This window comes from Pseudomonas cyclaminis (genome assembly GCF_015163715.1).
Taxonomy (GTDB): Bacteria; Pseudomonadota; Gammaproteobacteria; order Pseudomonadales; family Pseudomonadaceae; genus Aquipseudomonas; species Aquipseudomonas cyclaminis.
The window spans coordinates 1-41,397 of the sequence record NZ_JADDUM010000101.1; the positions used below are offsets into that span (position 1 = coordinate 1).

34 protein-coding genes and 7 pseudogenes are annotated in these 41,397 nt (G+C 61.9%); 21 read left to right on the forward strand and 20 right to left on the reverse strand.

Translation table 11 applies throughout. The features are described from left to right. Positions 1 to 127 precede the first annotated feature (127 nt). Together IQK56_RS14155 and IQK56_RS14160 are read right to left on the reverse strand one after the other, a co-directional pair. A pseudogene (locus tag IQK56_RS14155) lies at positions 128 to 667 on the reverse strand (putative natural product biosynthesis protein); the annotation flags it as partial. Positions 668 to 729: 62 nt separating this feature from the next. After that, positions 730 to 1,112 (reverse strand): annotated as a pseudogene (locus IQK56_RS14160) (DUF2946 domain-containing protein). Between the two features lie 180 nt (positions 1,113 to 1,292). Here IQK56_RS14160 and IQK56_RS14165 point away from each other — a divergent pair. Together IQK56_RS14165 and IQK56_RS14170 are read left to right on the forward strand one after the other, a co-directional pair. Then, complete coding sequence (locus tag IQK56_RS14165; protein ID WP_032889449.1) at positions 1,293 to 1,898, forward strand: SCO family protein; 606 nt, start codon at positions 1,293 to 1,295, stop codon at positions 1,896 to 1,898. Next, positions 1,898 to 2,365: a copper chaperone PCu(A)C gene (locus tag IQK56_RS14170; RefSeq protein WP_150760750.1), complete on the forward strand. Its 468-nt coding sequence runs from the start codon at positions 1,898 to 1,900 to the stop codon at positions 2,363 to 2,365. The genes IQK56_RS14165 and IQK56_RS14170 overlap by 1 nt, the downstream gene beginning before the upstream one ends. A gap of 83 nt (positions 2,366 to 2,448) precedes the next feature. On the opposite strand, the pseudogene IQK56_RS14175 reads toward IQK56_RS14170, so the two are convergent. Next, positions 2,449 to 2,777 (reverse strand): annotated as a pseudogene (locus IQK56_RS14175) (DHCW motif cupin fold protein). 140 nt (positions 2,778 to 2,917) lie between these two features. Here IQK56_RS14175 and IQK56_RS14180 point away from each other — a divergent pair. Together IQK56_RS14180 and IQK56_RS14185 are read left to right on the forward strand one after the other, a co-directional pair. Further along, positions 2,918 to 3,406, forward strand: coding sequence for an HIT family protein (locus IQK56_RS14180; protein ID WP_193862101.1), 489 nt, complete (start codon positions 2,918 to 2,920; stop codon positions 3,404 to 3,406). A gap of 99 nt (positions 3,407 to 3,505) precedes the next feature. Then, entirely contained in the window at positions 3,506 to 4,327 is an 822-nt protein-coding gene (locus IQK56_RS14185) for a hypothetical protein (RefSeq protein WP_193862100.1), read from the forward strand. Here IQK56_RS14185 and IQK56_RS14190 read toward each other — a convergent pair. Both IQK56_RS14190 and IQK56_RS14195 read right to left on the reverse strand, forming a co-directional pair. After that, positions 4,284 to 4,760: a DUF488 domain-containing protein gene (locus tag IQK56_RS14190; RefSeq protein ID WP_193862099.1), complete on the reverse strand. Its 477-nt coding sequence runs from the start codon at positions 4,758 to 4,760 to the stop codon at positions 4,284 to 4,286. The two genes, IQK56_RS14185 and IQK56_RS14190, sit on opposite strands and share 44 nt — an antisense overlap. Before the next feature lie 68 nt (positions 4,761 to 4,828). Further along, positions 4,829 to 5,329 (reverse strand): GNAT family N-acetyltransferase, encoded by a 501-nt coding sequence (locus tag IQK56_RS14195; RefSeq protein WP_193862098.1) that lies wholly within the window; start codon positions 5,327 to 5,329, stop codon positions 4,829 to 4,831. Positions 5,330 to 5,517: 188 nt separating this feature from the next. On the opposite strand from IQK56_RS14195, the gene IQK56_RS14200 reads away from it, so the two are divergent. Both IQK56_RS14200 and IQK56_RS14205 read left to right on the forward strand, forming a co-directional pair. Continuing rightward, on the forward strand, positions 5,518 to 6,009 hold the full coding sequence (locus IQK56_RS14200) for a GNAT family N-acetyltransferase (RefSeq protein ID WP_150677164.1): 492 nt from the start codon (positions 5,518 to 5,520) through the stop codon (positions 6,007 to 6,009). Between the two features lie 17 nt (positions 6,010 to 6,026). Then, positions 6,027 to 6,452: a GNAT family N-acetyltransferase gene (locus tag IQK56_RS14205; RefSeq protein ID WP_122305152.1), complete on the forward strand. Its 426-nt coding sequence runs from the start codon at positions 6,027 to 6,029 to the stop codon at positions 6,450 to 6,452. A 46-nt stretch (positions 6,453 to 6,498) separates the two neighbouring features. On the opposite strand, the gene IQK56_RS14210 is transcribed toward IQK56_RS14205, so the two are convergent. Continuing rightward, positions 6,499 to 7,704 (reverse strand): TPM domain-containing protein, encoded by a 1,206-nt coding sequence (locus IQK56_RS14210; RefSeq protein WP_193862097.1) that lies wholly within the window; start codon positions 7,702 to 7,704, stop codon positions 6,499 to 6,501. A gap of 128 nt (positions 7,705 to 7,832) precedes the next feature. Here IQK56_RS14210 and IQK56_RS14215 point away from each other — a divergent pair. Next, positions 7,833 to 8,647 (forward strand): annotated as a pseudogene (locus tag IQK56_RS14215) (alpha/beta fold hydrolase). Next, a complete protein-coding gene (locus tag IQK56_RS14220; protein WP_193862095.1) occupies positions 8,637 to 9,779 on the forward strand; it encodes an ATP-binding protein in 1,143 nt (380 codons plus the stop codon). Before IQK56_RS14215 ends, IQK56_RS14220 begins: the two are co-directional and overlap by 11 nt. 4 nt (positions 9,780 to 9,783) lie before the next feature. Here IQK56_RS14220 and dapF read toward each other — a convergent pair. Next, positions 9,784 to 10,585, reverse strand: a pseudogene (gene dapF, locus IQK56_RS14225) (diaminopimelate epimerase). 79 nt (positions 10,586 to 10,664) lie between these two features. Here dapF and IQK56_RS14230 point away from each other — a divergent pair. The 6 genes from IQK56_RS14230 (at position 10,665) to IQK56_RS14255 (ending at position 20,337) form a co-directional block, all read left to right on the forward strand. Further along, positions 10,665 to 11,156 carry a P-loop nucleotide/nucleoside kinase family protein gene (locus tag IQK56_RS14230; RefSeq protein ID WP_122305147.1) on the forward strand — a complete coding sequence of 164 codons (492 nt, stop codon included), beginning with the start codon at positions 10,665 to 10,667 and terminating at the stop codon, positions 11,154 to 11,156. 121 nt (positions 11,157 to 11,277) lie between these two features. Next, a complete protein-coding gene (locus tag IQK56_RS14235; RefSeq protein ID WP_150760759.1) occupies positions 11,278 to 11,781 on the forward strand; it encodes a sigma-70 family RNA polymerase sigma factor in 504 nt (167 codons plus the stop codon). A gap of 109 nt (positions 11,782 to 11,890) precedes the next feature. Further along, positions 11,891 to 12,844, forward strand: coding sequence for a FecR family protein (locus tag IQK56_RS14240; protein ID WP_206691842.1), 954 nt, complete (start codon positions 11,891 to 11,893; stop codon positions 12,842 to 12,844). 138 nt (positions 12,845 to 12,982) lie between these two features. Then, complete coding sequence (locus tag IQK56_RS14245; RefSeq protein WP_193862091.1) at positions 12,983 to 15,802, forward strand: TonB-dependent receptor; 2,820 nt, start codon at positions 12,983 to 12,985, stop codon at positions 15,800 to 15,802. 30 nt (positions 15,803 to 15,832) lie between these two features. Further along, positions 15,833 to 18,589 carry a M16 family metallopeptidase gene (locus tag IQK56_RS14250; RefSeq protein WP_193862090.1) on the forward strand — a complete coding sequence of 919 codons (2,757 nt, stop codon included), beginning with the start codon at positions 15,833 to 15,835 and terminating at the stop codon, positions 18,587 to 18,589. Next, positions 18,586 to 20,337 (forward strand): ABC transporter ATP-binding protein/permease, encoded by a 1,752-nt coding sequence (locus IQK56_RS14255; RefSeq protein WP_150760762.1) that lies wholly within the window; start codon positions 18,586 to 18,588, stop codon positions 20,335 to 20,337. The genes IQK56_RS14250 and IQK56_RS14255 overlap by 4 nt, the downstream gene beginning before the upstream one ends. Positions 20,338 to 20,345: 8 nt before the next feature. On the opposite strand, the gene IQK56_RS14260 is transcribed toward IQK56_RS14255, so the two are convergent. Then, positions 20,346 to 21,947 carry a L,D-transpeptidase family protein gene (locus tag IQK56_RS14260; RefSeq protein ID WP_193862089.1) on the reverse strand — a complete coding sequence of 534 codons (1,602 nt, stop codon included), beginning with the start codon at positions 21,945 to 21,947 and terminating at the stop codon, positions 20,346 to 20,348. A 40-nt stretch (positions 21,948 to 21,987) separates the two neighbouring features. Here IQK56_RS14260 and IQK56_RS14265 point away from each other — a divergent pair, with 40 nt between their 5' ends. Beyond that, positions 21,988 to 22,698 carry a murein L,D-transpeptidase catalytic domain family protein gene (locus tag IQK56_RS14265; protein WP_122307310.1) on the forward strand — a complete coding sequence of 237 codons (711 nt, stop codon included), beginning with the start codon at positions 21,988 to 21,990 and terminating at the stop codon, positions 22,696 to 22,698. A 30-nt stretch (positions 22,699 to 22,728) separates the two neighbouring features. Further along, complete coding sequence (locus IQK56_RS14270) at positions 22,729 to 23,475, forward strand: creatininase family protein (RefSeq protein WP_122307309.1); 747 nt, start codon at positions 22,729 to 22,731, stop codon at positions 23,473 to 23,475. 98 nt (positions 23,476 to 23,573) lie between these two features. Here the strand turns inward: IQK56_RS14270 and IQK56_RS14275 are convergent, their stop codons facing one another. After that, positions 23,574 to 23,906, reverse strand: coding sequence for a hypothetical protein (locus IQK56_RS14275; protein ID WP_099586920.1), 333 nt, complete (start codon positions 23,904 to 23,906; stop codon positions 23,574 to 23,576). A 33-nt stretch (positions 23,907 to 23,939) separates the two neighbouring features. Next, positions 23,940 to 24,584 carry an ATPase gene (locus IQK56_RS14280; protein WP_193862088.1) on the reverse strand — a complete coding sequence of 215 codons (645 nt, stop codon included), beginning with the start codon at positions 24,582 to 24,584 and terminating at the stop codon, positions 23,940 to 23,942. 130 nt (positions 24,585 to 24,714) lie between these two features. Between IQK56_RS14280 and IQK56_RS14285 the strand changes: the two genes are divergently transcribed. Next, positions 24,715 to 24,987, forward strand: coding sequence for a hypothetical protein (locus IQK56_RS14285; protein ID WP_122307307.1), 273 nt, complete (start codon positions 24,715 to 24,717; stop codon positions 24,985 to 24,987). On the opposite strand, the gene yfcF is transcribed toward IQK56_RS14285, so the two are convergent. Further along, positions 24,962 to 25,594, reverse strand: coding sequence for a glutathione transferase (gene yfcF / locus IQK56_RS14290; protein ID WP_150760767.1), 633 nt, complete (start codon positions 25,592 to 25,594; stop codon positions 24,962 to 24,964). The genes IQK56_RS14285 and yfcF overlap by 26 nt on opposite strands. Positions 25,595 to 25,769: 175 nt before the next feature. On the opposite strand from yfcF, the gene IQK56_RS14295 reads away from it, so the two are divergent. Then, on the forward strand, positions 25,770 to 27,209 hold the full coding sequence (locus IQK56_RS14295) for an alpha/beta hydrolase family protein (RefSeq protein ID WP_193862087.1): 1,440 nt from the start codon (positions 25,770 to 25,772) through the stop codon (positions 27,207 to 27,209). On the opposite strand, the gene IQK56_RS14300 is transcribed toward IQK56_RS14295, so the two are convergent. After that, complete coding sequence (locus tag IQK56_RS14300; RefSeq protein ID WP_193862086.1) at positions 27,206 to 27,742, reverse strand: DUF924 family protein; 537 nt, start codon at positions 27,740 to 27,742, stop codon at positions 27,206 to 27,208. The two genes, IQK56_RS14295 and IQK56_RS14300, sit on opposite strands and share 4 nt — an antisense overlap. 132 nt (positions 27,743 to 27,874) lie before the next feature. Between IQK56_RS14300 and IQK56_RS14305 the strand changes: the two genes are divergently transcribed. Next, positions 27,875 to 29,029, forward strand: a complete 1,155-nt coding sequence (locus IQK56_RS14305; RefSeq protein ID WP_193862085.1) for an acetyltransferase domain-containing protein — start codon at positions 27,875 to 27,877, stop codon at positions 29,027 to 29,029. Between the two features lie 56 nt (positions 29,030 to 29,085). Here the strand turns inward: IQK56_RS14305 and metE are convergent, their stop codons facing one another. The 8 genes and pseudogenes from metE to IQK56_RS14345 all read right to left on the reverse strand — a co-directional run bounded on the left by metE (position 29,086) and on the right by IQK56_RS14345 (position 38,553). Further along, the gene (gene metE / locus IQK56_RS14310; RefSeq protein WP_193862084.1) at positions 29,086 to 31,374 is read right to left on the reverse strand and encodes a 5-methyltetrahydropteroyltriglutamate--homocysteine S-methyltransferase; all 2,289 of its coding nucleotides are present in this window, start codon (positions 31,372 to 31,374) and stop codon (positions 29,086 to 29,088) included. 223 nt (positions 31,375 to 31,597) lie between these two features. After that, positions 31,598 to 32,917, reverse strand: a complete 1,320-nt coding sequence (locus IQK56_RS14315; protein WP_193901739.1) for an OprD family porin — start codon at positions 32,915 to 32,917, stop codon at positions 31,598 to 31,600. Positions 32,918 to 33,065: 148 nt separating this feature from the next. Further along, on the reverse strand, positions 33,066 to 33,899 hold the full coding sequence (locus IQK56_RS14320; RefSeq protein WP_122307316.1) for a phosphodiesterase: 834 nt from the start codon (positions 33,897 to 33,899) through the stop codon (positions 33,066 to 33,068). 10 nt (positions 33,900 to 33,909) lie between these two features. Continuing rightward, positions 33,910 to 34,941: an ABC transporter ATP-binding protein gene (locus IQK56_RS14325; RefSeq protein WP_150762532.1), complete on the reverse strand. Its 1,032-nt coding sequence runs from the start codon at positions 34,939 to 34,941 to the stop codon at positions 33,910 to 33,912. Continuing rightward, positions 34,938 to 35,732, reverse strand: coding sequence for an ABC transporter permease subunit (locus tag IQK56_RS14330; RefSeq protein ID WP_193864029.1), 795 nt, complete (start codon positions 35,730 to 35,732; stop codon positions 34,938 to 34,940). Before IQK56_RS14330 ends, IQK56_RS14325 begins: the two co-directional genes overlap by 4 nt. Continuing rightward, positions 35,729 to 36,546: pseudogene (locus IQK56_RS14335) on the reverse strand (ABC transporter permease). The gene IQK56_RS14330 and the pseudogene IQK56_RS14335 overlap by 4 nt, the downstream one beginning before the upstream one ends. Next, positions 36,547 to 37,551: an ABC transporter substrate-binding protein gene (locus tag IQK56_RS14340; protein ID WP_193864028.1), complete on the reverse strand. Its 1,005-nt coding sequence runs from the start codon at positions 37,549 to 37,551 to the stop codon at positions 36,547 to 36,549. Continuing rightward, positions 37,535 to 38,553 (reverse strand): annotated as a pseudogene (locus IQK56_RS14345) (LacI family DNA-binding transcriptional regulator). The gene IQK56_RS14340 and the pseudogene IQK56_RS14345 overlap by 17 nt, the downstream one beginning before the upstream one ends. A 354-nt stretch (positions 38,554 to 38,907) precedes the next feature. On the opposite strand from IQK56_RS14345, the gene IQK56_RS14350 reads away from it, so the two are divergent. Together IQK56_RS14350 and IQK56_RS14355 are read left to right on the forward strand one after the other, a co-directional pair. Further along, a complete protein-coding gene (locus IQK56_RS14350; protein ID WP_122307297.1) occupies positions 38,908 to 40,005 on the forward strand; it encodes a carboxynorspermidine decarboxylase in 1,098 nt (365 codons plus the stop codon). Between the two features lie 28 nt (positions 40,006 to 40,033). Beyond that, positions 40,034 to 41,278: a saccharopine dehydrogenase family protein gene (locus IQK56_RS14355; RefSeq protein ID WP_122307296.1), complete on the forward strand. Its 1,245-nt coding sequence runs from the start codon at positions 40,034 to 40,036 to the stop codon at positions 41,276 to 41,278. Positions 41,279 to 41,397 lie beyond the last annotated feature (119 nt).

A 41,397-nucleotide genomic window follows, 5' to 3' on the forward strand; every position in this document is an offset into this window, starting at 1 on the left:
CACCAAGCCCGATGCGGGCGGTAAAGACAAAGACCGGCAGCAACCACCACGCACAGGCAGCTGACGTGACCGGCAGCGCCCGATTAGAGGCCCGCGCTTGGTTGCCCGCGCCTTGATGTCGATCAAGCACGGGCAACCAAGCGCTGAAGCCTGCTTCGGCGGTCATTGGGCACCAGGCGAAATCCCATGGCGCGGGTGGCAAGGCTGGCTGCTCGGCTTCGAAGCGCACCGCGCTCTTGCAATCGAACACCGTCATGGCTTGCCAGGCCAGGACCACGCCCTGGGCCTGGCTGGTGTCGCTGTTGACCCAACACGCAGCGGCCGCCGCCATGAATGCTTCGATGGGTTCATCGTCGATTTGCGTGCGATACGGCGAGCCGAGCAGCCAGCGACACACATTCAGGTGGTAGGTCCAATCCTGTGCGGGCTGGTTGCGATAGGCCCAGGTCATAAAGCTGCGGAACAGGTTCAAGCCCTCGGGCGGGTCAAGCTTGAGCAGCGCCGGGCAGATGTCGAACAGGGTGTGCCAGTAGGGCAACAGGCGTGCATCCAGGTGTACGAAACAGCGGGAGTTGCTCGGGTATTCAGCTCGCGTCGGTTCCGCACGCAGGCGACGGGACGCCTTGCTGACCAGGCGACTGGCGCCTGCAGGCAATTGATGGTTCATGAAACGCACTCACAGTCGTGACGATCAAACGCCTCCTGGTCACAGGAAGCCCAAGGCACACGTCAGAATGCGGGGGAAGCGCGGGGGTTGGCCGAGGGCCAGGCATGGCGCGGCGGCGCCTTGTTGCGCGTTCGTGGGCCGGGCGCGGAGGTTGCCCGAGCCCCAGCAGCCAGGCCAGACCGATCAGGAACACCAGGGCGACGGTCAAAGCGGCGCACACCGGGCAGGCAAAGTAGTTCGAGATGTTGCTGGAAGACGGACTGCCCAACCCTTTGTCGGAAAGTGGCGCCTGCTTGCCGTCCACCGAACAGAACGCGCCGCCGATCCCGTTGAGCTGCTGGCCCATCATCTGGCCATGGCCCAAACCGCACACGAACAGGTTCATCAGCACGCAGAAGTACAGGGTCCAGACGATCAGTGAACGGTCAGGGTGGCTCGATTTCATGGCGGCGACTCTACCACCGAAGCCGCAAAGGGATGAAATACCGCGGCCCCTGTGGCAGAACGTCGCAGATTACGTGCCATCGCCAGGGTTGGTAGACTTGGCGCCCTCCTCGTTTACTCCTTTTCAAAGCCTGATGTGTAGATCCAGAGCAATGCAGGCGTTTCACAGGATGCACCGTTGATGAGTACGTTATTCACCCGCCGCAAGGTCCTGACCGGCATGGGCCTGTTGGGTCTGGGCCTGCTGACCGGTTGTGACAACAGCCCCAGGTTGAACTTCAAGTACGGCAAGGACTTGAGCGACAAGATCATGGGCCGCACCTTCAAGCTCAAGAACACCGAGGGCGACACTGTCACCCTCAGTTCCTACCGTGGCCTGATGCCGGTGGTGTTCTTCGGCTTTACCCAATGCCCGGCCGTGTGCCCGACCACCCTCGCCCGTGCCGCCCAGGCCAAGAAGCTGATGGGTCGCGACGGCGAGATCATGCAGGTGATCTTTATCACCCTCGACCCGGAGCGGGACACGCCGGAGATTCTCGACAAGTACGTCAAGGCCTTCGACCCGAGCTTCGAAGCGCTGTACGGCACCCCGGAAGAAATCGCCGTGGCCGCCAAGGAATTCGGGATCTTTTATGAAAAGATCCCCGCCGGCGACACCTACACCCTGTCCCACACGGCTACCAGCTTTGTCTTCGACACGCGCGGCAACCTGCGCCTGGGCCTGCAGGCGTCCCTTACCGCAAAAGAGTGCGCAGAAGACCTGCTCACCGTCATGGAGGTCTGCTAATGACTGCCGTTCAACACCTCAAGCACTTCACCTTCGGCCTCGCCCTGCTGGGTTGCGCCGCCCACGCCAGCGCCCAGGTGCAAGTAACCGACGCCTGGGTGCGTGCCTCGGTGCCGGGCCAGCCGTCCAGCGGCGCGTTCATGACCGTCACGGCCGACACCGACAGCAAGTTGCTGCGGGTAGCCTCGCCGGTGGCCAAGGACGTACAGATCCATGAAATGAGCATGAAGGACGACGTCATGCGCATGGGCCCGGTGGACGCAGTGGCCCTGCCCGCAGGCGTGGCCGTCAAGCTCGATCCGAACGGCTACCACGTGATGCTGATGGGCCTGACCGGGCAGATCAAGGAAGGCGACCAGGTGCCGCTGACCCTGACGGTGCAGGACGCCAAGGGCGAGAAGCACAGCGTTGAGGTCGAGGCCAAGGCCCGTGGGCTGGATGGCATGGACCATAGCAAGATGCACTGATGCACTAAATTTGTGTGGTTGTTCCTGTGCCTGTGGTGAGGGAGCTTGCAACAACAAGCCCGCTCTCCACTAAGGTCAGCCCTTCAATCCACAATAAACAGCTGCGCCCCGACGCTCGTCGATGAGCGATGCGCTTGCATGTCATTGCCCACCTGGTAACTCATCCCGCCGTTAGCGTGAACTGACGGCCGTCTTCCAACTCCGTATGCAACTCGCCTTCCAGGCACAACAGCACGTGCCCGCGCTTGCACCAGTGATCGGCAAGATAGCCGGGGGTGTATTGCACCATGCGCACGCGGGTGGTGCCGAAATGGCAGGTGCGCCACAGGGCATTGCCGGTAACGCCGGGGTAGACAACGGGTTCGAGCGTAGCCCAGTCGGTGGTGCCAAAAGGGACAGCGGTAAGGTCCATGGGAAGCACGTTCGTGAGTGGTCGTGGTACGAGGCTATCGGCCTGCGGAAGTGGGCGATAGACACAGATCCCATGGTTTTGTGGGATACAGGTGACGGCGCTTGTTATCCTGCCAGCCTTGTCTCCATGGATGCGCGCTGATGCAGATCGACCCTGCTTACCTCCTGCTTGAAACCGAGCACTGGCGGCTCAACCATCACCTGGCTTCCAAACTGCCGGGGTACCTGATGCTGGGCGCCAAAGCGCCTATCCACTCCCTGGCGGACATGCCGCAAGCCGCACTGGCCGAACTCGGCGGGCTGCTGGCCAAGACCCAGCGAGTCATGGAAGCGCAACTCAAACCCAAGTGGTTGTACATCAGCCGTTATGGGCATATGCCAGGGTTCCCGCTGCATTTTCATTTCATCCCGGTGTATGACTGGGTGGAAGATGCGTTCTGGCGGGATGAGCGATATCGAGTGCTGCAAGACTTCGCCGCGCCTGGCGTTGCGCAGACACAGACTGACGGCGCCGAGCTGACGCTGTTTGTGTGGCGCGAATTTGGAGAGAGCCAGAGGCCTCCGGCGGTTCAGGGGGATTCGGTCGAGCAGGTTATCAAGCTGTTGCGCACTGAGTTCGCCGCTCGATAACGACACTTGGCTTGATGCATCAATGCGTGGTTACAAGTCTTTCTGGCAACTCTCCGATGTCTGGATACAGTTCAGAAAAGACCTTTGGATGTGGCCCGTATGAAACGCAAGGTTCGAATCCTGATTCTGTGTAAGACCTACCCTTCTCCCAGTGCCAAATACGCCGAGACTTCCTGTGTTGCCGGTATTGACGAGGCGGGCAATCTGATACGGCTTTACCCGGTCCCGTTCCGTTTGGTCAACGGGGACCAGCAATTCGCAAAGTGGCAATGGATTGATGCGCTGATTGAGAAAAACCCAGGCGATCACAGGCCAGAAAGCCACAAAATTGCCGTAGACAGCATCTGCGCGGGAAACGTATTGCCCTCTGGTGACTGGCTCGAACGGCGCGTATGGCTGGATAAATTGCCGGTGTATGAAAGCTTTGAAGCACTGGAAATAGCCAGAATTGATAGCAACGTGACGCTTGGTCTGATCAAGCCCCTACGCATCCGCACATTACGCATTCAAAAGTCAGCATCGGAAACATGGACGCCTGAAGAAATTGAAAAACTGGAAGCCATGCAGCGCCAACCCAGCCTGTTTGAAGACCAGGAGCGCGCCAGCATCAAGCGGTTGGAAAAGGTGCCTTTTGACTTTCATTACATCTACGAATGCCTGGTGGACGGCGAAGTTAAGTCCTACACCCATAAAATCGTGGACTGGGAGGCCAGCCAGCTCTATCGAAATGTACGCCGCAAGCACGGCGCGCTCGGATGGGAATACCCGTTCAGGCACAAATTGGAGACCGAACTACCCACGAAGGATTTGATGCTCTTGATGGGAACCCTCCACCGATTCCCAGGGCAATGGCTGATTGTCAGCCTGATTTATCCGCCTAAGCGACAGAAAGAAGACGGTCAACAAATCGCTCTGTTTTGATCGGCAAATGCTGGGTTTGCAGCGAGCTGTGCAGCGCTTGGGCCGATTCCGCGATCAGGCTGCGATGGCAAAAATTGGCGTCTGCTTCATAACAGACCATGCAGATGCGCTGTTCAGCCGCGCTGGACACCAGCTCCTTCAGCACACTGTCCTGTGTGCGGATGTAAGCTCGGAAGCCGCGAGCGTACGCAACCCAATCCCCGTCTTCCTTGTACTGCTTGCGTATGGGTTTCGGGCAGCCCAACGGCCGACTGTGTTCATAGGCGATGCCTTCAACAGCGAGGCACTGGGCAAAGGCTTTTTTGGAGAAGCCCTTCTTACGCGAGAGTGGGTACTCACGCACATCGAGTACCTTGTCGATGCCGGCCTGCTTCAGGCGGGCGATAAACGCATCGATGGTGAGGCCCTCATAGCCTGCGGTATAGAGGTTCATGCGAATTCTCCTCGAGCCTCCCGGCGCGATCAAAACGTAAAAAAGCGCCGGGACTATACCATCGGCAACTATTGGTCAGGCCCCGAGGGTGACGGGCGGAGCGGGTAGATCCGCTTCTTCATCGGGATACACGCCAACGCCAGCCCCGACGGCGAATGGTAGATTGCCTGCTGCTCGCCCACATACCCGCACGCCCGATAGAAACTCGCCGCATTCAACGTGGCATCCAGCACCACTTCGCCTAACGCCAGTTCTCGCGCCAGCGCCTCAAGATGATCCAGCAATGCCTTGCCGTACCCTCGCCCAGTGAACTGGGGCAGTACAAACAGTGCGCCGACTTCATTGTTGTCGAGGTCGAGCATGCCGGTGGCGACCGGTTTATCGTCTACCCAGCCAAGGTAAAACGGTTTGTCCATTAACCTGTTGTAACCATCGTCGGCACTGCCGCGGGTCCAGAGCGCCATTTGTTCTGCCGTGTAGGCGCCGATGCATTGGCTGCGGATGGCTTCGCGGCGGATGTCGAAAGCGGCGTTGGCGTCTTCGCGGGTGGCGCGTTTTATTTCCAGCATTGGGTCCTTCCTTCATGCGGGTTGGTGACCTCACGGCCTGGTCGGTGCCTTGGGGCAACGCGTGGGATTTTATACTAACGCGATCCCGAGGCTGGATGCTGGGGCACGCCCACTCGCCACAAGAGGCCGTGTCACTCGGGGAGTTTGTATCTATCATGTGGCCTTTCACCCAATACCCAGGAACCCGCATGCCCGCCCTCACCTTCCGCAACGCCCTGCCCGCCGACGCCGCACGTTGCTATGAAATCGAAATCACTGCCTACGAAGGCGACGAAGCCGCGACCCTGGAGAAGATCGCCACGCGCATAGCGCAGTACCCACAAGGCTTTTTGATCCTTGAAGCCGATGGCGACGTGGTGGGGTTTATCAACAGTGGCTGTGCCCATGACGTGGTGATGTCGGACGAGGCATTCAAGGAATTGGTGGGGCATGCGCCCGAGGCGCCGAATGTGGTGATCATGTCGGTGGTGGTCGATCCGGCACATCAGGGCAACGGCTATTCCACGGTATTGATGAGCGAGTTTGTGCGGCGCATGAAGACGCTGGACAAGCAGACGATTCACCTGATGTGCAAGCAACAGCATGTAGCGTTGTACGAGCGCATGGGCTACACCTACGTTCGGCCTTCGCCCTCGGATCATGGCGGGATGGCGTGGCATGAGATGGTGATGTCGCTCTGACAAATCGAGGTTTTGAGATGACCGCAGCGCTTATTGAAACCAGTGACCAGCCCCACCCCGATGCCGAGCGTCTGCTCGGCAGCGGCCTCGCGGCATTCAACGAAGGCATCACCGGCTATAACGACCGCCGGCCGCTCACTGTGCTGATCAAAGACGCCGAAACCCGGCAGATCCTCGGGGGCATCACCGGCAAAACCACCTTGGGCACGGCCTTCCTCGATCTGTTTCACTTGCCCGATTCGCTGCGCGGCACGGGCCTGGGCAGCCAGTTACTGCGAGCCTTCGAAGACGAAGCCCGGCGCCGGGGTTGCCTGAACGCCGTGCTGTACACCATCAGCTTTCAGGCACCAGGCTTTTACGAGAAAAATGGGTGGGTGCGGTTTGGCGAAATACCCTGCGCGCCGCAAGGCAGCAGCCGCATCTTTCTGACTAAGCAACTGTAGTTTCCACGAATGGGGAGTCCCCCGCCTGTGGCGAGAGCACTCGCTCTTACCAGCTACCCGACGCCCCGCCGCCGCCACTGGACCCACCGCCGCCCGACGAACTGCTGCCGGAGCTGGAGCTGGAGCTGGAGCGGCTGGAGCTTGAACCTGAACCACCACCCGAGCCGCCTCCGGAGATACTCTGCACAAACAGCAGAAACGCCGCGAAGGACGCCACCGGTATCGCGATGATCCAGCCCTGGTAACCGTGCCCAAGCAGCAAGCCTGCCGCGACATAGAGCGTGGCCACCGCCAGCGCCCGCACGAAGAAGAAACGCGGACGGGTTTTCCACGACTCCTTGATGACAAAAAACAACCCCACGTAGAGGCCCAGGATCAACGCCCCACCGAACGGCCACACCAGCCAGTGGACAAAGCTGACCTCTACAAACCGGTCCGCCACCACAACCCCCACCACATAGGCCAGCACGGCCATCACGCAGTAGAACGCCGTGCGCGCCAGCCATAACGCGCCGAAGGTGGCGCCGCCGATCAACATCGTCAGCGGCAATACGAACAGGAACATCGGCCATTCGCGGCCGCCGCTGAAAGTCGTCAACAGTGCGGTGACCGCCAGCACGGCGATCAATGCTCGGCGCCAACCCAGTTTGCCGGCGGCGACCAGCACACCGCCAACGGCGCCGAAGATAAACGCCAGCAACACCGCCATCGCCTGGGGATTGACGCCAGGCCCTGCCACGGCGGGCAGCTCGCCGCCGTCCACCAGCACGACCAAATCATTCACCCCCTGGCTGATACCTGCCGCGTAATCGCCCTGACGAAACGCAGGCGTGATGTGCTCCTCGATGATGCGGTGGGCCAACAGGTCGGTGACGGTGCCTTCCAGGCCATAGCCCACTTCGATGCGCACCTTGCGATCATCCTTGGCCACCAGCAACAGGATGCCGTCGTTGACGTCTTTGCGCCCCAGCTTCCAGGCGCGGAACAGTTGGTTGGCGTAATCCTCGATGCTTGCCGCGCCAATGGAGGGCACCAGCAGCACGGCCACCTGGGCGCCCTTGCGCTGTTCGAGGGCGGCAAGCTGTTCTTTCAGACGAGTGGTGGTGCTGGCGTCGAGGGTGTTGGTGAGGTCGATGACCCGCTGGTCAAGGGCGACGCCGATGGGCGAAGTGTCAGCCTGGGCGGTGATTGCCAGGCTGGCGAGCACCAGTACCAGCAGAACCGAGAGAGAGTGCCGCAACCACCGCATCATGTTTGTTACCTGAAGTTTCTTCCTGAAGGCGCCGACTTTACCTTATCAGCGCTATAACACGTGACCCCACGGCGTTGACTATTTAAACTGCCGCACACATAGCAATACGCCATAACTTTGAGACCCTCATGGACCTACGCCACCGCAACAACGTCACTGTGATGGGCTGTGGGACTTCGACTCTGGTGTTTTCCCATGGGTTCGGGTGCAACCAGGCCATGTGGAACTACCTCGCGCCGCAATTCAAAGCGCGCTTTCGTGTGGTGATGTATGACTTGGTAGGCGCCGGGCTCTCCGACCTCAACGCCTTCGACAAGACCAAGTACAACTCGCTGGAAGGCTACGCCCACGATCTCAATGAAATCATCGACGCCTACGCCGAAGGCCCGGTGATTCTGGTGGGGCATTCGGTCAGCGCAATGATCGGCACCCTCGCCGATCGCCTGGTGCCGGGACGGATCGCCGCCCATGTGATGATCGGCCCCTCACCGCGCTATATCGATACCGATGACTACGTCGGCGGCTTCAAGCGCAGTGATATCGACGACCTGCTCGATACCCTCGACAGCAACTACCTCGGCTGGTCCAGCGCCATGGCCCCGGTGATCATGGGAACGCCAGGGCAACCTGCGCTGAGTGACGAGCTGACCGACAGTTTCTGCCGCACGAGCCGGACATCGCCAAGCAATTTGCGCGGGTGACCTTCACGTCCGACAACCGCCAGGACGTGATCGGCCTGACCACCCCGGTGTTGATCCTGCAATCGAGCGACGACCTGATCGCCCCGGTGGCCGTGGGCGAATACCTGCACAGCGTGTTGCCCAACAGTACCTATTGCCTGGTCGACAACGTCGGCCACTGCCCGCACATGAGCGCGCCGCAAGCCTGCGCCGCGGCCATGGACACGTTCCTCGCGCCGTGGGCGGTTGCCCGTGCCCACTGAGCTGTTCGACAGCGCCGCCTGCGCCCTGGCCGTCACCACGCAAGACGGCACGATCCTGCAGGCCAACGCGCGCTTCAGTGATTGGCTGGGGTTCAGCAACGCCGAGCTGTGCGGCCAACGCTTCCAGGACCTGCTGACCATCGGCGGGCGGATCTTCCACCAGACCCACCTGGCGCCGATGCTGCGCATGCACGGCAGCGTCACCGAAGTGAAACTGGACATGTTGCACCACGACGGCCACAAGGTGACCGTGCTGCTCAACGGCAACAAACGTGAACAGGCCGGCGCGGTAGTGCACGACCTGGCGCTGTTCGGCACCACCGACCGTGACAAGTACGAACGCGAGCTGCTCAACGCACGCAACCTGGCCGAAGCGCTGCTGCAGGAAAAGACCGCCACCGAACTGGCGCTGCAACGCGCCCAGGCTGAACTGAGCGAGGCCTACGCCATCGCCCAGCGCCGTGCGCTGTTTGCCGAACAGATGGTCGCGATTGTCAGCCATGACCTGAAAAACCCGCTCACGGCGATCCGCATGGCGTCGGACTTTCTCCACCGTGGCGAGCGCACCGCCAAGGAACGCCAGCTGCTCGGGCATATCGGCCAATCGTCCGAACGTGCCCAGCGCATGATTGCCGACCTGTTGGACTTCACCCAGGCCCGGGTCGGCCAGGGCATCAGCATCAAGGCGGCGCCACTGGACCTGCATGACGTGATTCATCGCACGGTGGACGAGCTGCGCGTGGCGTTCCCCAAGGCCACGCTGAAGCATCACGCCCAAGGCGCCGGCGACGCCTGCCTGGACGCCGACCGCGTGCATCAGATCATCGGCAACCTGGTGGCCAACAGCGTGGCCTATGGCGACCTGCAACGACCGATCACCATCACCTCGCAATTGGATAACGGCGCATGCGAAGTGGCCGTGCATAATTACGGCGCGGTCATTCCCGAGGCCTTGCTGGCGGTGCTGTTCGAGCCCATGACCCGTGGCACCGACCAGGGCAGCGACGTGCGCAGCGTGGGCCTGGGCCTGTATATCGTGCGCGAGTTGGCCAAGGTGCATGGCGGCGACGTGGCGGTGCGTTCCTGCGCCACCGACGGCACCACGTTTACGGTGAAGTTTCAGAACAGGTAGCCCTTCAAAACAGATAGACACTGCCCTGCATCACCGGCTCGACACTGCCGGTCAACACCACGCCGCCCTCGCCCGTCCAGTGCACGGTGACCGTGCCGCCATCGCACTGCACCTGCACCGTGGCATCCAGCAAGCCACGCCGGATGCCATTGCACCGCTGCGCAACAGCACGAACCAGACCCCAGCGGCACGCCACCGCCACGCTCCCAGATGCGCAGGCGGATATGCCCACGGTCGAGCACCTGCACAAAATGCACATTGGTCCCGGCCGGGAACAGCGGATGAATTTCCAGGGCCGGGCCCACTGCGGCCACTTCAACGGCGTTGATGTCGTCGACAAAAAACGTGCAATGGGGATTGCCCATGCTGCACGCTGCCGGGCGCCCCTCGATCGGCAAGGTACACGTGTCCATGGCCTCGGCCAGCGGTACAGAGGCCCAGTCCAGCGACGGCTCGCCCATGTTCACCGACACCCGTCGCCCCGCCTCCCGCACGCAGGTCAGCAGGCCACGGTCCGTGCGCAGCACCACCGAATCGCTGCCGGTTTCATGCATCAAACGGTCGGCCACGCCGCGGGTGGCGCTGCCGCAGGTTTGCAGCGGTGTGCCGTTGGGGTTCCAGAACTTGATACGCGCCACGGCGTCTTCGCAATCAAGCACCACGGCCAGTTGATTGAAGCCAATGCCGGTGTGGCGATTGCCCAGGCGCCGGGCGACCTGCGCGGTGATCGGGTCATCCAGGCCACGGCGGTCGACGATGATGAAGTCGTCGCCATGGGCGTGCATTTTTACGAACTGCAAGGGCATGGAGTGTCCTGGGGTCGACCTGTGGGGGAACTGGAGGATACCCTGAACCCGCCCCACTGACCTATCGAAGGACCGAACCATGCTTATCGTCTTCAGCGGCTTGCCCGGCACCGGCAAAACCACGATTGCCCGTGAACTGGCAGGCCGGATCGCTGCGGTTTACCTGCGCATCGATGTAATCGAGCAAACCCTTCGCGATGCGGGCATGGCGCCGGGCGCCTGCGGCTACGGCGTGGCGAATGCCCTGGCGCTGAGCAACCTGCAATTGGGGCGCACGGTGGTCGCCGACTGCGTGAACCCGGTGCAGGAAAGCCGCGTAGCGTGGCAAGAAACTGCCGCAAAAGCGGGTGTGGCGTTGGTCGATATCCAGCTTGTCTGCTCGGATACGCGTGAACACCAACGCCGCGTCGACAGCCGTGAGGGCGATATTCCTGGGCTGAGGCCACCGAGCTGGCAATCGGTATCGACTCACGAATACGAGCCTTGGGATGAAGTACCCTTGACGCTCGACACCGCCAGGATCAGTGCGACGCAGGCTGTTGAAGCGCTCCTCACCCACCTGCGGCGTTGATGACTGCGCCACAAAAACCATCCAGTTGTTGATAACCATTATCAACCACAGCTAAACTCCGCGCCCTCCCACTTCCCAGTCTGTGCCACGCGGCACGGTCGCGCGCAGGCAGCTGACTCTCTTGGCGGATGAAAAACTCCAGCTTTACCTGACCCACCGGGCCGCGCTGCTGGACTATGCTGCGCCCATCGTGGGCTGCCGCGCCCGCGCCGAGGACGTGGTGCAGGAAGCCTGGTTGCGTTTCAGCGGCCAGGATGAACACACCGATATCCGCCACCCGGCCAGCTACCTGTACCGCATCGTGCGCAACCTCGCCCTGGACCTGACGCGCCGCACCGCCACCGAACGGGTGCAGCCCGGTGGCGACGAACTGCTCAACGAGTTGCCCTCCAGCAGCGCCTCTCCCGAACGTGAAGTAAGCAGCCAGAACGAACTGCAAGCCGTCTCCCGCGCGCTGGCCCAATTGCCGCAGCGCACCCGTCGTGCGTTTGAAATGCATCGCCTGGGCGGCTTGACCTTGCAGCAGGTCGCGGTAGAGCTGGGGGTGTCGACGGCGCTGGTACATCAGTTGGTTCACGACGCGTTGCGCCATTGCATGGACTGCCTGGGAGCGGACGATGACTGATCGCACCGAGACGTTTCTGAAAAAAACCGCGGCTGATGCGTCTTTTGCGGTGAAGGGTGAATCCATGGGATCCTGCCCGCCTTTTTTTGCCTGCGGAGATGCTCCATTCATGCCCACTGAGGATAGTGCCAACACCCGCCGCGACCAGGCCCTGGACTGGCTGATGCGCGTGCAACAGGCCCCGTTGGACGCGGACCTGCGTGGGCAAGTGGCCGATTGGTGCGCCGCCAGCGAGGCCAATGCCAAGGCCTATCGCAAGGCTGAACGTGTGTGGCAGTTGACGGGGCAAGTAGCGCCCGTTGAACACGTTCCACAACCCGCCCCCCCCTACGCAGCGCCCCGCCGCCCGCCCGCGCCGGATTCGACGCTGGGTCGCCGCCGCCATCGCGGCCTGTCTGGTAGTCGCGCTGGCACCAAACCTGCTGCTGCGCTGGCAAGCCGATTACCGTACCGGCGCCGTGAAACCCGAGACATCACCCTCAGTGACGGCAGCGTGGTGCAACTCGACAGCCAAACGGCGATTGCGGTAGATATCGCCGGCAATCACCGCGATGTGCGACTGCTGACCGGCCAGGCGTTTTTCAAGGTAATGCCGGACAAGCGCAAACCCTTTCATGTATTGACCAAGACATTGCGCGTGACCGTGACCGGCACTGCGTTCAACGTCGATGCCTCACCGGATGAGCCGAGCGTCGCCGTGGAACAAGGCTCGGTCAATGTCGACGATGCACAAGCCCGCCGCCCGCTCGCCAGCCTGGTGCCGGGGCAGCGCCTCACCTTGCGCGCCGGGCGTGCCGAACTCGGCGGTTTTGCTCCCAGCCAGGCCGCGTCCTGGCGTCAGGGCCAGTTGATTGCCGATGACCTGCCGATCAGCGAGGTGCTGGAGCAACTGCGCCGCTACACCCCGGCTATCATTGTACTGCGCGATAAGCAACTGGGTGCGCAGCGGGTCACTGGCGTCTACGACCTGCGCAAACCCCAGGCGGCGCTTCAGGCCGTGCTGCAACCCTACGGCGCAAAAGTCAGCGCCTACAGCCCGTGGCTGCTGGTGTTGAGCAAGTAATTTTCCGTGTTTTAAAAATATTTCAGTTTTTTTCTGAAAATCCCCCGCGCTGTCCCGTCTTCTGTCCCGCGCGCAGCAATTGAGATTTATTCGTATTCATTGACTGGCCGGTTTTTATGCCGGCGCGGGGATCTTTGCATGACACACACCCTTCACCCGTTCGGTACGCCGGGCACGTGGCCGCTGCGCCTGAAGAAAGGGGCCGCCGCCGGCCTGCTCGGGCTGTGCTGCGCGTTTGGTCCGCTGCCGCTGGCCCTGGCGCAACCCGATACGCCCGCCTCGACCCACGGCTTCAACATCCCGCCACAGGCCCTGGCCGGCGCGTTGATTGCCTTCGGCCAACAGAGCGGCAAGCAAGTGAGCGTCGATCCGCAACTGCTCAAGGGTGTGAGTTCCCCCGGTGTGAACGGCGACATGAGCAACGACGCAGCCCTCGCGTACCTGCTGCAAGGCACCGGCATCGGCTGGGGCTATCAGGACGGTGCTCTGGTGTTTCACCGCTTGCCCAGTGCCGATGCTGGCGGCCCGACGATGTTGGACAGTACGGTCGTGCTGGGTTTCACCGAAGAAAACTCGTTCCAGGGCGCCACGGTGATCGATCAAAAGGCGATCCAGGCCTTCCCCGGCGCCAACGGCGACATCACCACCTTGCTGCAAATGCACCCCAGCGTGCAGTTCAGCGGGGCCCAGCAAAATTCCAATGCGCCAGGTGAAATCGACCCCGCGGACATCAGCATCAACGGCGCCAAGTTCTACCAGAATAACTTCATGATCGATGGCATCTCGATCAATAACGACCTCGACCCCGGCGCACACGGCTATGGCGAAACCCGCCAGTTCGATGCTTCGCCCAGTCGCTCCCATGGCATTGCCCTGGACGCCGACCTGTTGCAGGAAGTGAAGGTCTACGACAGCAACGTGCCTGCTGAGTACGGTGGATTCAACGGCGGCGTGGTCGATGCGATCACCCGTCGCCCCAGCCAGGACCTGCACGGCAAACTGTCCTATTCCATGAGCCGTTCGGCGTGGACGAGTTACCACACCACCGAAAAGGACCAGGCCAATTTCGACAATGCGTCCAACGAGCAGTACCAGCCCGAGTTCGAAAAAACCACCGTGCGCGGCATGCTCGAAGGCCACCTCACCGACGACTTCGGCGCCATCGTGAGCTTCTCGCAAAAGCGCTCGGTGATCCCCCTCAACAAGTATGCAGACGGCTACAACAGCCCGAATGGCGACAATCGCGAAGACCAGACGCGGCAGCTGGACAACTACATGTTCAAGGCGTATTGGAACGTCAACGAGCGCTTGAGCCTGGACGGCTCGTTCATAAAGGCGCCACAGGAAAACACCTATTTTCGCGAGAACTACAAAAACTCCGGTTTCACCAATATCAACGGCGGCTGGCAAGGGGCGTTCAAGGCGGTGTGGGAAGGCGATTCAGCGCGCTGGTCGCACACCCTGGCCTTAACCGACCTCAACAGTTCCCGGGAGTCGGAGTCCAACGATGCCATCGCCTGGTATTACTCCAGCACCAAGAACTGGGGCCTGCCCACCACAGCGACCTCACGCAGCGGCGAAGGCGCCTACGGCAACCTCACGCAAACCCAGCGAGGCATCAACTACAAACTCAAGGCCGACTGGCAAGGGTTCCGCTGGGCAGGCGCCGAACATGCCGTGGTGACCGGCATGGAGCTGACCCGCAACCAGGCCACCTGGGAGCGTGAAACCGAAGCGACCTCGGTCAACATCACCCGACGCGACAACATAGCCACCTGCCTGAATGATGACCCGTTGTGCTCCATCGGCTTGCTGCGCAATGGCAACACCCGTCAATGGGCCAATGCACGCAACGTCTATGGCGCCGGCAAGCTGGACCTGACCGAAAACAAGTATGCATTTTTCATCCACGACAACCTGCAGATCGGCAAACTCGGCCTGCGCCCAGGCTTGCGTCTGGAGGGCGATGACTACATGCAGAAGCAGAACCTGGCACCGCGTTTTTCCGGTGACTACGACTTCTTCGGCGACCGCAGCACCGTGCTGGTGTTCGGCGCCAACCGCTACTACGGGCGCAACCTGTTCAAGTACCGCCTGGCCGAAGGTCGCCAAGGCTTCAATACCCGCTACACCCGCACCACTCAAGGCGGTGCATGGACGGCCACGCAGGTCGAGAACCTGAACAAGTTCTCCGACCTCAAGGTGCCCTACGACGATGAATGGACCCTTGGGCTTGACCAGGTGTGGCTCGACACCGATTTTCGTCTCAAATACGTACACCGCGACGGCAAGGACAAGATCGGCCGGGCCTCCTCCCGCGTGCTTGGGCTGGGCCCTGCCGCCGGTTTCGACAGCATCTATTACACCTACACCAACGACGCGTCGAGCGAGAGTGACAACGTCACGCTGAGTATTACCCCACGGCACGAATTCCAATGGCTGGGATCACGTACCAGCGTACAGGCGGCGTTTGACTGGTCGCGCACCAAGGACGCCTACGGCACCTATGAATCAGGCATCACCGCCGATCAATACGCCAATGAGGACGTGCTTTACGACGGTAAGCGCATGGCCTACAGCGAGTTGCCCGCCAGCGACTTCAACCGCCCCTGGACTGCCCGCCTGACGACCATCACCGAGATCCCGCAATGGAACCTCACCCTGAGTAACTTCCTGCGTTATCGCGGGGCCTACGAACAGATCATCGATAGCAGCGAAATCGTTACCGTCAATGGCGAGGACCTCGCCGTGTACGAGGCCGCCAAGGTCAAGGCGGCCCCCACCTGGGATATGCGTGTCAGCTGGGAAATCCCCACCGGCAAGGAACAAGCGCTGTTCGCCGCCGTGGACATCACCAACGTCACCGACCACGTCAACGAGATCGTCGGCAGTGGCAGCTCCACCGTCACCTATGAAGTCGGCCGCCAATACTGGCTCGAAGTCGGCTACCGCTTCTAACGCTGCCACCTGATAAGCCTGGAACCCCTGATGAATAAATTACTTGCAGGCCTGCTCGGCCCGCTGCTGCTGTGCGCCTGCGCATCGCCCGTCACCCAGGCACCGCTGCCGTGGGCGCCGCAGGTGGTGCGCGGCCAATTGGCCAACGGCCTGGAATACCGCCTGGTACAGGACAGCACTCAAACCGGCCGCCTCGACCTGCGCCTGACCGTGCGCGCAGGCTCGGTGGATGAAGACGACGACCAGGTGGGCGTGGCCCATATGCTCGAACACCTGACCTTCCGCAGCCGCGCCGGCCAAACCACCGACCTGCGTGCGCAGATGACCGCGCTGGGCTGGGTGCAGGGCCGCAACTTCAACGCCATGACCAGCTACGACCGCACCCAGTACCTGCTCAGCCCCATGGCAGGCACCACGCAAACCCCCGTGGCCCTTGAAAAGCTCGCGCAACTGGTGTTCGCGGGTGATTACAACGCGGCTGACCTTGAGCGCGAACGACCCATCGTGATCGAAGAATGGCGCGGCGGCCTGGGCGTGGCCCAGCGCATGAATGACCAGCGCGCAGCCACCCAACGGGTCGGGTCGCGTTACCCGCAACATCGCACCATTGGCAATGAAACGGCGATCCGCGAAGCCTCGCTGGGTGCCTTGCAGCGTTTTCAACAGCGCTGGTACGTGCCCAATAACATGGTGTTGTCGGTGGTCGGCGACTTCGAACCGCAGCAGTTGGCGCAGCAGATCCAGCAAGCCTTCGGCGCGCCCGCCGCCCAGGCATTGCCAGAGCGTGAACACCGCGAACTGCCCCTCGACAACCAGTTGAAAATCTTCCGCCTGCAAGACCCGCAGACCGGAAGCAACCAGGTGTCGCTGCTGTTTCGCCTGCATGAACCGGACAGCCGTGGCGTCACGGCCGAGGCCACCCGCGAGCGCTTGATCGACCGCATGGCGCTGTCGGCCCTGTTGACCCAATTGCGCCGCCAGCCTCTGCAAGCCGGCGTGCGCAGCCTGACCGCACAGAAAACCTTGATCGGCGAATACTCCAGCGTGCTGGGGGTCGCGGCGGCGGTTGACGGCGCTCATCATGATGAAGCCTTGAAGCAACTACTGACCGAGTTGGAGCGTTTACGCCAACACGGTTTCACTGCGCAGGACCTGGACCGGGAGAAGCGCAAAATCCGCCAATTGGCAGACGGCATGCTGGCCAAGGACGAGTCACGCACCTTCGAGCAATGGGTGACCTCGCTCAACGATGCCGCCGTGCAGAACCGCCCTGTCGTCGCGTCCCATCAGATTGCCCGGCGTACGCTCCAATCGCTGGACACCATCGACCTTGCGGCCCTGGATGCCCGCCTGCAACGTTGGCTCGACAGCCCCGACCAAGTGCTGCAATTCACTGCGCCAGGCAACCGCGTGGTGCGCCTGCCGACGGTGGACGATGTGCAGCAGCTGCGTGGGTCCATTGCCCACTCATCGCTGGTTGCGCCGCAGTCAGCCGCGCCGGTGGAACCGCCCATTGCCACCTTCACACCGCCATCGGCGGGCGCGCCGGGCGCGGTGATCGGCAAGCGCAGCTTTAGCGCTGAACAGGTCGAGCACTGGCAACTGAGTAACGGTGATCGGCTGGTCTGGCTACGCCGTAATGCCGAAGACGGCCAATGGCGCCTGCAAACCGAATCGGCCGCCGGTTACGAGCGCCGCGACGTACCCGCCTGGCGCCTGCAAATGGCTGCACAACTGGGCAACCAGAGCGGCGCGCCAGGCCTTGAGGCGTGGCGCAAACAGCACAAGGCAACCTTGAGCCTTGAACAAAGCGCCACACGCCTGCAACTGAGCGCCACGTCAAAAGCCTCGATGGGTGCGCTGGCCACGCTGCTGCAAAGCTATCGCCAGAGCCAGGTGGGCGCAGTGATCGATGACGAGCTGTTCAGTGCTGCCCGCGATGATTTGCTGACCCGCGTGAGCACCCGCCCGGATGCCATCGCCGCCGCCCGACGCGAACTGCGCTACGGCGCCGACACCTGGCAAGCGCCGGATCAACAGGCGTTGGAGGCGTTGCAAGCCAGCACCCTGACCGAGGACTGGCAGCAGCTCACCCAGGCCCCGGTCACCTACTACCTGATGGCGGACGTGGACCCTGCGCAACTGGCAAACGCCGTGGGCGAACACCTGGCCAATATCCCCCGTGGCGTTGCCCAACCCGGCCGCCCGGCCCTGCAAAAACCCGGTCAACGGCGCACCGACGTCGCCGTGGCCCTGGAGCCACGGGTGGTGCTCGAAGCCAGCAGCTTCAGCGAACAACCCTGGACGCCCGAAGCGGCGGCCCGTGTCGCCGCCCTGCGTGAGTTGGCCAACCAGCAGCTCAAGCAACGCCTGCGCGGTGAAGCGTCTGGCGTGTATCGCCTGCGCTTTGACAGCGAACTGAACCCCGACACCCAGCGTATCGAAAGCCAATTGAGCTTCACCTGCGACCCCCAACGCGCCGAAGAACTGTGGGCGCTTGCCCAGCAAACCCTGGCGCAACTGGGGCGTTCGGTGGATGCCAACTGGGTCGCCGGCGAACGCATGGAACTGCGCCGCCAGGAACACAAACGCCTGCTTGATCCCACCACCCAATGGCGCCGCCTGCTGCTCAGTGAACGCCAATGGCAAGACCCGCGCTACCTGAGCCGCCAGGCACGCTTGCCCGACGGCCTGCGCCTGGAGTTGCTCAAACCCTTGGCCAGCCAGATGTTCCCGCCTAATAACCAAGTGCTGCTGCGCGTGCTGCCCAAGGCGGATGCGCCGTGAAGAGCCTGCGTACGTTCTATCGCCTGGCCGCGCCGTTCTGGCGCCAGGGCTCGCAGTGGCTGGGCTGGCTGATGTTGGCCAGCATCATCGGCATGGGGCTGTTGATCGTGCAGATCAACGTGCTGATCAACGCCTGGAGCAAGAGTTTCTACGACACCCTCGGCGCCTTCGACACGCCTGCGCTGTACGCGCTGATGGGCCGCTATGTGATTTACCTGGGCGCCTACGTGCTGATCGTTGTCGCCCTGGACTGGGTGCGTAAAGCCCTGGTGCTGCGTTGGCGCCAGGCCATGACCGAGCAGTTCACCCACGCGTGGCTAGCCGACCAGGCCTTCTACCGCCTGGGCCTGAACGGCGAGCCGGACAACCCCGACCAGCGCATCAGCGAGGACGTGGATATCGTCGCCGACCTGAGCGTGGAGCTGGTGGCGTCGTTCATTATCAACATGGCCCAGGTCGGTGCGTTCATGAGCATTCTGTGGCAGTTGTCCGGGGTGCAGACCTTCAGCGTCGGCGAGTACAGCATCACGTTGTCGGGTTACCTGGTGTGGATTGTGGTGCTCTACACCCTGGCCGGCAGCCTGGTCACCCATTGGGTCGGTCGCCCGCTGCACCGCCTGAACGTCGACCGCCAGCACTATGAGGCCGACTTTCGCGCCAGCCTGTTGCGCAAGCGCGAGCATGCCGAACAGATCGCCCTGTACCGGGGCGAAGCGGTGGAGCGTGCGCACCTGGCCGAGCGGTTCCAGGCAATTGCGCACAACTGGCGTCAGTTGATGGGCCGCGAGCGCAACCTCAGCCTGTTTACCGTCAGCTATGAACGGGTCAGCCTGATCATTCCGGTGTTCGCCGCCCTGCCCGCGTTTCTCGCCAAGACCATCACGTTGGGCGGCCTGATGCAGATCCGCAGTGCGTTCGGCGCGGTGCAAGGTTCCCTCAGTTGGTTTATCAAGCTGTACCCGAAGCTGATGCGCTGGAGTTCGGCGGTGGAACGCCTGGGGCAGTTTGAACAGGCCATCGCCGCCAGCCGCTGCCAGGCCCAGGCGCCGGTGATTGGCGACTGCCTGTGTATCAGCGGCCTGGATGTACTGCGCCCGGACGCGAGCCTGCTGCTGGGTGATGTGTCGGTGCAAGTGGCCCAGGGCGAATGGCTGTTGATTGCCGGACGCAGCGGCATCGGCAAGTCCACATTGCTGCGCACCTTGCAGGGCATCTGGCCGTATTGCCGTGGCGGCTGGCAATTGCCGCCGGGACGCAGTTTGCTGCTACCGCAGAAGCCTTACCTGCCGAGCATGCCGCTGCGTCAGTTGCTGGCTTACCCGGCGGTTGAAGTGCCGACTGGCGTGCGCTTGGTTGCGGTGCTGCTGCAGGTGGGGTTGCCGGGGTTGGTGCAGCGTCTGGATGAACAGTGCGAATGGGCGCGGGAACTGTCCGGTGGCGAGCAGCAGCGCATCGGCCTGGCGCGGGCGCTGCTGTATGCGCCGGACACGCTGTACCTGGACGAAGCCACCAACCAGTTGGACGAATCCAGCGCCCACGCCCTGCTGGTGGTGCTGCGCGAACAACTGCCGGCGTGCACGGTGATCGGCATCAGCCATCAGGTGGCGTTGGCGCCGCTATTTGATCGCATCTGGTCCCCTGAAACGGCACAAAAACCTGTGGTGGTCACAGGTTTTGGAGCTGCTGCGCAGCCGGGCGCGGGCGGTGCGACGATTTGGCAAGCCCGCTCACCACAAAAAACAAACTAACCGGAGGGCTAGAGCACGCTTCCCATCGCCTTCATCAGCACCAGGTCCCGTGCATAAATGTCCGGCGCGTACACCAGCCCGCCCTGGCGGTCGACTTCGACCGTCCAGTAGCCGAGCAACACCGGCACCGGTGTGGCCAGCCTGAATTCATGGGTGATACCGGTGGCCAGCAGTTCATCGGTGCGCGCACGTTCGGCCGGGCTGACCAACAGGTCGCGCAGCAACAAGGGTTGTTCCACCCGCACGCAACCCGAGCTGAACGCACGCGGGCCTTTGGTGAACAGCGGCTGGCTCGGGGTGTCGTGCAGGTACACCGAGTACGGGTTGGGGAAGCGCATCACGATCTTGCCCAGCGGGTTGCGCGGGCCGGCTTCCTGGCGCAGCAGGATATTGCCGGGGCGCGCCCAGTCGATCTGCTCGGGCGCCAGCGGGTGGCCTTCGGCGTCGAGCACTTGCAGGTTTTGCTGGCGCAGGTATTCGGGGTTCAGGCGGATGGCCGGGAGTTTGTCCTCGCGCATGATGGTCGGCGGGATGGTCCAAGTGGGGTTGAGCGTCAGCCGGGTGATGCGTGATTTGAGCAACGGCGTCTGGCGCTCGGCGCGGCCTACTTGCAGGCGGGTTTGCCACACGGGAATGCCGCTCTGGTACACGCTCAGTTGCGCGGCGGCGACGTTGACCAGCACGCCCTCGGGCTCCAGGTCCTGGGCCAGCCAGCGGAAGCGTTCGAGGTTGATGCGCAGTTGCTCGCGGCGCATGGCCGGGCTGATATTGAGTTCCGCCACGGTGCCAGCGCCGATCACACCGTCCGATTGCAGGGAGTGGCTGACCTGGAAGGCTTTGACCGCCGCGACCAGTTCGGGGCGGTATTGCTTGCTGGCACCCGTGGGTTCAATCGGCAGGTAACCGCCGCTGTGGAGCCGACGCGCCAGTTCCGGAACACGCGGATCGTCCATGCCAGGACGCAACAGCGGGCCGCTGCCAACCGCATCCCAGTGGGGCAACGGCTGCTGGCGCACGGTGGAATAGGCATTGCGCAGGCTGCGGTACAAATCCGCGCTGGGACGGGCTTGATCGAACGCTTGCGCCATGTCGTGCAGGCCGGTGGCGGCAAAGGCCAGCACCTCGGTGTCGGGGTCGCGGGTGGGTGGCTGGGAATGCCACAGCGGTTCGAAGCGCGATTGCTGCAAGCGGCCGAAGTGCAGATCCTGCAGGGCTTGCAGGTAGTGCTGGCTGCTGTCGATATCGCTGCACAGCACGTTTTGCGTGGCGTGTGGCGCGGGCAGACTATAGTGGGTGGGGTCCAGGCCATCGTCGGCGAGCATCAGCAGCTGGGTCTGGAGTGCTTGGCGGCGCGTCTCGTCCGACCATAACGGGACATCGCCTTGTTGCTGATAGAAGGCTTGCAGGCGCGCCAGGGCTGGCGCGTCGATCTGCGGCGCGAGACCGGGGCAGACGCTGGACAGTTGCGCCAGGGCTTGTTGCACCGGGGCCAGGTCCACCGGCGCGGGGGTCGTGACCGGCAACGGTTCCACCGGCAGCGCGTCGGCCGTGGCGACCAATGGTGCAACGAGCAAGCAAATGCTCAAGTAACATGCGTGTTTTTTGAACAATGACTTGGCTCCAATCCACAGTGGGGGAGATGTACTGTAGATGCTGACTTTTATGTACCGCCTGGGGATCGCCGTAAGTCTGGCTGTATTGAGCAATTCTGCGCTCGCCGCCAACGGCAACCCTCCTACCTTGTATAGCAGCCTGGCGCGCTCGGCTCCAGAACTCAACCCCACTGTACTGAAAAGCGCCCTGAGCGCGATGCAGTGCGCGGTCAGCAATGGCGAGGAACGCTCCGAGCGCCTGGCCGTGATTGACTATTCCCAGCCATCGACCGCCCGTCGCTTGTGGATTTTCGACCTGCGCAAGAAAACCCTGGTACTGCGCGACCTGGTAGCCCACGGCGCCAAGTCCGGGGAAAACTTCGCCACCCAGTTTTCCAATACCGAAGGCAGCCATCAATCCAGCCTGGGCCTGTTCCGCACCCAGGAAAGTTACCTGGGCACCCACGGTTACTCGCTGCGCATGGACGGCCTGGAGCCGGGGTTCAATGACCAGGCCCGTGATCGCGCCATCGTGATTCACGCCGCCGACTACGTGAGCCCGCTGTGGAGCAAGCGCGAAGGCCGTATCGGCCGCAGCCAGGGTTGCCCGGCGGTGCGCCCGCAGGTGGCGCGCCAGGTGGTGGATAAGCTCAAGGACGGGCAGTTCATGTTTTCGTGGTACCCCGACCAGCGCTGGTTGAAGTCCTCGACGTACCTCAATTGCAAGCCCCAACAGGTGGCAAGTAGTCGTACAATCCGTGGCGGTTAGCCTGTCCCCACAGATAAAAGAGAGCTTCGCATGCTTCTACATCAATCGACCTGGATCGAGATCGGGCAGTTTCTGGAGCGCAGTCGCACGGTGGTGATCCCCATCGGTTCCAACGAGCAGCACGGCCCGACCGGCCTGCTGGGCACCGACTGGATGTGCCCGGAAATCATCGCCGTCGAGGCGCAAAAGAACGCCGACATCCTGATCGGCCCGACCTTCAATATCGGCATGGCCCAGCATCACCTGGGTTTTCCCGGCACCATTTCCCTGCGCCCTTCCACCTTTATCGCCGCGATTGGTGACTGGGTGCGCTCGCTGGCCGGGCATGGTTTCGACAAGATCCTGTTCCTCAATGGCCATGGCGGCAATATCGCGACCATTGAAGCGGCGTTTTCCGAGTTGTACGCCGAAGCCAGCTTCGCCCGCCGCCCCGCCGGCTTCGCCCTGAAGCTGGTGAACTGGTGGGACCTGGAAGGCGTCAGCGACCTGGCCCACCGCCAATTCCCCGTAGGCCACGGCAGCCATGCCACGCCGTCGGAGATTGCGGTGACGCAATGGGCGTACCCGGACTCGATCAAGTCGGCGGACTATGCGCCACAGATCGCCAACACCGGCCCGATCCGTGAAGCCCTGGATTTCCGTGCGCGCTTCCCCGATGGACGCATGGGCTCGGACCCGGCGCTGGCGACCGTGGAGAAAGGCGGTGAGTTGGTGGCGTTGGCGGCTCAAGGGTTGGTCAAGACCGTCAACAGCTTTAGCAACGAAGCCAAAGCCTAGGCCGAGGACACATCAACAGGTAGGAAGGGGGCTGCTTCGCAGCCCAGCGCGGGCGCTGCGACGATTCGACAAGCCTGCTCACTACAGGTTGCCTGAAGTTATTGGCATTCCTTGGCAGCCAATTCCAGCCGCGACGGCGTTAGAGCCGACGCCAGCGGTTTGCGCTCATACAAGAACACCTTGCCGCCCTCTCCTGCCTTGTAGGCTTCAAGCACATCGTCGGCGGCGATCTTGCTGGTCAAAACGGCGCGGGCATGACGCGAGTTCTGGGTGACGGTCGAGGTGATCCCGTGCTTTTCCAGCTTGGGCAGGACGCATTGCAGATAGGCTTCGGGGCCTTTGCTGGTTTGCAGGGTCAAGGTCGGCGTGTTTGGGGCGGACACACAGCCGGCCAGCAACAGGGCTGCGACCGGTAAGAGAAAAGAGCGCATTAAAAATCCTGACGGTAAAAGTAAAAGTTCACATTAACTGGCGCGTACCAGCGCCTTGAGCGACGCATCAAACTGCTTCAAGGCATCGAGCTGTACATCCCGCTGCTGTTCGATCTGCGCGGCAATTTCCGGCGCGGCCTTGTTGCGGACCCACACCGCCGGCACCTGCCTGTGCACCGAGCCTTCGGCCTTGGCAATGTATTGCAGGTCGGCGTCATAGAACCGCGCAATAAAACGCGCCTCGACCTGATCGTTACGCTGGGTCAGCAGTTGATTATGGGTATCGAGCATCACCACCACATCGGGGTGAGCCTGCACCAGGGCATCCAGGTTGTCGTAGACGGTCACCGACAAAAAGGTGCCTTGCAGCGAACTCATCAACCAGTCAATGGCCAGTTCCGGGTCGGAACTGTTGACGAACGCCTGGCGGATACGCCCGTCGAGGGCATCCTTGGCGCCATTCAAGGCCATGTCGTGGTAGCGTTCGAGGTAGCTGAGGTTGTCGCGGGTGTTGTCGCTCAACAACACACCCACCGACTGCGCGTGCTGCAGGGAGTTTACGCTACCGACGATGGGTAGCAAATGGCCTGTACGCAGTTCACCGGCAATGGCTGCGTTGTTCACTGCCACCGTGGCCAGCATCAGAATCATTAAACCCAGCTGAATCATCGTCCTCATCGCGCATTTCCTTGAACAGCGTCTCGATGAGGGGATTTTGCGCTTTCCCTGTAAAAACAGAACTTGCGATGCGTGATGGTGACTATTATCTGAAGCGATAGTGTCACGATAAAACCGATAAGGAGCCGCCATGAAGCCCCACCAGAAAACCTTCGACCGTATCCGTGAAGCCGTCCTGCCGGAGTTTCGCGAGCGGATTGCCGATTACCTGGTCGACTATGAAACCGTGCTGCTGGACATCAATGCCGACGCCGACCAGGTCTGCGCCAGCGCCCAACAATTGCGCGGCTACCTGCGCGGCTTGAACACCACGCGGGTGCTGGGCATGGCGGATTGGGAAGACCTGGATCGGCGCGTGCAACAAATGACTGCCAACGCTACAGCGCAGGACGTGGCTGATTGACCCATTCCTGCACCGACGGCCGTTGCCACTGGCGCTGGGCGTAAGCCACCAGTTCGGCCGGCACGCTGTCACCGTTGAGGATCAGGCGGTTGAGCATGATCGCCAGGTCCACATCGGCAATCGACCACTCGCCGAACAGGTGCGTCGGATTACCCGCCAACAACGCCTGCGCCCCAGTGATCAACCGGCTGGCGGCCGCTTCGGCCACGGGTGATAACGGTGGCATCTGCTGTCCGTAGAACACCACCAGCGTGGAGCGCTCCTGACGGATTGGCAGCAAATCACTGCGCAACCACGCCTGCACCTGACGCGCCCGCGCCCGCTGCTTGAAATCTGCCGGGTACACCGCTGTGTCAGGGTAGGCGTCTTCCAGGTACTCGGTGATCGCCGAAGATTCGGACAGCGCAAAGTCTCCCTCCACCAAGGTCGGCACACGCTGGGTCACAGACAACCGGGCAAAATCGGCGGTCTGGTTTTGCGCCGCATCCAGATCCAGGGTAACCAGATCGAAATCCAGGCCCTTTTCCCGCAGGGTGACGAACACCGACATCGCGTAGGGGCTGGTGAACAGCGAATCAACGTACAGGCGCAACGGGCTCTGGCTCATGGGCAATCTCCTTGAATGAGCCTTCACGCTACGAGATGTGCGCGGATAAAGACAATGCAGGGTTTTTATGGGGGCATTCCTGGCGGGAATAGCACCGGCAATGGCAGTATTATGGCAATTAGCTACTTTGCCGATTCGCCTCACCCCGTGGGGATATTCAAGGAACGAACAACCCATGAAACAAGCCGTTGTGGTTATCCACGGCATCGGCGAACAGCGCCCGATGGACACCCTGCACAGTTTTGTGGACGCGATGATTCCCGCGGACACGCCTGGCGGCACGCCCTTTTACTGGAGCAAGCCGGATCGACTGTCGCGCAATTTCGACCTGCGGGTGTTGAAGTCATCAGGCCGCACCAGCACGGATTTTTATGAATACTACTGGGCCCACAAGATGCAGGGCACCAAGTTCGGCCATCTGTTGAGCTGGCTGTGGGACAGCTTCAAGCGTCCGCGCCGTGACATTCCCGACGCCATCGTGCCGTTCTGGCGCACCACGCGCTGGACGACCCTGGGTCTGCTGCTGCTGATCGCCACCGGCACCCTCGCCACGGCCTGGGGCCACTCCCCGCACGACAGCAACCCATTTGCTTTCATCCCATTACTGCTCGGCGCGCTCGGCCTGGGGCTGCGCTATTCGGCGTTGTCCTACCTGGGCGACGCGGCGCGCTACCTCAGCCCCAACCCGCAGAACGTGATGGTGCGCGAACAGATCCGCGCCGACGGTGTGGAGTTGCTGCGCGCCCTGCACAACAAGGGCGACTACGACCGCATCATCGTGGTCGGCCATAGCCTGGGCAGCGTGATTGCCTACGACATCATTGGTTACCTGTGGCATGACTACCACGACCAACTGACCCAAGTGATCCCCAGCAACCAGGCACTGGTCGACCGTTACGCCCTTCACCAGCCGCTGCAACCGGTGGTCAAGGAAGCGTTGTTCAAGGCCGGCACCGCCCTGGATGGCAGCCTTGGCAGCACTTTTGCGTTTCGCCATCAACAAGCCGAGGCGTTTATCGAGCAGCGGGGCCTGGGCAACCCATGGCGCATCACCGACCTGGTCACCGTTGGCAGCCCGATGGCCCATGCCAGCCTGTTGCTGGGTCGCAGCGTCAGTGATTTCAAGCAACGTATGCAGCGCCGTGAAGCCCCGGCCTGCCCGCCCACCGAAGACGACAAAGGCTACGGCTACAATGCCCGCCCGCCGCTGCTGCTCGGCGAGCGGCCGTTCACCCCGTATTACCTGCACCACGCGGCGGCGTTTGCGGTGACGCGTTGGACCAACCTCTACTTCCCTGCACCCTTGGGCCTGTTCGGCGACATCGTCGGCGGCCCGGTCAAGCCGGTGATGGGCAACGGTGTGCTGGATCTGCCGGTGAGCGTCGGCAAATGGAAAGGCTGGCTCGCCCGTTCCTGGTTCAGCCATACCCAGTACTGGACCGAACGCAACGGCGCCCAGGGCTATCTCGCGACGCTGGCCAGCAATGACAACGCGATCAAAAACGGCCCGCGCCCGTCCGCCACCGAAGCCTTGCGCTGGGCCGTTGACCTTAATGGCCTGCGGCGTTTCCGACCGGTAAGCGCACGGCCTACCCTGGCCGAAGCGGACGCTTAACCGGCAAACCCACCGGCCGTGAGGAATTCGCGCTCCGCGTCCGTCGTCGTCCTGGCCAACACCTCGTTGCGATGGGGGAAGCGCCCGAAGCGTTGGATAATCTCGGCGTGTTCCTTGGCCCAGTGGTAAGTGCTCTGATCCAAGTGCTGGTTCAGGTCGAGGGAACGCTGTTGATCGGCGGGCGCCTCCGAGTGTTCGAAGGGCAGGTAACAGAAGGCGCGCAACGCAGGCTCGATCAGTTGATCCAGGCCCGCCTCTACCATGCGATGGGCGTAATGACGCGCCAGCGGATCGGTGGCAAACATATGCGCCGTGCCGCGAAAGGCATTGCGCGGGTATTGGTCCAGCAGGATCAGCAGGGCCAATGCGCCTTCGTCTGAGTCCAGCCAGTGTTCCAGCTCGCGCCGGGCGGCTTGCAGGTGGGTGGTGAAGAAGGTGTCGCGAAACAGTGCGTCGAAGGCGTCGTCCTTGGCGAACCAGCGTTTGGGGCCGGCGTGTTGCCAGAAGTCGATGACGGATTGTGGGGTGATCATGGCGAGGGGCTCCGATAGCGCTTTCAATGACGGTATCAGAACTGTTAGCCGATCAGAGAGCAATTGAGGGCAATGGGCACGTTAATGTTATAGAATAACATCCAATTTCCACCCTGCCCTGCGATCCCGCCCATGACTGATGCTGCTCCCCTACGTCAACGCCTGCTCTCCATCGACGCCCTGCGCGGCTTGGTGATCCTGTTCATGCTGCTCGACCACGTGCGGGAAACCTTCCTGCTGCACCGCCAGGTCGGCGACCCGATGAGCATCGACAGCACCGAGCCCGCGCTGTTTATCAGCCGCACCCTCGCCCACCTGTGTGCCCCCGTGTTTGTGTTGCTCACCGGGCTGTCCGCGTTTTTGTACGGCCAGAAATACCAGGGCTGCCGCGACGTGTCGGCGTTCCTGTTCAAGCGCGGGTTGTTCCTGGTGGTGCTGGAGTTCACCCTGGTCAACTTCGCCTGGACCTTTCAACTGCCGCCCAGCGTGATCTACATGCAAGTGATCTGGGCGATAGGCCTCAGCATGATCGCCCTCGCCGCCTTGGTGTGGTTGCCGCGACCGCTGCTGATCGCGCTCGCGCTGGTGATCATCGGCGGGCATAACCTGCTCGATGGCGTGCACTTCGCTCCTGGTTCCGCGCTGCAAGACTTGTGGGCCATCCTGCATGAACGCAGCTGGATCGAGGCGTCCGCAGACCTGCGCCTGCGCACCACGTATCCGGTACTGCCGTGGATCGGCGTGATTGCCCTGGGCTACGGCATCGGTCCGTGGTTTGCCAATGCCACCTTGCCTGCGGTGCGCCAGCGCTATCTGTTGCTGGCCGGAGTGGGATCGTTGGTGGGGTTTGTAGTGCTGCGTGCAATCAATGGCTATGGCGAGAAGCCTTGGCAGGCCTATGAAAATGGCGTGCAGACGTTGATGAGCTTTTTCAACGTGACCAAGTACCCGCCTTCGTTGTTGTTCCTGGCGTTGACGCTGGGGATTGGGCTGTTGCTGCTGTGGGCGTTTGAACGCGCGGGGCACAAGCGTTGGATCGGGGTATTGGCCGTGTTTGGTGCCGCGCCGATGTTCTTTTACCTGTTGCACCTGTATGTGTTGAAAGTGCTGTATGTGGCGTGTGTGGCGCTGTTCGGGCTTAACCAGGGCAACTACTTCGGGTTCGACAGCATCGGCGCCGTCTGGATGGCGGCGCTGTTGCTGCCGCTGGCGTTGTACTTGCCGGTGCGTTGGTTTGCCGGATTGAAGGCGCGTCGACGGGACCTGGCGTGGCTCAAATATCTCTGAGCTGACTTAGATTCAATTGTGGGAGGGGGCAAGCCCCCCCACACCTTTTGATCGTGCTAAGCCAATTCAGCTCGAAGCTGGCGAGCCGCAGTAACCATATGAATCAATGCCGCTTCAGTCTCCGGCCAGCCCCGCGTCTTCAACCCGCAATCCGGGTTCACCCACAACCGCTCGGCCGGAATCCGCTTGGCCGCCTTGCGCAGCAGGTTGGCCATTTCCGACGCATCCGGCACCCGTGGCGAGTGAATATCGTAGACACCCGGACCGATGTCATTCGGGTACGCGAAGGCTTCAAACGCGTCCAGCAACTCCATGTCCGAGCGTGAAGTTTCAATGGTGATCACATCGGCATCCATCGCCGCGATGGACTCGATTACATCATTGAATTCGCTGTAGCACATGTGCGTATGGATCTGGGTGTCGTCCCGTACGCCGGAGGCGCACAGGCGGAACACTTCGGTGGCCCAGTCCAGGTAGGGCTGCCACTGCGCCTGGCGCAATGGCAGGCCTTCGCGGAAGGCGGCCTCGTCGATCTGCACGATCTTGATGCCGGCCGCTTCCAGGTCCACCACTTCATCACGAATGGCCAGGGCCAATTGGCGGGCCTGCACTTCGCGGCTCACGTCTTCGCGGGGGAACGACCACATCAGCATGGTCACCGGGCCGGTCAGCATGCCTTTCATGACCTTGTGGGTCAGGCCTTGGGCATAGCGGATCCACTCCACCGTCATGGCCTTCGGGCGGCTCAGGTCGCCGAAGATCACCGCCGGTTTCACGCAGCGCGAACCATAGCTCTGCACCCAGCCGAAGCGCGTGAACACGTAGCCGTCCAATTGCTCGGCGAAGTACTCGACCATGTCGTTACGCTCGGCTTCGCCATGCACCAGCACATCCAGGCCGAGGTTTTCCTGCACTTCGACGGCGTGCTTGATCTCGCTGTGCATCGCTTCGACGTATTCGGCTTCGCTCAACTTGCCGGCCTTGTACGACTGGCGCGCCAGGCGGATCGAGGCGGTTTGCGGGAACGAACCGATGGTGGTGGTCGGGAACAGCGGCAGGTTGAGGCCTGCACGCTGCTGCTCGATGCGCTGGGCAAACAGCGAGTGGCGCTGGCTGTCCTTGGCGGTAATGGCGGCAACGCGCGCCTGGACCGCCGGTTTGTGGATACGCGGCGACGCGGCACGGGCGGCCTGCACGGCGCGGCTGTGCGTCAGGGCAGCGAGCACATTGGGCGCTTCAGGCTGGTTAACTGCCTGGGCCAGCACCGCCACCTCGGCGCACTTCTGCACGGCGAAGGCCAGCCAGCTTTTCAATTCGGCATCGAGCTTGTCTTCACGGCCCAGGTCCACCGGGCTGTGCAGCAATGAGCAGGACGGCGCCACCCACAGGCGATCACCGAGTTTTTCATGGGCATGCTGCAAGGTTGCCAGGGCGTTTTCCAGGTCGCAGCGCCAGACGTTGCGGCCGTTGACCACACCCAGGGACAGCACCTTGTACGCCGGCAGGCGATCGAGGATGGTCGGGTACTGTTCCGGTGCGCGCACCAGGTCGATGTGCAGGCCGTCGACCGGCAGGTTGGCGGCCAGGCCCAGGTTCTCCTCCAACCCGCCAAAGTAAGTGGCGACCAGCTTTTTCAGCGGGTCACGCTGGATCAGGTTGTAGGCGCGTTCAAACGCGTTCTTCCATTCCTGCGGCAGGTCGAGCACCAGGATCGGTTCGTCGATCTGCACCCATTCCACACCCAGTTCCGCCAGACGCTGGAAGATCTGGCCATACAACGGCAGCAGGCGGTCCAGCAGGTCGAGTTTGTCGAAGTCACCGCCCTTGGCCTTGCCCAGCCACAGGTAGGTGAGTGGACCGATCACGACAGGCTTGACGTTGTGGCCCAGCTCGCGGGCTTCCTGGACTTCTTCGAACAGTTGGTCCCAGCCCAGGTGGAACTGCTGGTCGACGCTGAATTCCGGCACCAGGTAGTGGTAGTTGGTATCGAACCACTTGGTCATTTCCTGGGCGTGGGCACCGCCGCAGCAACTGTCGCTGACACCACGCGCCATGCCGAACAGGGTGTGCAGCGTGGCCTTGCCATCCGCCGGGCGAAAGCGCTCGGGAATCACGCCGAACATCAGCGAATGGGTCAGCACCTGGTCGTACCAGGCGAAATCCCCGGCAGGCAGCAACTCGATACCGGCCTGTTTTTGCAAATCCCAGTGGGTTTTGCGCAAGTCACGGCCAACGGCGCGCAGGCCGGCTTCGTCAAGCTCACCCTTCCAGAACGCTTCCTGCGCTTTTTTCAGTTCACGATCGCGTCCAATGCGCGGAAATCCAAGGGAATGAGCGACTGCCATGACTTACAACTCCAATGTCGATAGATATGGCAGCTATTGTCGACATCCTTTCATCGTGAGACAAACTCATTTAATTCCAGACCATCACAAGATTTTCTCATGTTGAAGATATTCAAAAGATCCACCCATCGCGGGTCTAGCCGCCCTACTCGGGCACAGACTTAGCCCCGCCCTATAGGAGCGAGCACGCTCGCGCCTATAGGGATGAACGTCCTTGGCGGTACTACATCAACGGAATCGAATAACTCACAAACAGCCGATTCTGGTCCTGATCCCGCGCCACTTCACTGCGTGACACGCCGTTACGCCAGCCGAACCCGACGTTCTTGAATGTGCCGCTCTGCACCACATAATCCAACGAGATGTCCCGCTCCCACTCGCTGGCGTCGTTGCCGCTGGTGGTGAGGATGTGCTCGCCCTTGAGGTACATCACCGAGGCCTTCAGGCCGGGTACACCCAGCGACGCGAAGTCGTAGGCGTACTGGGCAAAGGCGGTGCGTTCGCCGGCCTGGATGAAGGTCTGCACGGTACGGTCGGTGTAAAGGTACAGGCTGGCACCGCCCTCGCCTTTGTTCACCAGGCCGCCCTGGTTGAGTTGGGCGAAGTTGCTGTCGTCCGAGACTTGCTGGTAGCCGGCGGTGATCGCGTGCGGGCCCAGGGAGTAGATGAACGCGGCGCTCCAGGTGTTGTTGTCGATTTCACCGTTGCCGTTCTTGGTATAGCCGCCCAGTTTGTAGCCCTCGGCACGGCCGGCCACGCTACTGTTTTTGCCGTCGGAACCGGTCTTGAAGTAGCGCAGGTCGGTTTTCAATGAGCCGTATTCGCCCAGCGGCAGTACGTGGATCAACCCGGCGAAATGTTGTTGGTAATAGTCTTCGAGGTTGGCGTAGTAGTACTGGACCATCAGGTCCTTGGTCAGTTGATAGTCCGCACCGGCGTAGGTGAATTTATTGCTTTCCTGGGTACCGCCCGCCGCTGCCAGGCCACTGCGGTCGCTGGAGCCGCGACCGGTGGTGTGCTCAAGCTGGCCGCCGACCAGGGTCAGGTTGTCGATGTCCTTGCTGGTGACTTGCCCGCCTTCGAACGACTGCGGCAACAGACGGCCGTCGTTGCTCACCAGGATCGGCAGGTTCGGGCGCAGGTAGCCGTAGCGCGCTTCGGTCTTGGCAAACCGCGCCTTGGCGGTGGCGCCGCCACGGGCCCAGTTATCCGTGGCCTTGCCGTCTTCGGTGGGGATCATCGAGCTGCCGACATGGCGCGCGGCGCTGCTGTCAAGGGTCACGCCGAGCATGCCGATGGCGTCCAGGCCAAAGCCGACGGTGCCGTCGGTGAAGCCCGACTGGTAGTTGAGGATAAAGGCCTGGCCCCACTCTTCGGTCTTCGACGGTGCCGCCGTGCCGTCGCGGTTGTCGTTATTGAAGTAAAAGTTACGCATGCTCAAGTTGGCTTTGCTGTCGCTCAAAAAGTCAGCAGACGCCAAGGGGCTCAGGGCAATGCCCAGGCCGCCGGTCAATACACTTAATACATTCAACGTGGCTTTCATCAGGACGAACTCCGGCGCGGAATCCAAGTTCCGAGCGCAAAAAATGGGCAGCAGGATGCCGTCGGCCAAACGTGAGTTTGACCGGGGCGTCAGTGGTTTTTCAGTTGCTTAGTTACATAGTTGAGTGAAGTGAAACCTCCGTAAAACCTCAGTCAATCAATCCATGAGCGTCATAAAACGGATACGGCCCCGGGTAATCCCCGAACACGCCGTTGTGGCTGATCAAGCCGTGTTGCGCATCCCAGCGATGCAACAGATAACCCGCCGGCTCCAGGTTGAAATGCGCGGGCGCGGCGTCTTGCAGGTCCAGCACAATCTGATGGGAGGTGCCGGGGCACACACAACTCAAGCTGCCGCCAAAGCGTCGCTGCATCGGCCGGTGCAGGTGCCCGCACAGCAGGCGTTCCACTTGCGGGTGGCGAGACACAACGTTTTCCAGTGCGGCGGCGTTGATAAAAGGTTCGCGGTCCATATGGCCGATGCCGCTGATAAACGGCGGATGGTGCAGGATCAGCAACGTCGGCGCATCCGGGCGTCGCGTCAGTTGCTCGTCCAACCATTGCAATTGGCTGTCCAGCAACTGCCCGCCATGGCCGCCGGGGATGGTCGAGTCGAGGCCGATCAAACGCAGCGGATGCTCGTCCACCACCCAGTCCAACGGCCCCTCCGCCGACGATGGCAAATAGGCGTGATCACGGAATGCCTCGAGCAACGGAGCGCGTGTGTCGTGGTTGCCGGGCACCAGGTAGCACGGCATGTGCAAGCGCGCGATTTCGGGGTGCAGTACGGCGTATTCATCGGCGCGGCCGAAGTCCACCAGGTCACCGCTGATCACCACGATATCGGGCCGTGGTTGGCTGGCGTTCAGATGGTCAACGGCACGGCGCAGCGCCCCCAAGGTATCGACCACCCCATACGTCAGGCGCTGGCCGGCTTTAAGGTGCAGGTCGCTGATTTGCGCAACAAGAAACGGACGATTCACAAGCAAACTCTCACGCATTCAGGGTGAACAACATGTGCGGTGCAATCGCCAGGGCAATCGGCGCGCCGACGGCGTACAAGTGGTTGTCGCTGCTGTCCACCAGCAGCGGTTGCGGGCCGCCCACATCCACCAGCAAGCGGCTTTGCGCGCCCTGGAAAAACTGCGCCACGAGATGGCCGTGCAAGTGCCCTTCGTTATCCATTACTCGCAGGTGTTCGGGGCGGCAGTACACCGTATTGGGCGCGTCGGCGGCCTGCCACGGCAACTCGCCGCCGCAGACTTTCAAGCCATGGGCTGTTCGCGAGGTGACAACAAAGGCATTGAGGTTGCCGACAAAACCGGCGACAAACGCATTGGCCGGTTGCTGGTAGATCTCCCGTGGGCTGGCCAGTTGCGCGACACGGCCGTGCTCCATCACCAGAATACGATCGCCCAGGGCCATGGCTTCGCCCTGATCGTGGGTGACAAATACCGAGGTGATACCAAGGCCGCGCAGCAGTTCATTCAGCTCGCTGCGCAGGCGTTCGCGCAATTGCGCATCGAGGGCCGCCAGCGGTTCATCCAGCAACAGCACTTTGGGGCGCGGCGCCAAGGCACGGGCCAGGGCCACGCGCTGACGCTGCCCACCGGACAATTCGTGGATGCTGCGCTTGCCATGATTCTGCAGGCCCACCAGCTCCAGCAATTCCTCGCAGCGCTTGTTCCGCGCAAGCGGCGCCATGCCGCGAATCTTCAAGCCGTAGACGATATTGCCGGCCACATCCAGGTTGGGAAACAGCGCGTAGTTCTGGAACACCATGCCAACGTCGCGGCGCTCGATGGGCAGGCGGGTGACGTCATCGGTGCCGAAAAAAACCTGGCCCACATCCGGGCGTTCCAGGCCGGCAATCAGGCGCAAGGTGGTGGTCTTGCCGCAGCCGGACGGGCCGAGGATCGCCAGGGTTTCACCGCCTTCGACGGTCAGGTTCAAGTCATGCACAGCCACGGTGCCGTCGGCGAACGCCTTGCGACAGCCGTGCAGGCGGATAGTGATAGCAGTCATCGACGCTCTCCACGGGACAAACGAGCGCTGATGGCCTGCAACGCAATCAGCAGCGGCACGATCATCAGCAAAAAGATAAGGGTGTAGGCGCTGGCGATTTCCAGGCGCGCCGAGGCGTAGCTGTCGGCCAGGCCCACGGGCAATGTCTTGGTCATCGGTGTGTGGAGCATCCAGGTCAGGTTGAATTCGCCCAGCGACAAGGTCACCACCATCAGCACGCCAGCGAGAATCCCCGCCCGGCAGTTGGGCACCACCACACTGAAAAAACGTTTGATCGGCCCCGCGCCCAGACTGGCCGCCGCCTCTTCCAGCACCGGCAATTGCTGGCGTTGCATCACCGCCATCACCGGGCGCACCAGGAACGGCAAGGTGAACAGCACATGGCCCACCAGAATGAACAGCCAACTGCTGCGAAACGTACCGAACTGGCCGTAGGTGAGCAGCAACGCCAGCGCACTGGCCAACCCCGGCATCGCCACCGGCAGCACCATCAATTCTTCGAAGGCACGGCTGAAGCGGTTGTTCATACGCACCAACGCATAGGCCGCCGGCACACCGATCACGCAGACGCACACCGCGCACGCCAGCGCCAATTGCAACGACAGCCATACGGTGGGCGAATAGGCCTGCCATACCTGGATCAACCAGTCGAAGGTCAGGCCGCTGGACAGGCCGACGAAGAAATTGCGCGTCAACCCGGCCAGCAATGACATCAGCACTGGCACCAACACGAACGCACACACCAGCAAGGTGAACAGCAGTTGAATCACAAACAGCGATGAGCGCTTCACAAGACCGTCCCCGCATTTTTCACCAGGCGTCGAGTGAGCAACAACACCGCCCAGGTCACCGCGCCGAGCACTACCGACAACGCGGCGGCGACGGCAAAGTTGGCGTAGTTGGTGAACACGTTGTAGATCGCCACCGGGGTCACGTTCAGGCGCGTGCCCAAGGTAAAGGCCGTGCCGAAGGCGCCCATGGACGTGGCGAAGCAGATCGCGCCGCAGGACGCCAACGCCGGCGCCAGGCCCGGCACGATCACGTCGCAGACCACCCGCCAATGCCCTGCTCCCAACGAATGCGCGGCCTCTTCCAGGCTGCGTCGAGGCTTTCGCACGCGGCCATTACCGTGAGGATCACGCGGGGAATCGAGAAGTACAGGTAGCCGACAAACAGCCCGGCCAGCGAGTAGGCAAAGATCCAGCGTTCACCGGCCAATTGCAGTCCGAGGGACGCCAGCAGGCCCTGGCGCCCGGCCAACAGGATCACCAGGAAGCCCACCACCACCCCGGGAAACGCAAGGGGAAACGTGAGCAACGCCACCAACGCCGAGCGCCCGAAAAACTGCTGGCGCGCGAGGAATACGCCGCTGATGCCACCGATCAACAACGCGGTGAACGTCACGACGATGGCCAGCACGCAGGTCTGCGCCAGGCTGCCCAGATACTGCGCGCTACTGAGCACCTGCCAATACCCGCTGCCGTGGCTGTCACGGCTTTCGGCGCCGAGCACCATCAAGTGCGCCAGCGGCAGCAGCCAGAACGCGAGCAGCACCGCAAAGGCCGGGGCCAGCGCCCAGGCCGCCTGTTTTGCCGATGCAGCCACTTACTTGACCTCGTTCAGGTAACGGGCGGCGAAGGCTTCCTGCACAGCGGCCATTTTCTGATAATCCACCACACCGGCGCGGGCGTAATCGCTGTCGGGCAGGAACTGCGCGGCGACGTCTGCCGGCATGGTCACCGGGCGTACCGGGCGCAAGTAAGCCTTGGCCCAGAGTGCCTGGCCCTGGTCCGACAGCACGAAGTCCAGCACCTTCTCGCCATTGGCGCGGTGCGGCGCGTTGGCCACCAGGCTCATCACATAGGGCACGCTGATGCTGCCTTCCTTGGGGATCACGAAGGCCACGTTGGCGTTGTCTTTGTAGCGGGCGCGGTAGGCGTTGAAGTCGTAGTCCACCAGGATCGGCAACTCGCCGGACAGCACCCGCGCATAGGCGGTCTGCTTGGGCACGATGGGGGCGTTTTTCGCCAGCTTCTGGAAGTAGTCGATGGCCGGGGCAAAGTTGTCCAGGTCGCCGCCCATGGCGCGGTTGATCGCCACGGCAGAGACGTAACCGACGAAGGCGCTGGACGGGTCCAGGTAGCCGACCATGCCTTTGTATTCAGGCTTGAGCAGGTCGGCCCAGCTTTGCGGCACCGGCAGGCCACCCAGTGCATCGACGTTGACCATGATGCCCAAGGTGCCGGAGTGGATCGCAAACCACTGGCCGGCGGGGTCTTTCAACCCGGCGGGGATCTGCTCCCAGCCCTTGGGTTTATAACCATCGACCACGCCGGCTTTTTGCGCCTGCAAGCCGAAGGTCACGCCGTAATACACCACGTCCGCGACCGGCGCGGCCTTTTCGGCCACCAGTTGCGCCAGGGACTGGCCGGAGTTCTTGTTGTCCAGCGGTACCTGCACACCGGTGCTGGCGGCGATGGCCTTGAGCTGGGTGCCCCAGTCGGCCCAATCCGGCGGGCAGTTGTAGCAAATTGCGGTGTCGGCGGCCTGGGCCAGGCTGGCCACACCGCAGAGCAGCACGGCTGCCAGGGTTTTACTGAATGCGCGCATCAAGGGACTCCTCAAACGGTTGGGTACTTTCGCCCGGCCGGATATGGCAAGGCAGGCAATGGGAAACCGGGGCATTCCCGGCGATCTGCGCCAGCAGTTGGTCAATCACCGTGCTCGCCAGCAGCGCGATGGGCTGCACCACGCTGCACAGGGTCGGGTGCATCTGGGTGCCGAGGGCGATGCCGTCAAAGCCCATTACCGACAGCCGCTCGGGCACGCTCCAGGCATTGCGGCGCAGCTCGGCGATCAGGCTGATGGCGAGGAAATCGTTGGAGCACACCAGGGCGCTGGGCGCGTCGGGGCCGTTGAGGTACGGCTGGATGGCGGCGAATTCGGCCTGGGTATGCGCGGGCATTTCGATCACCGCGCGGCTTTTGAGGCCGTATTCCTTCATCGCGTCGCAGTAACCGGCATAGCGCAGGCGTGCGCGGTCGGACTGCAAGGCGGGGCCGGCGACCATGCTGATGCGTCGATGGCCGCCTCCAGCAGGTAGCGTGTGGCCAAGGCCATGCCCGCACGGTTGTCCACCGACACGGCGCTGTAGTTGGGGTTGCTCGGTTGGTGATAGGCCAGCACGAACGGGGTCTTTTCGGTATTCAGGCTACTGAGCACGCTGTTGCTTTCGGCATCGGTGACCGTCAGCACCAGGCCATCGACACGCTGGCGCAGCAGTTCCTCCACAACGATGCACTCGCGCTCGCTGCTGTAGTCGGTGGTCGCCAGCACCAGGCTGTAGCCGCGCAACCGCGCGGCACGCTCCATGGCCTGGAACTGTTCGGCAAACACCGGGTTGAGCAGGTTAGGCACCACCACACCGATCAACTGGGTGGTTTGGAGGCGCAGTTGGCGGCCGAGCAGGTTGGGCCGAAACCCCAACTCACGGGCGGCGGCGAACACCTGCTCACGGGTCGCCGGGCGCACCTGGTCGGGGGAGGCAAAAGTGCGGGCGGCGGTAGCGCGGGATACGCCCGCCAGCCGCGCAACGTCTTTCAGGTCAGTCATGTTAACTCGCTTGAGATCGATCTCATTGGCGAGGACAGTAACGGGGGAATGTGGCAGGAAGGTGGTGGAGAGATGACGGTTTGATGGCAGTGAAGCAACGTCACATAGGCCAAATGTGGGAGAGGACTTGCACCCGATAGCGGTAGGTCAATAAAGAATAGGCTGGCTGACACACCGCCATCGGGGGCAAGCCCCCTCCCACATTAGAGCGGTGTCCATGCATGGATAGTCATACTCAGTGGTTAGGATCGTAAAGCTGGCGCAGCTAAATCCGCTCACTAACCTTTCGATCCTGACCAAGTGCGGGCACAATGCGTGTCCTTTTTTGGCAGGCACCGCCGCAGGCTCTCAAAAATGATCAAAACGCCGTACTACCTCATCGATAAACAGAAGCTTCTGGTCAACATGCAGAAGATTGCTTACGTGCGCGAGCAGTCCGGCGCCAAGGCCCTGCTGGCGCTCAAGTGCTTTGCCACCTGGTCGGTGTTCGACCTGATGCAGGAATACATGGACGGCACCACCTCGTCGTCGCTGTATGAGTTGAAGCTCGGTCGCCAGAAGTTCGAAGGCGAGGCGCACGCCTACAGCGTGGCCTGGGCCGACGATGAAATCGAAGAGATGCTGGATAACTGCGACAAGATCATCTTCAACTCGATCAGCCAGTTGCAGCGCTTTGCCGAGCGTTCCGAGGGCAAGACCCGTGGCCTGCGTGTCAACCCGCAGGTAAGCAGCTCCGACTACCTGCTGGCCGACCCGGCGCGTCCGTTCAGCCGCCTGGGCGAATGGGACCCGGTGAAGATCGAAGGCGTGATCGAGCAGATCTCCGGCTTCATGTTCCACAACAACTGCGAGAACGGCGATTTCAACCTGTTCGACCAGATGCTGAACACCATCGAAGAACGCTTCGGCGCGCTGCTGCACAAGGTCAACTGGGTCAGCCTCGGCGGCGGCATCCATTTCACCGGTGAAGGCTATGCCATCGACGCCTTCTGCCAGCGTCTCAAGGCGTTCTCGCAGAAGTACGACGTGCAGGTCTACCTGGAACCCGGCGAAGCGGCGATCACCAACAGCGCCTCGCTGGAAGTGACTGTGCTCGACACCCTGTACAACGGCAAAAACCTCGCCGTGGTCGACAGCTCCATCGAAGCCCACCTGCTGGACCTGCTGATCTACCGCCTCAACGCCAAGCTGGCGCCGAGCGACGGTGAACACACGGTCATGGTGTGCGGCAAATCCTGCCTGGCCGGGGACATCTTCGGCGAGTATCAATTTGATCGTCCGCTGGCCATCGGCGATCGGCTGTCGTTCATCGACACTGCTGGCTACACCATGGTCAAGAAAAATTGGTTCAACGGCCTGAAAATGCCGTCCATCGTAGTGAAACAACTCGACGGTACAGTCGAAGTGGTTCGTGAATTTGGTTACGACGACTACCTGTCCAGCCTTTCGTAAGCTGGCGGATATAGGAGAAAGAAAGCAATTGAAAAAGAACGTTCTTATCATTGGTGCAGGAGGTGTCGCCAAGGTGGTGGCCCACAAGTGCGCGCAGCACAACGACGAACTCGGTCGTATTGCTATCGCGTCGCGCAACATCTCCAAATGCCAGGCCATCATCGACAGCGTCAAGGCCAAGGGTAGCCTCAAGGTTCCCGCCGATATCCAAGCCTTCGCGCTGAACGCCATGGACGTGGAAGCGACCAAGGCCCTGATCCGCGAGACCGAATCGCAGATCGTCATCAACGTCGGTTCGTCGTTCCTGAACATGTCGGTCCTGCGTGCCTGCATCGACACGGGCGTCGCGTACCTCGACACCGCTATCCACGAAGAGCCGGGCAAGGTCTGCGAGACCCCGCCGTGGTACGGCAACTACGAGTGGAACCACCTGCAAGAGTGCAAAGACAAGAACATCACCGCCATTCTTGGCGTGGGCTTCGACCCAGGCGTCGTCAACGCGTATGCCGCGCTGGCGCAGCAACAGCATTTCGACCGCATTGATTCGATCGACATTCTCGACGTCAATGCCGGCAGCCATGGCAAATACTTTGCCACCAACTTCGACCCGGAAATCAACTTCCGCGAGTTCACCGGACAGGTGTGGAGCTGGCAGAACAGCCAGTGGACCAGCAACACCATGTTCGAAGTCAAACGCACCGACGACCTGCCGGTCGTGGGTTCGCAGAACCTCTACCTCACCGGTCACGATGAAGTGCACTCGCTGTCGAAAAACCTCGACGTGCCCAACGTGCGGTTCTGGATGAGCTTCGGCGAACACTACATCAACGTGTTCACCGTACTGAAAAACCTCGGCCTGCTCTCCGAGAAGCCGGTCAAGACTGCCGAAGGCCTGGAAGTGGTGCCGTTGAAAGTGGTCAAGGCCGTACTGCCCGACCCGTCTTCGCTCGCCCCTGGCTACACCGGCAAGACCTGCATCGGCGACCTGGTCAAAGGCACCAAGGACGGCCAGCCGCGTGAGCTGTTCATCTACAACGTGGCCTGCCACGAAGAAGCCTTCGCCGAAACCGACAGCCAGGGCATCTCCTACACCGCAGGCGTCCCACCGGTAGCCGCCGCGCTGCTGGTAGCCCGTGGCGAGTGGGATGTGAAACACATGGCCAACGTCGAGGAACTGCCGGCTGAGCCGTTCCTGAAAGCGCTGGACGTGATGGGCTTGCCGACTCGGATCAAGGACGAGAAAGGTGATCGGGCCTGGGATGCGATTGCCTGACAGGCGATAGCTGACCGAACAAAAAAATGCGCCCTCAGGGGCGCATTTTTTGTTTGGGGTGGGTAGCGATTACAGAACCAATGAAGATCCAAATGTGGGAGGGGGCTTTTGTGGTGAGC

Excerpts from the sequence above, each read along its gene's own strand:
- IQK56_RS14190 (WP_193862099.1), bottom strand. The coding sequence starts at position 4,760 with ATGAACCTCTATACCGCAGGCTATGAGGGCCTCACCATCGATGCGTTT.
- IQK56_RS14205 (WP_122305152.1), top strand. The coding sequence starts at position 6,027 with ATGACCGCAGCGCTTATTGAAACCAGTGACCAGCCCCACCCCGATGCC.
- yfcF (WP_150760767.1), bottom strand. The coding sequence starts at position 25,594 with ATGAGCCAGAGCCCGTTGCGCCTGTACGTTGATTCGCTGTTCACCAGC.
- IQK56_RS14265 (WP_122307310.1), top strand. The coding sequence starts at position 21,988 with ATGCTGACTTTTATGTACCGCCTGGGGATCGCCGTAAGTCTGGCTGTA.
- IQK56_RS14230 (WP_122305147.1), top strand. The coding sequence starts at position 10,665 with ATGCTTATCGTCTTCAGCGGCTTGCCCGGCACCGGCAAAACCACGATT.
- IQK56_RS14185 (WP_193862100.1), top strand. The coding sequence starts at position 3,506 with ATGAAACGCAAGGTTCGAATCCTGATTCTGTGTAAGACCTACCCTTCT.
- metE (WP_193862084.1), bottom strand. The coding sequence starts at position 31,374 with ATGGCAGTCGCTCATTCCCTTGGATTTCCGCGCATTGGACGCGATCGT.
- IQK56_RS14280 (WP_193862088.1), bottom strand. The coding sequence starts at position 24,584 with ATGAGGACGATGATTCAGCTGGGTTTAATGATTCTGATGCTGGCCACG.
- IQK56_RS14240 (WP_206691842.1), top strand. The coding sequence starts at position 11,891 with ATGCCCACTGAGGATAGTGCCAACACCCGCCGCGACCAGGCCCTGGAC.
- IQK56_RS14180 (WP_193862101.1), top strand. The coding sequence starts at position 2,918 with ATGCAGATCGACCCTGCTTACCTCCTGCTTGAAACCGAGCACTGGCGG.
- IQK56_RS14285 (WP_122307307.1), top strand. The coding sequence starts at position 24,715 with ATGAAGCCCCACCAGAAAACCTTCGACCGTATCCGTGAAGCCGTCCTG.
- IQK56_RS14315 (WP_193901739.1), bottom strand. The coding sequence starts at position 32,917 with ATGAAAGCCACGTTGAATGTATTAAGTGTATTGACCGGCGGCCTGGGC.
- IQK56_RS14170 (WP_150760750.1), top strand. The coding sequence starts at position 1,898 with ATGACTGCCGTTCAACACCTCAAGCACTTCACCTTCGGCCTCGCCCTG.
- IQK56_RS14195 (WP_193862098.1), bottom strand. The coding sequence starts at position 5,329 with ATGCTGGAAATAAAACGCGCCACCCGCGAAGACGCCAACGCCGCTTTC.
- IQK56_RS14340 (WP_193864028.1), bottom strand. The coding sequence starts at position 37,551 with ATGCGCGCATTCAGTAAAACCCTGGCAGCCGTGCTGCTCTGCGGTGTG.
- IQK56_RS14295 (WP_193862087.1), top strand. The coding sequence starts at position 25,770 with ATGAAACAAGCCGTTGTGGTTATCCACGGCATCGGCGAACAGCGCCCG.
- IQK56_RS14210 (WP_193862097.1), bottom strand. The coding sequence starts at position 7,704 with ATGATGCGGTGGTTGCGGCACTCTCTCTCGGTTCTGCTGGTACTGGTG.
- IQK56_RS14350 (WP_122307297.1), top strand. The coding sequence starts at position 38,908 with ATGATCAAAACGCCGTACTACCTCATCGATAAACAGAAGCTTCTGGTC.
- IQK56_RS14300 (WP_193862086.1), bottom strand. The coding sequence starts at position 27,742 with ATGATCACCCCACAATCCGTCATCGACTTCTGGCAACACGCCGGCCCC.
- IQK56_RS14245 (WP_193862091.1), top strand. The coding sequence starts at position 12,983 with ATGACACACACCCTTCACCCGTTCGGTACGCCGGGCACGTGGCCGCTG.
- IQK56_RS14325 (WP_150762532.1), bottom strand. The coding sequence starts at position 34,941 with ATGACTGCTATCACTATCCGCCTGCACGGCTGTCGCAAGGCGTTCGCC.
- IQK56_RS14200 (WP_150677164.1), top strand. The coding sequence starts at position 5,518 with ATGCCCGCCCTCACCTTCCGCAACGCCCTGCCCGCCGACGCCGCACGT.
- IQK56_RS14275 (WP_099586920.1), bottom strand. The coding sequence starts at position 23,906 with ATGCGCTCTTTTCTCTTACCGGTCGCAGCCCTGTTGCTGGCCGGCTGT.
- IQK56_RS14305 (WP_193862085.1), top strand. The coding sequence starts at position 27,875 with ATGACTGATGCTGCTCCCCTACGTCAACGCCTGCTCTCCATCGACGCC.
- IQK56_RS14250 (WP_193862090.1), top strand. The coding sequence starts at position 15,833 with ATGAATAAATTACTTGCAGGCCTGCTCGGCCCGCTGCTGCTGTGCGCC.
- IQK56_RS14165 (WP_032889449.1), top strand. The coding sequence starts at position 1,293 with ATGAGTACGTTATTCACCCGCCGCAAGGTCCTGACCGGCATGGGCCTG.
- IQK56_RS14270 (WP_122307309.1), top strand. The coding sequence starts at position 22,729 with ATGCTTCTACATCAATCGACCTGGATCGAGATCGGGCAGTTTCTGGAG.